Source organism: Paenibacillus sp. FSL W8-0439, assembly GCF_038008995.1.
Lineage (GTDB): Bacteria > Bacillota > Bacilli > Paenibacillales > Paenibacillaceae > Paenibacillus > Paenibacillus polymyxa.
Genome location: NZ_JBBPAK010000001.1, coordinates 407501 through 465171 on the forward strand (window position 1 = coordinate 407501; position 57671 = coordinate 465171).

The following is a 57671-nucleotide window of genomic DNA, read 5'->3' on the forward strand; positions in this document are numbered from 1 at the left end:
TCTTGTGTAAACAAGTGAAATAAAGGTAGCTGCCTTGAATTTCATTCACACGTGAGTGTTGAACCGAAATTCAAAGCAAATCGTATTTACGATGTAAATACTAGGTTAAGCTACAAAGAGCACACGGAGGATGCCTAGGCGCCAGGAGCCGACGAAGGACGTGGCGAACAACGATAAAGCCTCGGGGAGCTGTAAGCAAGCTTTGATCCGGGGATGTCCGAATGGGGAAACCCGGCTGTCTTCATCGACAGTCACTACTCACTGAATTCATAGGTGAGTGAGAGGCAGACCAGGGGAACTGAAACATCTAAGTACCCTGAGGAAGAGAAAACAATAGTGATTCCGTCAGTAGCGGCGAGCGAACGCGGATTAGCCCAAACCAAGGAGCTTGCTCCTTGGGGTTGTGGGACGTCTCACATGGAGTTACAAAGGAACCGGTTAGATGAAGAGGTCTGGAAAGGCCCGCCAGAGAAGGTAAAAGCCCTGTAGTTCAAAACTTGTTCCCTCCGAGACGGATCCCGAGTAGTGCGGGGCACGTGAAACCCCGTATGAATCCGGCAGGACCATCTGCCAAGGCTAAATACTCCCTGGCGACCGATAGTGAAGCAGTACCGTGAGGGAAAGGTGAAAAGCACCCCGGAAGGGGAGTGAAATAGATCCTGAAACCGTGTGCTTACAAGAAGTCAGAGCCCGATCTATGGGTGATGGCGTGCCTTTTGTAGAATGAACCGGCGAGTTACGTTCCCGTGCAAGGTTAAGGTGAAGAGCTGAAGCCGCAGCGAAAGCGAGTCTGAATAGGGCAAATGAGTACGTGGACGTAGACCCGAAACCGGGTGATCTACCCCTGTCCAGGGTGAAGGTGCGGTAACACGCACTGGAGGCCCGAACCCACGCATGTTGAAAAATGCGGGGATGAGGTGGGGGTAGCGGAGAAATTCCAATCGAACCCGGAGATAGCTGGTTCTCCCCGAAATAGCTTTAGGGCTAGCCTCGGAAAGAAGAATCGTGGAGGTAGAGCACTGATTGGGTGCGGGGCCCGCAAGGGTTACCAAGCTCAGTCAAACTCCGAATGCCATAGATTTAGTTCCGGGAGTCAGACAGTGAGTGCTAAGATCCATTGTCGAAAGGGAAACAGCCCAGACCATCAGCTAAGGTCCCCAAGTGTGTGTTAAGTGGGAAAGGATGTGGAGTTGCACAGACAACCAGGATGTTGGCTTAGAAGCAGCCACCATTGAAAGAGTGCGTAATAGCTCACTGGTCGAGTGACTCTGCGCCGAAAATGTAACGGGGCTAAACACACCACCGAAGCTATGGCTTGATGCTTTGCATCAGGGGTAGGGGAGCGTTGAATGCGGGTTGAAGGTGTACCGGAAGGAGCGCTGGACTGCATTCAAGTGAGAATGCCGGTATGAGTAACGAAAAGATCTGTGAGAATCAGATCCGCCGAAAGCCTAAGGGTTCCTGAGGAAGGTTCGTCCGCTCAGGGTAAGTCGGGACCTAAGGCGAGGCCGATAGGCGTAGTCGAAGGACAACAGGTCGAAATTCCTGTACCACCGTAATCCGTTATGAGCGATGGGGTGACGCAGTAGGGTAGTGACGCGGACTGATGGATGTCCGTCTAAGCAGTGAGGCTGATGTGTAGGCAAATCCGCACATCGTGAAGGCTGGGCTGTGATGGGGAGCGAAAATTATAGTAGCGAAGGTCATGATCTCAGACTGCCAAGAAAAGCCTCTAGCCAGGAGAAGGTGCCCGTACCGCAAACCGACACAGGTAGGCGAGAAGAGAATTCTAAGGCGCGCGGAAGAACTCTCGTTAAGGAACTCGGCAAAATGACCCCGTAACTTCGGGAGAAGGGGTGCCTCGGTAGGGTGAATAGCCCGAGGGGGCCGCAGTGAAAAGGCCCAAGCGACTGTTTAGCAAAAACACAGGTCTGTGCGAAGCCGCAAGGCGAAGTATACGGGCTGACGCCTGCCCGGTGCTGGAAGGTTAAGGGGAGTGGTAAGCCTTCGGGCGAAGCTATGAACCGAAGCCCCAGTAAACGGCGGCCGTAACTATAACGGTCCTAAGGTAGCGAAATTCCTTGTCAGGTAAATTCTGACCCGCACGAATGGCGTAACGACTTGGGCGCTGTCTCAACGAGAGATCCGGTGAAATTTTAATACCTGTGAAGATGCAGGTTACCCGCGACAAGACGGAAAGACCCCATGGAGCTTTACTGCAGCTTGATATTGAATTTGGGTACGATCTGTACAGGATAGGTGGGAGCCGTAGAACTTTGAGCGCCAGCTTGAAGGGAGGCATCCTTGGGATACCACCCTGATCGTATCTAGGTTCTAACTTGGTACCGTGATCCGGTGCGAGGACAGTGTCAGGTGGGCAGTTTGACTGGGGCGGTCGCCTCCTAAAGAGTAACGGAGGCGCCCCAAGGTTCCCTCAGAATGGTTGGAAATCATTCGAAGAGTGCAAAGGCAGAAGGGAGCTTGACTGCGAGACCTACAAGTCGAGCAGGGACGAAAGTCGGGCTTAGTGATCCGGTGGTACCGCATGGAAGGGCCATCGCTCAACGGATAAAAGCTACCCTGGGGATAACAGGCTTATCTCCCCCAAGAGTCCACATCGACGGGGAGGTTTGGCACCTCGATGTCGGCTCATCGCATCCTGGGGCTGAAGTAGGTCCCAAGGGTTGGGCTGTTCGCCCATTAAAGCGGTACGCGAGCTGGGTTCAGAACGTCGTGAGACAGTTCGGTCCCTATCTGTCGTGGGCGTAGGAAATTTGAGAGGAGCTGTCCTTAGTACGAGAGGACCGGGATGGACGTACCGCTGGTGTACCAGTTGTTCCGCCAGGAGCACCGCTGGGTAGCTATGTACGGAAGGGATAAGCGCTGAAAGCATCTAAGCGTGAAGCCCCCCTCAAGATGAGATTTCCCAGTATGTAAGACCCCTTGAAGACGACGAGGTAGATAGGTTGGGGGTGGAAGTGCAGTAATGCATGGAGCTGACCAATACTAATCGGTCGAGGGCTTATCCTAAAGATAAAACGCAATGAAGTTTCGGATCCAGTTTTCAGGGTGTAACCTTGAAAGTATGTAGAAGTACATACAACAAGCGTATGGTGATTCATTCACAGAATCTGTGATGAACCGAATAATCTTACGAAGGAATTTACGGTGTAAATTCATGTTTGGTGGCGATAGCGGAGGGGTTCCACACGTACCCATCCCGAACACGACCGTTAAGCCCTCCAGCGCCGATGGTACTTGGACCGCAGGGTCCTGGGAGAGTAGGACGCCGCCAAGCAAAATCCTTTAAAGGATGATAAAATTTAATGAATTAGGGCCTTTAGCTCAGCTGGTTAGAGCGCACCCCTGATAAGGGTGAGGTCGGTGGTTCGAGTCCACTAAGGCCCACCATTTCTAGATTGACTAAAAGTTTGGGGCTATAGCTCAGCTGGGAGAGCGCCTGCCTTGCACGCAGGAGGTCAGGGGTTCGATCCCCCTTGGCTCCACCAATATTCCCTGATAGCTCAGTTGGTAGAGCACTCGACTGTTAATCGAGTTGTCACAGGTTCGAGTCCTGTTCGGGGAGCCATATTTCAATACTTCTGAATTTTATATATAAGGTGGCGGCGTAGCTCAGCTGGCTAGAGCGTACGGTTCATACCCGTGAGGTCGGGGGTTCGATCCCCTCTGCCGCTACTCGGAGAGATACCCAAGTGGCTATAAGGGGACCCTCTGCTAAGGGGTTAGACTGCGTAAGTGGTGCGAGGGTTCGAATCCCTCTCTCTCCGCCACAAAATTATTAAATCAGAATTCATTTTGCAAGGCCCGTTGGTCAAGGGGTTAAGACACCTCCCTTTCACGGAGGTAACAGGGGTTCGAATCCCCTACGGGTCATAATTATGGAGGCTTAGCTCAGCTGGGAGAGCATCTGCCTTACAAGCAGAGGGTCGGGGGTTCGATCCCCTCAGCCTCCACCATTAATAGTATTAAGAAATACCTTTGATGTCGCGGGGTGGAGCAGTTCGGTAGCTCGTCGGGCTCATAACCCGAAGGTCGTAGGTTCAAATCCTGCCCCCGCAATTAATTTCCTATTGGAAATGCCTCTGGAACTGTGGTGTAGAGGCCTAACATGCCTGCCTGTCACGCAGGAGATCGCGGGTTCGAATCCCGTCAGTTCCGCCATTTTAACTACATATAGTGTAAACTATATGATATAATTGTAAAATAAAACATGGCTCGGTAGCTCAGTCGGTAGAGCAGAGGACTGAAAATCCTCGTGTCGGCGGTTCGATTCCGTCCCGAGCCACCTTTCAAGTGGGAATTGGCAATTTGCCGGTGTAGCTCAATTGGTAGAGCAACTGACTTGTAATCAGTAGGTTGGGGGTTCAAGTCCTCTCGCCGGCACCATTTTGGAGGATTAGCGAAGTGGCCAAACGCATCAGACTGTAAATCTGCTCCCTTACGGGTTCGGTGGTTCGAATCCATCATCCTCCACCAGTCTTTTTATAATCATATGGCGGTCGTGGCGAAGTGGTTAACGCACCGGACTGTGACTCCGGCATTCGTGGGTTCAAGCCCCATCGGCCGCCCTTTGATTCTTAATTTAATGGGGATTAGCCAAGCGGTAAGGCAACGGACTTTGACTCCGTCATGCATAGGTTCAAATCCTATATCCCCAGCCATTAAGAGCCATTAGCTCAGTTGGTAGAGCACCTGACTTTTAATCAGGGTGTCGAAGGTTCGAGTCCTTCATGGCTCACCATTTATAAGTTATTTTGCGGTCGTGGCGGAATTGGCAGACGCGCACGGTTCAGGTCCGTGTGGGCTAACCCCCCGTGGAGGTTCGAGTCCTCTCGACCGCACCATATTTTGCGGACGTGGCTCAGCGGTAGAGCATCGCCTTGCCAAGGCGAGGGTCGCGGGTTCGATTCCCGTCGTCCGCTCCATTATCCATACGGCGCCATAGCCAAGTGGTAAGGCAAAGCTCTGCAAAAGCTTCATCCCCAGTTCAAATCTGGGTGGCGCCTTGACTGCTCATTATGGAACTAAATATGCGCCCTTAGCTCAGCTGGATAGAGCGTTTGACTACGAATCAAAAGGCCGGGAGTTCGAATCTCTCAGGGCGCGCCATTTATTAAAAAATGTATAATGTCGGGATGTAGCTCAGCTTGGTAGAGCACCTGGTTTGGGACCAGGGGGTCGCATGTTCAAATCGTGTCATCCCGATACTGATTTGCGGGTGTAGTTCAATGGTAGAACTCCAGCCTTCCAAGCTGGTAGCGTGGGTTCGATTCCCATCACCCGCTTTTTGCTATAGCGGATTCTTGTTGCCTCAGTGGTGACACCTTATAAATAAAGAGAGCCTGTCTGGGGACAGAGCTCTCTCTTTTTTTGTATGTTTATCTTCCATAGATTCTATAAAAGTGTTGACTATCGATAATCCTTGCTATCGGTGTATTCCTTCTGCTCCTGCAGTGAGTATACACCGATAACTGATCTAGTACACAGGTTTTACACTGGTATGGTCAGCTGTATGGAGGTTCCCTGATTTGGAGCAGAGGTCATGCTCAAGAAGCCGCCTACTCCTCTAGCTCGTTCTTCCATGCTGAACAATCCAACTCCCTCTCCTTTGGATTCTCCACAGAAGCCCATACCCTCATCCCGAATAGTTACTTTTATTATTTCGTCTTGATCCTCTACATCAACGTATGCTTCTGCTACATCTGCGTATTTAGCCACATTCGTCAGTGCTTCCTGTACAATTCTATAGATTGCTATTTCTTTTCGGATATCAAGGCGTTTACGTAAAGTACATTGAAAATGCACTTCGATTCCGTAATGCGAACAGAAATTTTCAATATAAGTTCTTAGGGCCGGTACGACACCCAAATCATCCAGAACTGAGGGACGAAGTTCCCACGCTAGGCCACGAACATCTTTAATGATATCGGTTACCTGTGCACGCAAATTTTCCAAAGTAGCGTTGGGTTGTTCAGCTAGTTGGCTATCTAGTTGAATAATAAGTGAAAACAGGCTTTGACCAATCCCATCATGAAGCTCTCTTGAAAAACGTTTACGCTCTTCCTCCTGTATTTGCATGACTTGCGTCATCATGGTCTGAAGCTCTGCCTCTACTTTTTTTAATTTAGTTACTTCATTACGGATCGCTAAGTACTGATAGGGTTTACCTTCCTCGTCCATAAATGGAACAATCGTAGTATTCACCCAGTAGTAGCTGTTATCTTTAGCACGATTTCGTATTTCTCCCTGCCATACCTCACCAGAACGGATCGTAGTCCACAGGTTCTTCATGAAGGCTCGAGTATGATAGCCCGAATTAATGAGACGATGATCCTGCCCGATCAATTCTTCACGACTATATTGTGAAATCTCACAGAACTTATCGTTTACGTACTGAATAATTCCTCGATGATCGGTCAGAGCAACGATGGAAGATGTATCTAGAGCAAATTTTAGATTGGATAGCTGGTGGAGAGAACTACGCAGTACATGGAGAAAAGGAGAATCTGGTATATGAATTTCCAAATCATTCAGTAGTTTATCGGTTGACTCCCCAAAGGCGGGCTGCAGTAAAGGGTTAGAAGGTTCATTCATAATGGAGCAACCCCTTTTTCAGTGCAAATTTGACCAACTCAGGCCGTGTTTTCAAGTTAAGCTTCTCCATAAGGTTGCTTTTGTGGGACTCTACGGTTTTGACGCTAATCACCAGGTGTTCGGCAATTTCCTTGTTGGCATATCCTTTGGCTACCCATGATAGGATCTCTTTTTCCCGCTCAGACAGGGATTCATACGGCCCGGCTATGCCCTCTTGTTTGATTTTGTCCAGATATTCACTCATCAGGCGTTTGGTTGCATTGGGGTATAGATAGGCACTGCCTTCGGCCACAGACTGGATGGCAGCGAGTAATTCCTCATGAGGTGCACTTTTTAAAATATATCCAGATGCTCCGGCTTGAATGGCTCGGAACAGATATTCCTCATCATCATGCATCGTTAAAATAAGCACTTCTGTATCCGGCAACTGTTTTTTTAATTCGGTGGTTGCCGTGAGGCCATCTTTGCCAGGTGGCATACTAAAATCCATGAGCACGACATCAGGTTGTAGCTCCACCGCTTTGCGGATTGCTTCATCCCCGTCTGCTGCATCTCCTACTACCTTAATACCGTTTTTGCCGTCCAATAGGGCCATGAGGCCAGAACGTACGACAACATGATCATCCACTACTAGTATACGAATCAATTAGTCATCCCCTCGAACGGTAAAAAAACCGTGCGTTTTGTCATAATCATAGCAAATTTTAGGGATTTCAATCAACAGAGATAGTTAGATGAGCTGTTCATGTTCACTTATATTTATAATTTTAGTTTTCTTCAAATATCAATCTATGGAGTGAGAGGGGGGCACATAGCTGGCCAAGGCGATGAGCGACTTGAGTGGCCTTGGCTACATCAGATTCGGTGAATGTTCTCACTTCACGGTTACCGACAAGTAGCACACCGTTTGGCAAGTCTCCTGTACTGGAAAAGGGAATGGCTACTGCAGAATGTAACTGTTCGGCCAGCATAAGCGCACATTCTTGACGTAAACGTATACTGCCTGATATTAAAGCACTAACGGTCACAGTACGTCCAAGACGAACAGCCATCCCGGCGATCCCATGCCCAACTTTAAAAGAAATAAGGCGATAGCGATTGTTTCGGCTGCCGGAGGCATAATACCAATGCAACTTACCCCCTGACTTAGACATAAATGCAAGGGCGGTGAGATCTCCATAAACATGATCTCGCAACTGGTTCAGTTCATTTCGCATTTCATCCGTTATTTGTAGCATAGAAGACACATCCTTTATCTTAACCAACTGTAGCTCTAATTTATTGTAATTCTGACAGGTACAAAAGTAATTCAGGGAACCCCCTGATCTATAGGCGCAGGAAACACTGACTTTTCATTAGACTGGGTAATCAATAAGAGGTGGGCCGATAAATGGGGCGTTAGATAATCCTGGAAGTGATATTTATCACTGCAAATCAGGGAGTAGGGAGGTGCAAAATCAGGTGTTCTCCCGATAACAACCCAGGAATTAAAACATTATGATAAAGATATCAGGTAAACACGAGGAGGACGCTAATATGCAAGCCACTTGTATGGAACGGTTTAGGGACGAAACGCAGCGCACGGGGATTCAGCTTTTTCTGACGGAAGAGCATTTTGAACTGTTAAAAGATATCATGTCCTGGAAGAAGGTAAAGGCAGGCGTTATGCTTTTCCGAGAGGGTGATGATGCGGAGCAGCTTTATTATATACATTCGGGTCATGTTAAACTCCGTAAGTCGACAGAAGACGGTAAAGAATTGATTCTGACTATTCAGCACCAAGGCGATTTAATCGGGGAGTTTAGTGGGATAGATGGGGAAGAGTATAGTTGCACTGCAGAAACAGCCGATGTGTGTGAATTAGGTGTCGTGCTTGTTAAGGATCTGGAGTCGCTCCTGTCTAAGCATGGGGAAATGGCGCTTCAGTTTATACAGTGGATGGCAATGAAGCAACGAATTATGCAATCACGGTTTCGGGACTTACTGTTGTATGGTAAAACGGGGGCACTAGCGTCTACGTTAATCCGTGCAAGTAATACATGTGGCGTAGCTGTGAAGGATGGCATTTTACTGAATATGAAGTTAAGTCACTCCGAACTGGGTGAGATGATTGGAGCAACGCGCGAGAGTGTGAACCGGATGCTGAGCTCGCTGAAAGAGCAGGGTACCTTGGATACGAGAGACGGAAAAATCGTCATTCACGATCTCAAGGTGTTGCGTGCTATGTGCTGTTGCCCTTCGTATGGTCAATGTGCCCATGAGATTTGCAGACTATAAATTATGAGCTTGTTAGGCGGGGCTAAAAGACTCCGTCTAATTGTAAAGTCTTCTGAGAACAAGCGAATAAAAGGAACGAATATCATAGATATCTAAAAAAGAATCGACGGATTTAGCGGCAAGCCAACGATAATAGTGGTTTTTAAAATAGCAATCATGTTGATAAATAGTTGATTAGCAGTCGAAAAGAGTTTTAGGCAATGGTCAATTTACATTTATTACAAGTTGTATTCTGTGGTTGAAAATGATATATTATTTTAGCTGACAACAAAACAGCCGTTTCAAAAGAGAATAAACAGGGTGAAATAATCTTTGAAAAGAAGAAGAAAATAACCCTTGCGTTTTTGAAATGAATATGATATGATCTTATAGCTGCTGAAAAACGCAGCGAAAAAGAATTTGATCTTTGAAAACTGAACAACGAGTGAGTAAACTGATTTTGTTCGCAAAATCAAACAAAGAGATATTTTATCTCGTCAGTTTCAAAATGAGCTAATCGCTCTTTCTATAACCAACTTCAGTTGGTCTTTAATGGAGAGTTTGATCCTGGCTCAGGACGAACGCTGGCGGCGTGCCTAATACATGCAAGTCGAGCGGGGTTAATTAGAAGCTTGCTTCTAATTAACCTAGCGGCGGACGGGTGAGTAACACGTAGGCAACCTGCCCACAAGACAGGGATAACTACCGGAAACGGTAGCTAATACCCGATACATCCTTTTCCTGCATGGGAGAAGGAGGAAAGGCGGAGCAATCTGTCACTTGTGGATGGGCCTGCGGCGCATTAGCTAGTTGGTGGGGTAAAGGCCTACCAAGGCGACGATGCGTAGCCGACCTGAGAGGGTGATCGGCCACACTGGGACTGAGACACGGCCCAGACTCCTACGGGAGGCAGCAGTAGGGAATCTTCCGCAATGGGCGAAAGCCTGACGGAGCAACGCCGCGTGAGTGATGAAGGTTTTCGGATCGTAAAGCTCTGTTGCCAGGGAAGAACGCTTGAGAGAGTAACTGCTCTTGAGGTGACGGTACCTGAGAAGAAAGCCCCGGCTAACTACGTGCCAGCAGCCGCGGTAATACGTAGGGGGCAAGCGTTGTCCGGAATTATTGGGCGTAAAGCGCGCGCAGGCGGCTCTTTAAGTCTGGTGTTTAATCCCGAGGCTCAACTTCGGGTCGCACTGGAAACTGGGGAGCTTGAGTGCAGAAGAGGAGAGTGGAATTCCACGTGTAGCGGTGAAATGCGTAGAGATGTGGAGGAACACCAGTGGCGAAGGCGACTCTCTGGGCTGTAACTGACGCTGAGGCGCGAAAGCGTGGGGAGCAAACAGGATTAGATACCCTGGTAGTCCACGCCGTAAACGATGAATGCTAGGTGTTAGGGGTTTCGATACCCTTGGTGCCGAAGTTAACACATTAAGCATTCCGCCTGGGGAGTACGGTCGCAAGACTGAAACTCAAAGGAATTGACGGGGACCCGCACAAGCAGTGGAGTATGTGGTTTAATTCGAAGCAACGCGAAGAACCTTACCAGGTCTTGACATCCCTTTGACCGGTCTAGAGATAGGCCTTTCCTTCGGGACAGAGGAGACAGGTGGTGCATGGTTGTCGTCAGCTCGTGTCGTGAGATGTTGGGTTAAGTCCCGCAACGAGCGCAACCCTTATGCTTAGTTGCCAGCAGGTCAAGCTGGGCACTCTAAGCAGACTGCCGGTGACAAACCGGAGGAAGGTGGGGATGACGTCAAATCATCATGCCCCTTATGACCTGGGCTACACACGTACTACAATGGCCGGTACAACGGGAAGCGAAGCCGCGAGGTGGAGCCAATCCTAGAAAAGCCGGTCTCAGTTCGGATTGTAGGCTGCAACTCGCCTACATGAAGTCGGAATTGCTAGTAATCGCGGATCAGCATGCCGCGGTGAATACGTTCCCGGGTCTTGTACACACCGCCCGTCACACCACGAGAGTTTACAACACCCGAAGTCGGTGAGGTAACCGCAAGGAGCCAGCCGCCGAAGGTGGGGTAGATGATTGGGGTGAAGTCGTAACAAGGTAGCCGTATCGGAAGGTGCGGCTGGATCACCTCCTTTCTATGGAGAATCGTTTCCTGCGATGGAAACATTCAAATCAGCAGGTGTATATACCTGCAACCGGATATTCAATTCGATTCATCACATTCGTGTGAATGAAATGAATATCCTGGACTTGCTCACTCGTTGCTCAGTTTTGAGAGTTCAAACTCTCAAGCTTCGACGAATGTTTCATTCACACATCGTGTGGAACCGAAATATTCATCGGGCTTCGCTTCGACGAAGCGAATTGCACCTTGAAAACTGGATACCGAAACGAAATTGCGTTTTAGAATATTCCTTTAAGCTGATCTTGTGTAAACAAGTGAAATAAAGGTAGCAAATAAGGAAAGTTATTTTGCCTTTGGCAAAAATCACATTCTTATTGAACATCGACATTTTCTTTCTGTAAAAGAAAAGTCTAGGTTAAGCTACAAAGAGCACACGGAGGATGCCTAGGCGCCAGGAGCCGACGAAGGACGTGGCGAACAACGATAAGGCCTCGGGGAGCTGTAAGCAAGCTTTGATCCGGGGATGTCCGAATGGGGAAACCCGGCTGTCTTCATCGACAGTCACTACTCACTGAATTCATAGGTGAGTGAGAGGCAGACCAGGGGAACTGAAACATCTAAGTACCCTGAGGAAGAGAAAACAATAGTGATTCCGTCAGTAGCGGCGAGCGAACGCGGATTAGCCCAAACCAAGGAGCTTGCTCCTTGGGGTTGTGGGACGTCTCACATGGAGTTACAAAGGAACCGGTTAGATGAAGAGGTCTGGAAAGGCCCGCCAGAGAAGGTAAAAGCCCTGTAGTTCAAAACCCGTTCCCTCCGAGACGGATCCCGAGTAGTGCGGGGCACGTGAAACCCCGTATGAATCCGGCAGGACCATCTGCCAAGGCTAAATACTCCCTGGCGACCGATAGTGAAGCAGTACCGTGAGGGAAAGGTGAAAAGCACCCCGGAAGGGGAGTGAAATAGATCCTGAAACCGTGTGCTTACAAGAAGTCAGAGCCCGATCTATGGGTGATGGCGTGCCTTTTGTAGAATGAACCGGCGAGTTACGTTCCCGTGCAAGGTTAAGGTGAAGAGCTGAAGCCGCAGCGAAAGCGAGTCTGAATAGGGCGAATGAGTACGTGGACGTAGACCCGAAACCGGGTGATCTACCCCTGTCCAGGGTGAAGGTGCGGTAACACGCACTGGAGGCCCGAACCCACGCATGTTGAAAAATGCGGGGATGAGGTGGGGGTAGCGGAGAAATTCCAATCGAACCCGGAGATAGCTGGTTCTCCCCGAAATAGCTTTAGGGCTAGCCTCGGAAAGAAGAATCGTGGAGGTAGAGCACTGATTGGGTGCGGGGCCCGCAAGGGTTACCAAGCTCAGTCAAACTCCGAATGCCATAGATTTAGTTCCGGGAGTCAGACAGTGAGTGCTAAGATCCATTGTCGAAAGGGAAACAGCCCAGACCATCAGCTAAGGTCCCCAAGTGTGTGTTAAGTGGGAAAGGATGTGGAGTTGCACAGACAACCAGGATGTTGGCTTAGAAGCAGCCACCATTGAAAGAGTGCGTAATAGCTCACTGGTCGAGTGACTCTGCGCCGAAAATGTAACGGGGCTAAACACACCACCGAAGCTATGGCTTGATGCTTTGCATCAGGGGTAGGGGAGCGTTGAATGCGGGTTGAAGGTGTACCGGAAGGAGCGCTGGACTGCATTCAAGTGAGAATGCCGGTATGAGTAACGAAAAGATCTGTGAGAATCAGATCCGCCGAAAGCCTAAGGGTTCCTGAGGAAGGTTCGTCCGCTCAGGGTAAGTCGGGACCTAAGGCGAGGCCGATAGGCGTAGTCGAAGGACAACAGGTCGAAATTCCTGTACCACCGTAATCCGTTATGAGCGATGGGGTGACGCAGTAGGGTAGTGACGCGGACTGATGGATGTCCGTCTAAGCAGTGAGGCTGATGTGTAGGCAAATCCGCACATCGTGAAGGCTGGGCTGTGATGGGGAGCGAAAATTATAGTAGCGAAGGTCATGATCTCAGACTGCCAAGAAAAGCCTCTAGCCAGGAGAAGGTGCCCGTACCGCAAACCGACACAGGTAGGCGAGAAGAGAATTCTAAGGCGCGCGGAAGAACTCTCGTTAAGGAACTCGGCAAAATGACCCCGTAACTTCGGGAGAAGGGGTGCCTCGGTAGGGTGAATAGCCCGAGGGGGCCGCAGTGAAAAGGCCCAAGCGACTGTTTAGCAAAAACACAGGTCTGTGCGAAGCCGCAAGGCGAAGTATACGGGCTGACGCCTGCCCGGTGCTGGAAGGTTAAGGGGAGTGGTAAGCCTTCGGGCGAAGCTATGAACCGAAGCCCCAGTAAACGGCGGCCGTAACTATAACGGTCCTAAGGTAGCGAAATTCCTTGTCAGGTAAATTCTGACCCGCACGAATGGCGTAACGACTTGGGCGCTGTCTCAACGAGAGATCCGGTGAAATTTTAATACCTGTGAAGATGCAGGTTACCCGCGACAAGACGGAAAGACCCCATGGAGCTTTACTGCAGCTTGATATTGAATTTGGGTACGATCTGTACAGGATAGGTGGGAGCCGTTGAACCTTGAGCGCCAGCTTGAGGGGAGGCATCCTTGGGATACCACCCTGATCGTATCTAGGTTCTAACTTGGTACCGTGATCCGGTACGAGGACAGTGTCAGGTGGGCAGTTTGACTGGGGCGGTCGCCTCCTAAAGAGTAACGGAGGCGCCCCAAGGTTCCCTCAGAATGGTTGGAAATCATTCGAAGAGTGCAAAGGCAGAAGGGAGCTTGACTGCGAGACCTACAAGTCGAGCAGGGACGAAAGTCGGGCTTAGTGATCCGGTGGTACCGCATGGAAGGGCCATCGCTCAACGGATAAAAGCTACCCTGGGGATAACAGGCTTATCTCCCCCAAGAGTCCACATCGACGGGGAGGTTTGGCACCTCGATGTCGGCTCATCGCATCCTGGGGCTGAAGTAGGTCCCAAGGGTTGGGCTGTTCGCCCATTAAAGCGGTACGCGAGCTGGGTTCAGAACGTCGTGAGACAGTTCGGTCCCTATCTGTCGTGGGCGTAGGAAATTTGAGAGGAGCTGTCCTTAGTACGAGAGGACCGGGATGGACGTACCGCTGGTGTACCAGTTGTTCCGCCAGGAGCACCGCTGGGTAGCTATGTACGGAAGGGATAAGCGCTGAAAGCATCTAAGCGTGAAGCCCCCCTCAAGATGAGATTTCCCAGTATGTAAGACCCCTTGAAGACGACGAGGTAGATAGGTTGGGGGTGGAAGTGCAGTAATGCATGGAGCTGACCAATACTAATCGGTCGAGGGCTTATCCTAAGATAAGACGCAATGAAGTTTCGGATCCAGTTTTCAGGGTGTAACCTTGAAGGTATGTAGAAGTACATACGACAAGCGTATAGCTATTCATTCACACGATCTGTGCTGAAGCGAATAACCTTACGGAAGAATTTGCGAGGCAAATTCATGTTTGGTGGCGATAGCGGAGGGGTTCCACACGTACCCATCCCGAACACGACCGTTAAGCCCTCCAGCGCCGATGGTACTTGGACCGCAGGGTCCTGGGAGAGTAGGACGTTGCCAAGCACAGAAAAAAGAGCACAGCCTTAATGGTTGTGCTCTTTTTGTATAACCGATTTATTTATCGTCCACATGAAAGGCTCATGCCATGCCTTTGGTTAAAAGCACTAATATATTCTGGTTGTTCCTTGTATAGGGCTGCTTGACGTGCTGTTTCAACTGAGATCCAGCATTGTGCGATGTTAATCTATTTCAACCTCTTCTGTCTGGAGGACACTTAAGGCTTGAAGTTTACGGGTAATTTCCTTTTGCCACTTTGTATCTCCGACTTGTACGGCAAGATTGAGAAGATCCAAATAATCATCGATATGCAGGGAGGTTTTACTAAAAGCTTCTTTCACTGCGGTCCTGCCTCCTTTAAAGTCTATGTGTATTTATCATTTAATAATGATAATCATTATCAAATAAAGATCTTATTCATATTATGCCTGTCTTCTAGATAAATTGCAAGTTATGATATGAATGAATTTTGAAGCACGCAAATGAGGGCTTAAAAAAACAAACCCTTCTCCTTAAGTTCACGCATTGTTCACGTCTTTTCTATGTAACATAATGAAAAGAACAAGCGGGCATTGAGTGTCCACCGACTAGGAGGATAAATTGCGCAATGCTTCAACCAGAGGAGGAAAAGGAACATGAGCAGAGTAAAAATGAAAGCGTTTGCCGTTGTGGCGGCGGGCGCCTTGGCATTGACGCTGGCAGCTTGTAATAACGGACAGAGCGCAAGTCCGGGAAATTCAGGGGAAAAGGGTGGAGGCAATGTAACGAAGGATGTGACGATTACCTTTCAAAACATCAATCCTGATCCGAGCACCCCTTCATACAAAATGATAAAGCAGATTGTAAGTCAATACGAGCAGAATCATCCTCATGTCAAAATTGAATTGGATTCGCTAAATACAGATCAGCAAAAGCTCAAGCTGAAAACACAAGCAGCAGCGAAGGAAGTACCGGATATTACGATTGTAAATCCGGCTGCACAGATGAAGCCATTCGTAGATGCCGGGCTACTGGCACCATTAAATGATGTAGCTGATAAAGAGGGGTTAAAAGATACGTTTCAGGATGGCCTTCTTAACTACTATAGCTTCGATGATAAGCTTTACGCTTTTCCAGATGGTAACAATATAGAAGTGGTCTTTTACAATAAAGAATTGTTCGAGCAGGCGGGAATTCAAAAGTTGCCGACCACCTTTGATGAGCTGATAACAACGGTGAAGACACTGAAGGCAAAGGGAATTACTCCAATTGCTATTGGGGAAAAGGATTCATGGACCGGTTCCCTCCTTTTTATGAATATTCTGTTGCGTACAAATGAAGGACCAAATTTCCTCAATGATGTGCTGGATGGCAAAAAGACGTTTAATGACCCGGCTTTTGTGGAAGCTGTGGATGCATTTCAGGAATTGGTGCAGGCCGGGGCTTTCCCTGATGGAGCTACATCTATTGACTATAATGCAGGCGGTAATATTTTTAAAACAGGGAAAGCTGCAATGTATATTATGGGCACCTGGGAAACAGGTTCTATTGATGCCTCCCCGGTAGCGGGTAAGGTCGGAGCGTTTCAATTCCCTACGGTGAATGGCAAAGGGAATGTGAATGAGTATGTCATTGCGCCGGGTAGCGCGTTTGCGGTATCTGCGAATAGTGAACATTTACAGGAGACGAAGGACTTTCTGCACTATTTTATTACAGAGATGCCCAAGATTCAGTTTGATCTGAAGAATGCAATTGGCAGCGGTCAGAAAATGAAAGGTGATCTGAAGGAAGCGGGTTATTCCGAGTTAGCCATTAGTCTCAATGAGCTGTTCAAAAATGTAAAAGGAGGGGACCTTGCTTTTGATAATACGATGAATCCGGCTATTGCACAGGCGCATCTAAGTAGCATTCAAAACCTGTTTGTACAACAAGAAGACTCTGCGCAAGTTGCGAAGGAACATCAGAACACTTTTGAAGCAAATAAATAATTGAGAATTTTGCAAACATCCAATAGGTGGCTTCCAATGAAGAATGTATAGATCGAAATGGCCTAGTTCGTCTAGATATTGCACTTTGGAGCGACTGGAATCGAATTTTGCGAAATCCTGGAGTAGCAGACTTGAGGGGAGGGAGCGAAAGTTCCCTTCCCTGATTCGGAATCACATATGGCTGAGCATTCCCAGAAAGATGCTTCGAATCAACACAAAGGAGATTAGAGCATGAATGTACTGAAGGTGCCGGCACGCACGATTGCCGTTTTCGTGCTGCCCTGCCTGTTGCTGTATACCTGTATGGTATTTGTTCCGATTCTGGTATCTGTGTATTGCGGGTTGCTGGATTGGAACGGAATTGCAGAGGCGAAGTTTGTGGGGCTGGCTAATTTCAAACGAATTTTTACAGCCGATCCAGTGTTCTGGCCGTCCGTGAAGCGGACGATGATGTTCGCTGTATTTTCCATGCTGGAAATTCCATTCTGTCTGCTGCTGGCCATTTTACTCAATCGTTATGTGCGTAAGGCAAATACATTGGTAACGATGTATTTTCTGCCGGTCATTCTATCGGTAGTCATTATCGGGCAGTTGTGGAAAACGATCTATAATCCGGCCTCGATGGGTGGGATGCTGAACGGTATATTGATGGCGGTCGGACTGGAAAGCTGGACACGCTCTTGGCTGACAGAACCGCAGATAGCAATGTATGCTCTATATTTTGTATCGTTGTGGCAATATTTTGGCTACCATTTGCTTATCCAGTTTACTGGGGTACAAAACATACCCAATGAGCTGTATGAAGCAGCTAAAATTGATGGGGCAGAAGGATTCAAAGCAGACCGTTACATTACGTTGCCGCTCATTGTGCCTATTTTCAAAATATCTATTGTATTAGCCTTTATCGGGTCCTTGCAATCGTTTGATTTGATCTGGGTGATGACGGGTGGAGGACCAGCCCATGCGACGGATACAGTATCCACGTATATGTACAATATGTCCTTTTTATCTATGAAATACGGGTATGGCAGTGCATTGGCTTCGTTTCTTGTAGTAATCTGCTTGTCATTTACAATTGTGATAAATTTTGTTTTCAAACGAATAGAAAATAAGGTAAGCTAAAGGGGATGGGACTGTTGAACGCTTTGAAAAAAATGGGGGTTTTCTCCCTGTTGGCCGTCTTAGTGGTCACCCAGCTGTATCCACTCTTTTGGCTGCTGACCTATTCGTTGAAGACGAATGAAGAGATATTAAGTTCAAGCTTCTTTGCACTCCCTCAAGTGCCCCAGTGGCACAACTACCAGGAAGCCTATGAATCAGGGAGCTACTTGCGTTATTTAGGAAACAGTGTGCTGGTGACCGGGGTTACAATGATTTTTGTCATTGTATTAAGCTCGATGACTGCTTATGCAATTACACGTTTTCGCTGGCGTTTCGGGGCTGTTGTGCTGACATTGTTTTTGGTCGGGATGATGATCCCCATGCAAGCTACACTGCTACCGCTGATGGTGATGTTTAAAAACGTCCATATTCTGAATACGTATTTCTCGCTGATTTTACCCTACATTGCTTTTCAGACACCGATTGCGGTCTTCATCCTATCCGGCTTTATGCGGTCCATTCCCCACGAAATTGAAGAATCCGCCTACATTGACGGAGCGAGCATCTATCGTATCTTCCGCAGTGTAATCTTACCCATCTCGATTCCGCCTATCATGACAGTGTGTATTTTAACCTTCATTAATATTTGGAATGAATACATTATGGCTGCCACCTTTATCTCGTCCGAAAAGCTAAAAACGCTCCCTTTCGGCGTATATACGTTCGTCAGCCAGTATTCTGTGAATTATGGCAACATTGGTGCTTTTTTAGTCATGGGGGCCTTACCAGTCATTATTATTTATTTTGTCCTGTCCGAAAAAATCACCAAGGGCATGGTTGCAGGAGCGGTTAAAGGATAGGCGGCCGATGCGAAAGGAGCGCACAGAGGTATGATGCGCCGTTTTCAATCCATTCAATACCGCTTGTTTGTTCTGTTCCTATTGAGCATGTCCAGCATTGTGCTGGCGGTGAGTCTATTATTTTACAACCGTACTACGGTGCAGTTCCATGATAAGATCAGTGAGCTTGCGCGTAAAAATGTATCTCAGACGGCAGGTCTGTTCGAATTGCTGCTCGACAGCTATAACAGTCTCTCCAAGTCGATCAGCAACAATATGGATTTGGTTCGTCTGCTGACGACAGATCATAGTGATTTACCTGCTGTCAATTACATCAACGAACGTACGATTACGAATATCCTTGGAGCCATCTACTATTCGCGCGAGGATCTAATCGGCATTCATGTCATCACAGACACAGGCAAGGTATACAATTATGGGAATTATATGAATGTCATTGATACTCATTACGAGCATACGGAATGGTACAGGGAAATTCGAAGGTCGGCAGGCAAAATTGCATGGCTGGGTGTTTATCCTCACTCTGTCATCGACCAAGTGGAAACTAGGCCTGTGTTTGCATTTGGACGGCAGCTCTATGATCTGGATGAACACAAGCCGATTGGTATTGTTCTATTTGAGGCTGAACCGCGTTCAATATTGTCCGCTCTCCACAATTTACGGCTGAGCACTAATAGTCAGGTCTATCTGTTGGGCCATGAAAATCGAATTGTATCGGCTACTTCTTCTGATCCACCACCAGATTTGCGAAATCTAGAGCCACAGGTCCCGGAGGAGGATGTAATTGTAGATCGGAATAATGAGAAAGTTGTAATCGCTTCCAAACTTCCGTTTGCCGATTGGTCGGTGATTAGTGTGACACCCAGCGAGGATCTGAATGTGGAACTGGCTCAAACTCAAAGGTACTTATTTATCGTGGCACCTATACTCATTATGGTATCGGCGCTAATTGCGTCTATCGTCTCCAGGGGCATCTCCCTTCCGCTCAAACGAGTTATTCGGGAAATGAAACGGGTAGAGACAGGCAATTTCCGCCACACGGTAAACATCGAATCCTATGAAGAAATCAACCAGTTGGCTACCTCTTTCAACCATATGGTAAGGCAGATTGCAGAACTGATTGAGTTGGTGCGTATATCATCGGTCAGCGAGAAAAATGCGGAGCTACACGCTCTGCAGACGCAGGTTAATCCACATTTTCTGTACAATACGCTGGATATGATCTATTGGATGCTGGATGAAAAGGGGCAGGATCAGCTCGGTGAGGTGGTTCTCTCCTTATCCCATATGTTCCGTTACAGCAGTCACTGGGAAGAGGGAGCCGATGTGAGCCTTCGGGAAGAAGTAGAGCAGGTCGGTTACTACCTCACCATTATCCAGGCTCGGCTGGAGGGCAGGGTATCTGTTGACGTCCACATTGAAGAACGATGGCTGGATATCCGTTTACCTAAAATGACCTTACAGCCGTTAATTGAAAATGCGGTGAAACATGGGCTGGAGCCTCTTCATGCAGATACAGGTGGCACACTGCTCGTCAGAGCGGAGGAGTATGGCGGTGTATTGAGCCTGCACATCATCGACAACGGTGTAGGGATGGAATATGAACGATGGGGGGTGGTCCAGGTCGCTTTGGCAGAACCCGGCAAACAGGCGGGCAGCGGGCAGGCGGGAGGCATCGGCCTGCAAAACCTAAATTTACGGCTACGGCACATGTTCGGAGAAGAGTACGGCCTACGGATCTCCAGCGCACCAGGGGCCGGAACGACAGTCACTGTAAGTGTGCCTCTGCCACAGAAGGAGGAGAAACATGAATATTCTGATAGCTGACGATGAGAATATGATTCGACAGGGGATTCGGCGTACTATTGGCCAAGCACTACCAACCTGCGGCATTCATCTCGCTGCTTCCACCGAGGAAGCAGCAGGCATTCTGGCGGAGCATCCTGTAGATATTGTATTGACCGATATCCTCATGCCCGGTATGGATGGTCTGGAATTCATGCGCATTTCCAAGCGAAAGCATCCTCATCTGCAGTGGGTTGTCATTTCGGCCCATTCCGACTTCCAATATGCGCAAAGGGCAGTAAAGCTGGGTGCCAAAGACTACCTGTTAAAACCAATCGGTAAAAAGAAGCTACTGGAATGCATTGAAATGTTAGCAGCCGAAGCGCTTGTGGCCTCGCAACAGGCGAACGAGGGCAGGCTTCTTAAATCCAATATGGTTTATTTGCGTGAAGCTGTTTTCCAGCGTTATGCGCTCGGACTGGATACGGGTAAGCTGGATATACAGCCTTTCGTCGAAAATTATCCAGAATTCCATCTTTTTATGGTTCGCATGGAACCTGACCACAAGCAGACGCATTTGGAGCATTTTATGATTGAAAATGTACTGTCCGAGCTCATTGAGGCTGGAGGCAGCGGCTTTGTCGTTAGTCTAGACCGCCATAGTCTGCTGGGGATTGCAAGGCTAAGGGATGAAGCAGAGGCTGCACGGCTAGAGACGTTGCTTGAATCCCATTTGAAGCGTTATGTCAGGGTGCCTCTGCAAATTACACGTTCAGGTGTTCACCACAATTTCTCATCCATACCTGAAGAGGTAGCGCGACTAAGACGAACACCAGAGGAGATTGCAGCCGCAGCAGCGGATACAGGAGAATGCCTCCGCAAGGGTATGCATACGGTTGATGTAGCATTGCAATATATCCGGGCTCATTTTACAGAGGAGCTGTCACTGGAAAAAGTGGCCTCAATCGTATTTTTAAATCCGGTGTATTTCAGCCAGTTATTCAAGCAAAAGACGGGACAAGGCTATAAGGATTACGTTATTTCATTGCGTATGGAAGAGGCAAAGCGGCTGCTAAATGATCCTCATCTGCGGCTGGCTGATATTTCCGAGCGGATTGGATATCAAGATATGAGGCATTTTACACAGGTATTTCGGCGCAAATGTGGAATGACTCCGACCGAGTATCGGCATCAAGGAGTTAAATAAGTTGGTATCAACGACCGAATGAAGGAAGTTCATACAGCATCAGACTGTTTCAGGAGTAGAGCGGTAGAGCATCTACTCGGGAACAGTCTTTTTCGTGTCTCCAGCTTGTAGCAGTTCAACAAATTTGCGAGCTGCATTGGATAAATAACGATCCTTGCGCCATACGACGGCAGGCTGTGTGAAAGGGAATGGCTCCTTAATGGAGAGTGTGCGAAATCTGTCCCCGTATTCTTGTCCCAAGCCAGCGTCTGGAATAATGGTAATTCCCATGCCTGTGGAAACGAGCGAGAGAATGGTCGATATTTCTGGACAGTCCAATACGACGCGCGGAATAAGATGGTGTTCCTGAAATTTGCGGATGACGGTTTCGTATAGTCCGTATCCTTCTGTTCGGCGTCCCAACAAGAGGTCATAGCTGGCAGCTTCCTGTAATGTAATTTCCCCACTGGGATGGCGATCTGCCCATTCACACGGAAGAACCGCAACAAAAGAAACGCCCTCCAGTTCAATCGTATGGTACGATTTGTCGTCTACCGGAAGCAGCAGCAGGGCCAGATCGACTTTATTTTGATGCAGCAGCTCTTCCAGATGATGTGTGTCTCCGTGTCCTATTTTAACGTATACCTCTGGATAAACCTGATGAAAGTGACTGAGTTGTTCAGTAATCAGAGACATACAGGCGGATGACGTGCCTATGGCAAGTGTGCCGGTTACTCTGTTTTCAAACTCCCCAATTTCTCTACAGGTGTCCTCCATTTCAGCCAATAATCGTTTGGCGCGTGTATACAGTATATATCCGGCCTCGGTAACTTCCCACTTCTTTCCTTTACGGTAAATCAGCTTTACACCAAGCTCGTCCTCCATATTTTTGAGTTGTTGACTCAGTGGAGGCTGGGCCATGTTGAGCGTTCTGGCGGCCTTGGTGATTTGCCCTTCCTCCACGATGACGCAAAAGTATTGCAGATGCTTCAAGTCCACTGGGGATTCCTCCTCATTTCTAAACAACGCTTCGATTTAAATACTTTTAAAGTATGCATTACATATATTATATATATTTTTCGTGTGCAGGGAACGGGCGTATAATTTTTGACAGTAATGCATGGGTGAACATAAAACGATGGGATGGAAGGAGGGGACATATGAAGAAAATCATTGTAGGAATATCGGGAGCGACAGGGTCAATCTTTGGTATCCGTATATTGCAAAAATTACGGGAGGCTGGAGTCCAAAGCCATCTGGTGCTATCCCCGTGGGCTATTGCCAACATTCCCTATGAGACAGGCTACACGGTGAAGGATGTGGAGGCAATGGCGGATGCAGTCTACTCGTATAAGGATCAGGCCGCACGTATTTCTAGCGGCTCCTTCCGGGTAGATGGTATGGTCGTCGCTCCTTGCAGTATGAAGACTCTTGCCTCTATTCGTATCGGTATGGCGGACAACCTGCTTACCCGATCAGCGGATGTGATACTGAAGGAGCGAAAGAAGCTGCTGCTCATGACCAGAGAAACACCATTAAGCAGTATCCATCTGGAAAATATGCTGGAGCTGTCACGTATGGGCGTGATGATCCTGCCGCCGATGCCTGCCTTTTATAATCATCCTGTAAGTATCGAGGAATTAGTGGATCATATTGTTTTTCGCGCATTGGATCAGTTCGGTATTGTCACAACCGCAGCCAAACGCTGGGATGGGATGAAGCAGAATGACTCCAGGCTGCACCAGAATTGAGAAATCGAAAGACGAAGGAGAATGAATGATGGCTTATAAAGACTTTCGCGATTTTCTACACACCTTGGAAAAGGAGGGACAATTACTCACGATCAGCGATGAGGTAAAGCCGGAGCCGGACCTCGCAGCAGCTAACAGAGCATTAAACAATCTTGGAGATAAGACGCCTGCTCTCTTTTTCAACAACATCTATGGATATACGGATGCTCGTATTGCAATGAATGTGATGGGCTCCTGGCCCAATCATGCCCTCATGATGGGAATGCCCAAAAATACGCCGCTCAAGGAGCAGTTTTTTGAATTTGCCAGACGCTATGAACAATTTCCGGTGCCCGTGAAGCGGGAAGAAGCCGCTCCTTTTCATGAAGTCGAAATTACGGAGAATATTAATTTGTTTGATATTTTGCCGTTGTTTCGTTTGAATCAGGGGGACGGAGGGTTTTATTTGGATAAAGCAATTCTAATTTCACGCGATCTGGATGACCCGGACACCTACGGTAAGCAAAATGTCGGCTTATACCGGATGCAGGTGAAAGGCAAGAACCGTTTGGGCATCCAGCCTGTACCACAGCATGATATTGCGATCCATATCCGTCAGGCTGAGGAGCGTGGCGAAAATCTGAAGGTGGCTATTGCCCTCGGATGTGAGCCTGTGATTACCACGGCTGCTTCTACGCCGCTGCTGTACGATCAATCCGAATATGAGATGGCGGGCGCCATTCAGGGCGAGCCTTATCGTGTGGTCAAAGCGAAGGATGCAGATCTGGATCTGCCTTGGGGAGCCGAGGTCATTTTGGAAGGCGAAGTGTTAGCAGGTGAACGTGAGTATGAAGGTCCATTCGGTGAATTCACAGGTCACTATTCCGGCGGTCGCGCGATGCCAGTCATTCAGATTAATCGTGTATATCACCGCAAACAGCCTATCTTTGAGCATCTGTACATCGGGATGCCTTGGACGGAAACGGATTATATGATCGGTGTGAATACAAGTGTACCGTTGTTTCAGCAGCTTAAGGATGCTTTTCCTAATGAAATCGTAGCTGTTAATGCCATGTATACGCATGGGCTGGTCGCTATTATTTCCACGAAAACCCGGTATGGCGGCTTTGCGAAGGCTGTGGGAATGCGTGCGTTAACGACTCCGCATGGATTGGGGTATTGCAAGCTGGTGATTGTGGTGGACGAGGAGGTCGATCCGTTCAATCTGCCGCAAGTCATGTGGGCTTTATCCACCAAGCTTCATCCAAAGCATGATGCTGTCATTGTTCCTGGCTTGTCTATTTTACCGCTTGACCCCGGCTCTGATCCGGCAGGTATGACGCACAAAATGATACTGGATGCGACGACACCTGTAGCACCGGATATTAGAGGCCATTACTCGCAGCCGCTCGATTCCCCGCTGGGTGTAGCGGAATGGGAGAAAAAGTTGAGCCAAATGCTTCGCTAAATATTTTTAAAAACAAAGAAAATTTAAAGGAGTGCTGACAGATGCATATTTGTCCCCGTTGTGAGTCCAATCGTTCAGAAGTCGTTTCCCATTCGCCGGTTAAAGGTGCCTGGGAGGTTTTGTTATGCCCTGTATGCCTGTTCACATGGCGAACCTCAGAACCGGATAGCATTACTGATCCAGCAAAGTATAAATCGGCGTTCAAGATAAACCCCCAAGATATTCCGGATGCTGCTCATGTTCCTCCTATTCCAGAGCGGATATAGGGTCGTTCGTAAGTAGCCGTAATTTATGGTATTTTGAAGTTATAGGCCAAATGTAAAGGGGATTATACTTCATGCAGACGCCAAGGATCGGTAAGGAACTGTTCACGCTGCTGAACGGCAAGGAGTTGGAGCACAAGCAACAGGAAGCAATGATGCTGTTGACGGTTACGGAAGATCAGTGGCCGCACATAGCGATGATTAGTGTGGGTGAGATTGTAGCGCTGGACGAGAAAAATCTGCGTCTGGCACTGTGGCCCGGTACGACCACGACGGGCAACATGATCCGTACGGGGAAGGCGACACTTGCGGTGTTCACCGGGGGAAAGGCACATTATGTGCGATTGTCGCTGGAACATCTGCCCGCTTTGCGTGAAGCCAAGCATGTGCGTGAGCGATTTGCGGCACGGGTTTTCGCAGCTAGAGAGGATTCGGCCCAATATGCGGATATCTTGACAGGTGTCACAATTCGCCTCAAGGAGCCGGAATCGGTGATCAATCGCTGGAAAGAGACGGTGGCAGAGTTGTTGGTATAAAGCTATCTGATTATGACAAATCATCTTTGTAATTACCAAGTTTACCGTTAAAATAGATGCAAGGGAATAAGCGCTTACAAGGAGTCAGGTTGAGCTTGTTGGAACAGGAATTAGAGCGTGAGGGGAAGCTTGTTTCTTTTGAAGGAAAATAGGAGGGATGAAAATGTCTCGTTTTGACAAGGTAGATCAGCTATTGCAACAATTCTTAGCGAATGGACCTGCAGGGTGTGGTTGTGCCATTGCACAAAATGGCCAAGTGTTGTATGAAGGATATCATGGATATGCTGATGTGGAAACTCGGAAACCGATTACTGAAGATACCGTGTATCGCTTGTTTTCCATGACAAAGGTTGTTGTATGTGCGGCTGCCCTTATGCTGTATGAACGCGGACAATTTTTATTGAATGAGCCTTTGTGTGAATATTTACCTGAGTATCGCGATTCGTATGTATTCAAAACTGCTCCTAACGGATACACCTACGTTGACAAGGCGGATAATCCTATTTTAATTAAGCATATATTCAATATGAGTGCGGGGCTTCCTTATGCTTCCGAGTTTTCAGAAACAGGAAAAGCTATGCACAAGGTCATTACAGCTTTAAAGGAAAAGCAAGGGAAATATGACCTGCGTACAGAAATTAAAGCGCTTTCTAAAGTTCCGCTTGCATTTGAACCGGGAACACGATGGTTATACGGATATGGACATGATCTTGTTGCAGGTCTAATTGAAGTCATTTCAGGTAAATCATTAGGACAATTTTTGAAGGATGAAATCTTTGATCCACTTGGAATGAACAATACAGGTTACCGTTATCGTGGAGATATTGAATCGCGGATGGCCTCCATGTATCAACGGACAGACGCCGGAAAACTTGAAAAAATTGAAGGTTTCTTGGATGAACATCATCAGCCAGATGCTATATATGAAGGTGGAGGCGCAGGCTTATATTCGACAGTCAAAGAATACCTGACATTTTCACAAATGTTGTCAAATGGCGGCATGGTAGACGGTGTGAGGCTATTGGGGAGAAAAACCATTGATTTAATGCGCACAAATCATCTGAGTACAGCCCAACTATCGGATTTCACCAATTCATACCATACAGGTTATGGCTATGGACTGGGCGTGCGTACGTTAATGGATAAAGCGGCTGGTCATGCAAACAGCTCGATTGGGGAATTTGGCTGGACGGGAATGGCAGGCACATGGGTTTCTATAGATCCGAGCGAACAGTTCTCCGTCGTTTATATGCATCAGCTTGATCCCAATATGGAAGAGTATCACCATTTGAGAATACGTGCAGCAGCTTATAGCTGTTTGTAAAAGTAAGGGTATATTTAACGATTTGATCTTCGGTAATACCGATTCTAGTTAATAAGGACCAAATTTTCTTTAAAGTCTAAACTATTCTTTTCCATATGACGACATAAAACGTAGGTGTAGGGATTTTGCGAAATCCTCAATTTTTAGCATTGAAATGGGAGGGAATTAGATTTTGAAGAATAGATGGTCCGGATTTCTGGCGTTGGTCATCCTGATTTCAAGTTTTACATCATATGCAGGGTTTGCATCTGCAGCAGATGCGGTGCTTTCCAAGATTGTCCTTTCCTCTAACGAGGTAACTTTGCAGCAGGGAGATACGGCTGCGCTGACGGCTACGGCTGTTTTTAGCGATGGGACGACCTCGAATGTAACCGTAAGCACGGATTGGAAAAGTGATAATACAGCTATCGCTACAGTGTATAACGGTACGGTTTCAGCCAAAGCTGAAGGGGAAGCGACCGTGGTAGCGACCTATAAAGAGAAGGTACAATCGGTTCAGGTACATGTTACGAAAAAGGTTAAGGCGCTGACATCCAATGTACAAAGCCTGAACTTACGTTCGAGCGGCACAGGACAGATTGATTTGACAGCGACTTATAGTGATAATACGACAGCTCAGGTTTCAGGTGATGCGACCTGGACCTCGGATAACCAAAAGGTAGCGACTGTAGTTAACGGATTGGTTACTGCTCAGGGAGCAGGTACAGCTAATATTAAGGCTGTTTATGGTCAACAGACTGTAACGATTGCTGTACAGGTAGAGCAGGTTAAACGTCTCGATGTCAGTTCATCAGAGGTTTCTCTTTTGTTGAAGGATACAGAGAAGGTTAAATTGACAGCAACGTTCCCGGATGGATCGGTACAGGACGTGACAGAGTCTGCTGAGTGGAGCTCCAGCAATGCAGCTGTGGCAGATGTACTGAAAGGCACTATTACCGGCTATAGCGCGGGTAAGGCGACGATCACAGGTAAATATGGCACGATGTCCGCTACGATTGCGGTGGATGTAGATCAGACGAATAAGCTGAAAGCCAGCGAAACCAATATTTTTCTCCGTTTGGATGAATCTAAAAAAATACAGGTATCTGCTGTCTACCCGGATGGAACAGTAACGGATATCACAGATAAAGCTACTTGGGCATCAAACGATGAAAAAGTTGCAACGGTGAATAAAGGAACGATTATGGCCATTGGAGCGGGTTCAGCTACAGTGACTGCTAAGTATGGAGATAAGACAGTTTCGATCAAGACAGATGTCGAAACCTCTAGATTTCTGGATTTGAGCGAGGACAAGCTGAGCTTGAACGCCAAGGAATCCAAAAAGCTCAAGCTGACTGCAACGTACGTAACAGGTACGGAAGAAGATATCACAAGTAAGGCAGAGTGGAAATCCAGCAATGAAGATATCGCTTTTGTCAGCGCGGGGGAAGTCACAGGTTATAAAACAGGTGAGGCTACGATCACAGCTTCTTATGGCGGCAAAACAGCTACAGCTACAGTATCCGTAAATGTGCCTGGTGATCTGTCTCTGTCCTCCAAAACGGCAACGATTGATATTAATGAGGACTATACTGCAACTCTGACGGCTACTTATGCGGATGGACGCAAGGAAGACGTGACACAGGATGCGGAGTGGGCTTCAAGCGCGGAAGATATTGCTTCTGTGTCCAAAGGAACGATTACGGGTAAAGCAGCCGGTAAAGCGGTTATTACAGCGACCTATAACGGCAAAAAACTGACAATAAACGTACAAGTGGGCCTTGTGGACCGTCTGGAAACAGACTCGCGTGTAATTGCGCTTGGTGCTCAAGAAACAAAGCAGCTGAAAGTAACAGGCGTTAAGAGTGGTGGCACAAAAACAGACGTAACCAAGGACGCCACTTGGACTACTAGTAATGTAAAAGTAGTTGAAGTTAGCGAAGGTTTGATTAAAGCGAATGCAAGCGGTAAGGCAACGGTCACTGCTTCATATGGCAAGCAAACCATTACGTTTACGGTAGAAGTGGACGTAGCGCAAAAGATTGAAGCGGATGCCATTGCGTTATCACTAAAATCCGGGGATCAAAAAACGATTGCGATTGTAGTTAAATCCAGTGATGGAAAAGAAAAGGATGTTACAACCCAAGCTGAATGGAAAACGTCCAACTATAAGGTAGCCACCGTCAAAAAGGGTCAGGTTACCGCGGTCAGCTACGGTAAGGCTAACATTCAGGCGAAGTTTGGCGGTAAGGTGATCAGCGTACCTGTTGATGTTGATACGCTTAAATACCTGCAAACGGACGAAGTCGCCTTGACTTTGAAGGCAGGACAGCTGGCCAAGGTTACGGCTACAGCCACGTATAAGGATGAGTCGGAGAAGGATGTTTCCAAACCTGCTGTCTGGTCCTCGTCCAGAATTATTGTTGCGACCGTCAAAGACGGCAACATTAAGGCACAGGGCAAGGGCAAAGCTGTAATTACAGTGAAATATGCAGGTAAAATGACGAAGGTACAGGTAACCGTTCAGTAATCTGTTAAAATGAAAATAAAAGAGCAAGCATACGTCTAGAGACGATATGCTTGCTCTTTTATTTTTTGAAGCTTAGAAGCTACGATTTATTCTTCTTGGTTGATGTGTTGCGTGTCAGTGATTCGGTCAAACGCTTGCCAGTGGGTGTCTGGGCCAAGCCGCCTTTGGCGGTCTCGCGGTGCTTTGATGGCATTGCGCTGCCGACTTCAAGCATTACGTCAATGACTTCGTCAGACGGAATGGCGCTGCGCACACCCGCCAAAGCCATATCCGCTGCGGCAAGTGCGGTCACGGCTCCCAGCCCGTTGCGCACGATGCACGGAATCTCGACGAGTCCGGCGACGGGGTCGCAAATCAGACCGAGCGTGTTCTTGAGCGCTAGGCCTACGGCGTGAACGGCCTGCTCAGGTGTGCCGCCGCGTAGCTCCACCATCGCGCCAGCGGCCATCCCGATGGCTGAGCCAATCTCAGCCTGACAGCCTCCCTCCGCGCCGGAAATGAAGGAATTGTTGGCGATGACGTAGCCAATGGCTCCGGCTGCGAACAAGCCGTGCACCATATGCTCATCATCCCAGCCGAACCGCTCCTGTGCACTAATGAACACACCGGGGATGACTCCACAAGAGCCAGCAGTGGGCGTAGCCACAATACGCCCCATGGACGCATTAACCTCCGACACGGATAGCGCATAAGCCATGGCGAGTGCGGAGGCGTCGCCGGAGCAGGTTTCCCCTGCCCGCAGATACTCGGCCAGACGCTTGCCGTCACCGCCCGTTAATCCACTGCGGGATACGGTGTCTTGCGTCTGACCACGATGAACGGCCTCCTTCATGACTTCATAATAATCAGACATTTGGCGGAAGATTTCTTCTTCCGTTGTATTCGTCTCTTGTACCTGCTCTTGAATCATCAGGCGGCCAATCGTGGTGGATTCCTCCGCGCATATGGCGCTGATTTCATGCAGATGGCTAAATCGCATCAGATTCAGCTCCTTTTTTCAAATTAATCATTTTAATTTCGTACATATGTGGTAAGGATCGTAGTTTTGCGATCAGTTCAGCCGTAGGAGGACTGTCCGTTTCGATGGCGGTAAGTGCTTCACCATCTCGGCCTTTGCGATCCACATGCATATAGGCAATGTTAATGTCGGCAGCGCCGAGTGCTGAAGTCACCGCACCTAATGTGCCGGGCTTATCCGAGTGAAGAAGCACCAACGTAGCCAGCTCCCCGGTCAGGTTGACTCGGAATTCGTTGAGCTGCTGGACATGGATGCTGCCGCCGCCGATGGAGGAGCCCAGCAGTGTGCGCTGATCCTCACCCTTCCACAGTTCAAAACGGACGGTATTTGGATGGGGCGCGGGTAGTCCGCTGACGGCAAACTCCACGGCCATTCCAGCCTGCTCCGCCCATTGCTCGGCATCTGGAATTCGGTGGTCGTCTGTATCGTAATTGAGCAGGCCTGCGATGAGTGCTAGGTCTGTACCGTGTCCTTTGTAGGTGTCGGCGAAGGAGCCGTACAGTGTCATGCGGGCACGGTCCGGCTGCATCCCGAGCCAGTGACGGGCAACGCGTGCAAGCCGCACCGCGCCTGCAGTGTGTGAACTGGAAGGTCCGGTCATGGCCGGACCGATAATGGAAAATACATCTTTGAAACGCATGGTGTGGCCCCCTGTATGTTCTAGTACCATAGTATATGGTATTTCCGCGTTTGTGCGCAGCTATGACGGTTCCTAATGCTAACGTACAATGTGAGCGCAAAAAAGGACAGGATAAGGAAGTTTCCCTTATCTCTGTCCTCGTTACCTGAGAGTTTCGTGCGGTGTCCTTACCGCCTTACCCCTTGGGTGGCTTGCGCTCTCTCCAGAGTTGCGTCAGATGACGATACATGGACCTGAGAGATTATCCGCCAGCCGGGTGCTGACGTCTTGCTCCTTCGGTGCCGCCAGCGTGTAAGCCCCTGGACAGACTCTCCCGTCATCTTCATTCGCGTATACCGTTCTACATATCTTTCTTAGCGTAATGTATGCCGTGCTCGGTGTCAATCGCAGGTTTCAATTTTTACATAAACAGGCGAGTTTCCGATAAAAAAGATTAAAATTTACATAATTATGGATGAAATCAGGAAGGAATTAGAAGATTGACAGCTAATCTGATAGAGGACAAGTACATTTATGGAATTATAGGAGGGATATTGACGTATGGTAAAAGGCTTGCGGTTCACAGGTTCACGCTTGAAAGGGGTGCTGCATCTAGCAGCGATCGTATCGCTGTTGATTGGGATCCTCGTTCCATTCGGTCAGGTCAAGGCAGAGGGAGCATTGACAGTAGACGAAGCACTTCAGCGCCAAGGCAGTGGAGGTACAGTGACGGTGGAAGGCTACATCGTCGGACATGCTACCGGATCGAAAACAGCTAATTTTTCTGCTCCGTTTGCGAATGATTTTAACGTACTGATTGCCGACCAGGCCAATGAACGTAGCACGTCTAATCTATTGGATGTGCAGCTGACATCTGCGTACAGAGGGCAATTTGGGTTAACAGGTCATCCTGAACTGGTCGGCAGCAAAATTCGCGTGACAGGTACGCTTGGTGCCTACAATAATTTTGGTGGAGTAAAAAGTCCAAGCGCTGTGGAACTGGTGAGTGGAAGCGAGCCGGGGGAACCAGGTGAACCTGGCGAACCTGAACCTGGCAACCCGGGTCAACCCGGTACTACACTGCCGGATGGAAAAGGCAAAAAGGTGCTGTTCGATAATACGCACGCACAGACGGCTGGTGCAGCAGATTGGGTCATTGAAGGCGCCTTCTCCGACTTTGCCAATGGATTACGTAATGTAGGCTTTACTGTGGATCAATTGAACCGCCCTATTCCTTTTACTTATGGAGAACAGGCCATAACCTATGATAAGCTGCGCCAATATGATGTGTTCATCATCGGTGAAGCGAATGTGGCCTTTAAGGCATCCGAGCAGGCTGCCCTGCTGCAATATGTGAATAACGGGGGAAGTGTCTTCTTCATCTCCGACCATTATAATGCCGACCGTAACAAAAACCGTTGGGATTCCTCCGAGGTTATGAATGGCTACCGTCGTGGAGCCTATACTAATCCGGCCAAAGGCATGACTGCAGAAGAAGCTGCATCGCCGGCGATGCAAGGATTAACAAGCTCCGATTGGCTGGCGACCAACTTTGGTGTTCGTTTCCGTTACAATGCGCTTGGCGATGTAAATGCTACGGACATCGTAGCCGCAGATCAATCCTTCGGCATTACCAAGGGTGTACGCTCGATTGCCATGCATGCGGGATCTACGCTGGCTATTATTGATCCTACCAAAGCCAAAGGAATTGCCTACATCCCGACAGGTACAAAAAAATGGGGCAATGCAGTAGACCAAGGAGTCTATAACGGCGGAGGCCGTGCGGAAGGTCCTTATGCTGCGATCTCCAAGGTGGGTCAAGGCAAGGCAGCATTTATCGGTGATTCTTCCCCTGTAGAAGATGCTACTCCGAAATATGCGCGTGAGGAAAACGGACAGTCGAAAAAGACATATGATGGTTTTAAGGAAGTAGACGATGCCACCTTCCTAGTGCAAACGGTTCAATGGCTTGCGTGGAAGCAGGACTACACGAAATTATCCGATGTGGCAGGCTTAACGCTGGATCAACCGACGAAGCTGCTGCCGTTTGAAGAGCCTGCGGCTTCCACAGAACCGCAACCGGAGCCTTGGTCTGCTCCAGCAGCAGGCTACAAATGGTACGATCCAAGAACGTTCAAGCCGGGCTCCTATGGAGCGGCTTCGTAATAAACGCAAAAAATAATTCAGTGTGAGTGGTTGGATGCTAGTTAGCCGTTTGGTCCTCTGTAGGGGATCAAACGGCTTTTTTGTGATGAAAATTAACCTGTGGTTGGTTATTTTATTACATTTTGTGCCAGGAAGGTCGCGCTACGGCTGGATCATTGATTTTTTAAATGATGTTGATAGCATAATCTTAATTGATATATCCATATACTGGTGATAGGATGTATTCAAATTATTCCGACAAAAACGGTATGTAATGTTTGTGGAAGGTTTTAACATCAAACATGGTGAGAATAAGCAGGACAAGACCATGGAGAATGGAGGAAGCGCGCGCATTGAATATCGAACCTGTGTTGGAGATTAAAGGATTATCCGTATCTTTTCGTATCAACGATCAATACCACCCGGCAGTCGATCATCTGGATCTGACGGTCAACCCCAATGAAGTGCTGGCTGTAGTCGGAGAATCCGGTTGTGGCAAAAGCGCGCTGGCGCTTTCCATCCCACAATTGCATGACATGGAGCGGACACGTGTCGAAGGAAAGGTTCTTTTTAAAGGCACGGATCTGATCCGTCTCTCCTCAGGGCAAATGAATAAAATCCGCGGAGCGGGCATTGGCATGATCTTTCAGGACCCGCTGACAGCACTGAACCCGTTAATGAGCATTGGCAAGCAGATCGAGGAAAATCTCGATTATCATACGTCCCTATCTACGAAGCAAAAAAGGGAACGTGTACTGGAGCTACTGGAAAGCGTGGATATACCCAACCCCGTACGTGTGTATGAACAGTATCCACATGAACTTTCAGGAGGAATGCGCCAGCGTGTGATGATCGCGATTGCCATAGCTTGCCGACCCTCACTTATTATTGCAGATGAGCCGACGACTGCGCTCGATGTAACCATTCAATCGCAAATTCTTGACTTGCTCAAACAGCTTCAACAGGAGACTGGAAGCGGAATTATTCTGATTACGCACGATCTTGGCGTTGTGGCGGAAGTAGCTGACCGTGTGGTGGTCATGTATGCCGGAGAAATCGTGGAAAGCGCTGATGTTTTTGAATTATTCCGGCATCCACAGCATCCGTATACGCGTTCCTTGCTAGCCTCCATGCCGGGATCGCATACCAAGGGCGAATCGCTGCATGTCATTGGTGGCATTGTTCCCTCATTGCAAGATATTCCTCGCAATAGCTGTCGCTTTGCTTCGCGTATTCCCTGGATTCAGCAGAGAATGCATGAAGACCATCCCCAATTAAGTGAAATTTCCCCCGGTCACTGGGTCCGTTGTACATGTTATCAGCATTTTCATTTTGAAGACGAAACAAAGGGAGAGACTGCTCATGGCACTACTGGAGCTAAATGATTTGAAGGTTCATTATCCGGTGCGCGGTGGTTTTTTCCAGCGTGTTGTTGATCAGGTAAAAGCAGTGGATGGCGTGTCGATCAGCATAGAGGCAGGCCAAACATATGGGCTAGTGGGAGAATCCGGCTGCGGAAAAACGACGACAGGCAGGACGATTATCGGCCTGAATAAGCTGACGAGCGGACAGATTATTTTTAATGGAAAGGACCTTGCGGCTTTGAGTCGGAATAACCGCCATCCGCTGCGTAGAGACATTCAGATGATTTTTCAGGACCCCTATTCTTCGCTTAACCCGCGCAAGCGCGTATTGGATGTCATTGCTGAACCGCTGCGGAACTTTGAAAGGCTGAGTGATGAGGAAGAGCGGCGAAAAGTGCAGATGCTGCTGGAAAAGGTCGGCTTGAACGCTGATGCGGCCTACAAATATCCGCATGAATTTTCCGGAGGCCAGCGGCAACGGATCGGGATTGCGCGTGCGCTGACATTAAATCCAAAACTGATTATTGCTGATGAACCGGTATCGGCGCTAGATGTTTCTGTGCAGGCACAGGTGCTTAATTTTATGAAGGATGTGCAGCGAGAGTTCAAATTGACGTATTTGTTCATTAGTCATGACCTGGGTATTATCCGCCATATGTGTGACCAAATCGGCATCATGTACCGAGGTCGCTTAGTGGAACAGGGAAGCGAGCAGGACATTTATGAGCGTCCACAGCATTTGTATACCCAGCGGCTTATTGCCACCATTCCCAGTATTGATCCTGCGAAGCGGCTAGAAAATGCTCGAAAAAGGCAGAAGCTTTTATCCTCTTACAAGTCAGAGCTGCCCAAACATTTAGATGCGAGTGGAAAGCCGTTTGCACTAAAATCAGTAAGTCCATCCCATCAAGTCGCGCTACCTTAAGGGAGGTACAGAATATGTGGAAATTTACAATGCGCCGGCTGCTGGTTATGATCCCTCAACTTTTTGCACTGAGTGTGCTTATATTTTTCCTAGCTAAGGCTATGCCAGGGGATGCCCTGACAGGGCTCATCACTTCAACACCCAATCTGAATCCGGCTGCACTGGAAGAACAGCGGCAAAAACTGGGACTCAATGACCCGGTGTGGGTGCAATATGGGAACTGGCTTGTCCAGCTTGCTCATGGGGATCTGGGCAAATCTTATGTACATAAAATTAGCGTTACCGATTTGATTGGCAGTCGTTTGGGGAACACGTTCTTTCTGGGTGTAGTGATTCTGGTTCTGACGTATCTGATCGCCATTCCGCTGGGAGTACTAAGTGGTCGGTATCAGCATAGTCTGCTGGATAAAACCGTGGTGGGGTATACCTATCTCAGCTTTGCAACACCTCTGTTTATACTCGCGTTGCTGCTGCTGTACGTGTTTGGATTCAGACTTGGCTGGTTTCCAACCAGCGGCAGTGTGGATGTAGGAATGGAGCCGGGGACATGGTCGTATTACGTGAATAAGTCGTATCATCTCATACTACCGGCGGTTACAGGCGCATTGCTCAGTACGACGGCTACCATTCAGTATTTGCGCAATGAGGTCATTGACACACGTCTGAAGGATTTTGTGAAAACAGCACGTTCCAAGGGGGTACCCGAAGGAAAGATCTATTCCCGTCATATTTTCAAGAACTCTTTATTACCCATTGCTGCTTTTTTGGGCTACGACCTGACGGGTGTGATTGCCGGCAACATTTTCCTGGAATCTATTTTTGGTTATCCGGGATTGGGCCAGTTGTTTCTTCAGTCTATCACCCAACGGGACTTTTCAGTCGTGAACGCGCTGGTCATGATCTCCGGCTTCTTGGCACTATTAGGAACCCTTTTATCTGATGTCATCCTGAGCAAGGTCGATCCACGCATTCGAATTGAATAGCGAACAAGTCTAGAGAAAAGGAGGGGTTATGGTGTCTATGCAGGTGGAGGAGGTCTTCTCGCCGGAAATCATTCGTAAATCACCATCCAGTTGGTCTGTACTGCGTCGTGAGCTGGTACGTGACAAAATGGCCTTGATTTCCATTGGATTTGTGGCTCTGTTCTTGATTTTTATATATGCCTCTGTCCTGTTTGTCAATCAGGATGTAGTCACGACGGTCGATTTGGGCGCGATCCGCGAAGCTCCCGGCTCAGTGCACTGGCTGGGTACGGACCGAGCGGGCAGGGATATATTCGGCCAGCTGGTCATTGGGGCCCGCAATTCCTTTACCATTGGCTTTACGATTACTTTGTTATCCGCCGCCATTGGCTTGACGCTGGGCTTACTGGCTGGGTTTTATGGAGGAATGGTCGATAACATCATCATGCGAATCATTGATTTTATTCTGGTGCTTCCATTCTTGATGCTGGTTATCGTATTTGTCAGCATTGTGCCCAAAAGTGGCATAGGGTCCTTTATTTTCATTATGACCGCCTTTTTGTGGATTGGAAAAGCGCGCCTGATCCGGGCCAAGGTACTATCGGAGCGGGAGCTGGACTACGTGCAGGCTTCCAAAACCCTTGGCACACCCAATTGGAAGATCATCTGGTTGGGTGTGCTGCCCAATCTCAGCTCTGTTGTGATTGTTAATCTAACGCTCAGTCTTGCAGGAAATATCGGGATTGAGACCGGGCTTTCCTATCTCGGCTTTGGCTTGCCAGAATCAACTCCAAGCTTGGGTACACTAGTGAGTTATGCCAATGACCCGGATGTATTGCAGAACAGCTGGTGGATGTGGTTGCCTGCCTCACTGCTTATATTAGTGCTGATGCTGGCGATTAATTTTATCGGTCAGGCGCTCAAACGTGCCACGGATGCCAGACAACGATTGGGTTAAACCGAAGTTCAAGGATAAGGACAACGACAAGGAGGGGTTTACAATGATTAAAAGCTGGAAAAAAGGAATTTTGCCTGTTCTATCTGCCATTTTGGTGCTTTCTTTGGTCGCATGCAGCGGCTCGCCTTCCACTTCGAGTGGAGCAAAATCGTCTGACGGTACAGGTGGGTCAGGGTCCGACAACAAGCAGGTGAATACGACTGCGCTGGCAAAGGCGGTCAAGAACGATAAACCCCCGATTAAGGGCGGCATCATCAATTATGCACTCGTGTCCGACACCCCTTTTGAAGGTATTCTAAATCCTGTATTTTATGATGGAAATCCGGATTTTGAAGTCTTCCAGTTTTTCTACCCTTCCATGTTTTCGATTGATTCCAATCTGAATATTGACGATAAAGGAGCGGCGACGATTTCCTTTTCCGCAGACAATAAGGCGGTGACTGTCAAAATTGATCCCAAACTGAACTGGACAGATGGTAATCCCGTAACGGCAGAGGATTATGCCTTTTCCTATGAAGTGATCGGTAACAAAGACTACGAAGGTCCGCGTTATGATAGTTTTATGACCAACATTGTAGGGATGGAAGATTATCACGCCGGCAAGGCCAAAACCATTTCTGGCATCAAGGTGCTGAATGAGAAAGAGGTTACCATTCATTTTAAGGAACCTAATCCTTCGGTAAAGTCGGGACTCTGGTCCACACCACTGGAGAAAAAGGTATTCCAGAAAATTCCTGTGAAGGACATGGCCGGATCTGATCCTGTCCGTAAACATCCGATTGGCTATGGGCCATTCAAAATTAAATCTATGGTCACAGGTGAATCTGTAGAATTCGTCAAAAATGAAGATTATTTCCGCGGTGCGCCCAAGTTGGATGGCCTTCATCTGAAGGTGGTGAATCCGAATGTCATTACCGAGGCGTTGAAAAGTGGAGAAATCGACTGGGCCAGCTATCCGACCACCCGTTACAATGAGGCCAGTAATCCGAAAAATGTACAGTTTCTCGGTCAGGAGGAATTGTCTTATAGCTATGTAGGCTTTAAGCTGGGCAAATTCGATCAGGCCAAGAGTCTGAATATCATGGACCCGAACGCCAAGCTGGCGAACAAGTCATTGCGTCAGGCCCTTGGCTACGCGCTGAATAATGAGCAGGTTGGCAAGCAGCTCTATCATGGGCTTCGGACTCCTGCGACATCCCTGATCCCGCCCGCCTTCAAGGGATACCATGATGTGAATGCGAAGGGCATTGCGTATGATCCAGACAAGGCGAAAAAGCTGCTGGACGAGGCAGGATATGTGGATACCAATGGAGATGGATACCGTGAGGACCCTAAAGGTAAGGAACTGGTGCTCCATTATGCAGCAATGAGCGGGGATGCGACAGCTGAATCGCTGGCGAAGTTTTATTTGCAAAATTGGAAGGATGTCGGGCTTCATGTCGAGCTGGTGGACGGTCGTCTGCTTGAGTTCAATTCTTTCTATGACCGTGTGCAGAAGGATGACCCTGGCATTGATATTTTTGGCGGCGCATGGAGTACGGGTACAGATGTAGACCCTAGTGGGCTGTATGGACGCGGAGCCAGCTTTAACTACTCGCGCTTTACCAGTGAAGAGAATGATAAGCTGTTGCAGGAAGGGGTGTCTGTGAAAGCCTTTGACGACAATTATCGTAAAGATATATACAACCAGTGGCAGGCGTATATGAGCGAGGAGGCGCCCATTGTACCGACGTTATTCCGTTATTCGCTGGAGGCAGTGAATAATCGGGTAGCCAATTACGATATTACCCGTGGTAAGGAGTACGATGCAGACGCGTTTGCGAATATTACGTTGACTTCGGAAAAAGCAGAAGTAGGTCAATAATCTAAAAAAAGCGCAATAACCTGCGAAGAAGCGCGAACCGGAATGATCCGATCTCGCGCTTCTTTTGACCTGTTCATGCAAACATTCTTGGATTTTCGAAGGGAGAGAAGGAAGACGGAAATACGTCAGCTTCAATACTTCATAGCCGTATGCGAGGAACTGCATTTTACGAAGGCTTCGGAAAAGATCGGTATCTCTCAACCCACACTTAGCTTACAAATTAAGGCGCTGGAGGAGGAACTGGGCATGACGCTCTTTGACCGCGCAGGCAAGAAAATTAAAATGACAGATGCCGGTAAACTGCTGCTACAACACAGTGCCCATGCGCTCAAGGGATTACAGCAAGCAAAGGCATCCATTGAGGAGCTGCGTACCGAGCAACGCGGAAGTTTACGGATTGGTATCGCATTACCTGAGCTGGAGGAACCTTTGCAAAAGATGCTTGCCCATTTTCATCGGTCATTTCCTAAAATCAGCTTGCACATCTGCCCATTCTTTGATGTAACAGAACAGCTGCTGGATAACCGTGTGGATGTTGGCATCACCCTACACTCGGGTACAGATGAAAGGCTTGTCCGGCTTCCTCTTCGCACAGAGAACTACTGTCTTATTGTCCCGGTAAACCATGCATTTTCCAACCGTTCTTCCATTATGCTGGACGAATTGAGGCATGTCCCCTGGGCGATGCAGCCAGAATGCCATCCCGGCAGGAAGCTGATTGAGAAATGCTTTCGTGATCGCGGGTATCCCTTTGCAACCGTCTTGGAAACCAATTCTATAGCTTCAATCCTGCGCTGGGTGCAGGAGGGACTTGCCGTAACCTTACAGACGAAGTCCCTTGCAGCCGAACTGGATCGTTCGCATTTTTGCACGGTGCCTATTTTGCGTGGTGCGCCTCAAGGTCAGCTAGAGTTGATTTATCGAGCTGACCGTTACCAGGGAGAAGCAGCGAAACGATTGATAGATAAGATACAAGCTGTGCTGACAGAGCGCTCCAACTAATGGCAACCGTGATGAGTATCACAAGCCTTAATGTGTACGAACCTCCAACCTGCGTGCAATCAGTGACATACTGTAATTAACGGCAAAGTACAGGAAAGCAGCGAACAGCAGAGCTGGAATGACAAAGGATTGATTTTGCCCACCGACGATCTGAATGTTATGCGTCAGCTCCGGCAAACTGATAATGACAGCCAGTGACGTATCCTTAAATAGGGAAATGAACTGGCTGACAATCGGGGGCACCATGCGACGAAGCGCTTGGGGCAGAATGATATGCCATAAGGTTTGAGAATAGCTTAGACCGGAGGAACGTGCGGCTTCCACCTGTCCTTTATGGACCGAATTCAGACCACTGCGCACAATCTCGGCGATCATGGCTCCCTCGAAGATTGACAGTCCTGTAATGGCTGCCCACTTGAGGGAAATTGAAAATCCGATGGATGGCAAAACCATGCCGATGAAGAAAATAATGAGCAATAAGGGCAGATTGCGAATCAGATCAATGATAAAGGCTGCAACCTGTGAGAGCACAGGTAAGCGGGTATAGCGCAGAATGCCGAATACGATACCAAGAGCGAAGCTGAATATGATAGAGTAAATGGCAACTTCCAGCGTGAGCAGGAAGCCCTCCAGTATAAAACGCACATTAGGCCATACAAACAATCCGCTGAAATCCATACGGGCTTCCCTCCTTAGGATGTTTTGGACAGGCGTCGCTCCATATAGAGTACAAGAAAGCTGAGCGGAACCGTCAATATAAGATACAGCAGTGCCGTGATCGCATAGACTGTGATGGGCAGGAAGGTATCCGAGTTAATGAGATCCGAGTAATACATGAGATCCAGTCCGGCCACAATGGCCAGCACGGAAGAGTTTTTGACCAGATTGATGAATTGGTTGCCGATTGCAGGCAGTACAATTTTGATGGCTTGCGGTAAAATAATGCTGATCATCGTCTGGTTGTAATTCAACCCGGAGGATCTTGCCGCTTCAAATTGTCCTTTGGGTACAGATTGAATGCCGGCACGTATAGCTTCTGCAATGAAAGAGGCTGTGTACACAGTCAATCCAAGCGTTCCAGATACAAAGCCATCCAAGGGGATGCCCAAAGTGGGAAGACCGAGATAAAAAAACAGTACGACAATCAGCAATGGAATATTGCGGATGACCTCTACATAGACAGTACCGATCCAGTTTAGCCATTTAAAAGGCGCAATTCGGAAGATGGCAATGATAGCGCCCAGAATAAAGCTTCCGATCAAGGCAATAACACTAGCTTGAACGGTATGAAGCAAGCCCTCTCTAAAACGGTCGCCATGATCGAGAAGTACGTTGATATCAAAAGTAAGCATCTACGGGTATACCTCCTTATCCAGAGCTAAGAAAGGAAGGAGCACGCAATCGCGGCTCCTTCACAAGATCATTATTCGGGTTTAACCCCAAGCCATTGCTCATGCAGCTTATCGTATTCACCATTGCTTTTCAGTTCCTTGATCGTATCATTAATGGCTTGCAGCAGTTCGGTTTGTCCCTTCTTCACTGCGATACCGTAAGGTTCCTCTGTGAAGTTCCCGCCTACTAGGGTATAATTCGGATCTTGCTGCTGCATGCCAAGCAGAATAGAGTTATCGGTCGTCAGCGCTTGCCCTTTACCTGCCTTGAGGGCGTTGAAGGCATCCTGATAGTTTTCAAACTCTAAAATCGTTGCTTTGGGCGCTTTTTCGCGGATATTTTTTGCGGAGGTAGAGCCTTTAACAGCGAGTACCTTGGTATCGGGAGTCAGGGACTCCAGACCTGTGATCGGGCTTCCCTTTTTCACAAGCAGGGATTGCCCTGCATTAAAGTAGACATCGCTGAAATCGACCTGTTTTTTGCGTTCATCCGAAATGGTCATCGTGGCGATAATAGCGTCGATGTCCCCATTTTGCAGTAAGGTGATTCGTGTTTTGGACGTGACTTCCTTGAGCTCAAGCTTGGTTTCATCACCAAAAATATGCTTGGCTACAGCCTTGGCGATGTCGATATCAAAGCCCTCGACCTTCCCGCTAGCCGGGTCTTTTAGTCCGAACAACTTGGTATCGTACTTCACCCCAATGACCAGCTTGCCACGCTGTTTGATGGCTTCCAGCCCGTTGGAAGCTGCTGCCTCATTTCCTGACGTTGTTGCTTCTTGCTTGCCTCCACAGCCTGCCAAGACGAGCAGACAGGATAATGCAACCAGCACCAAAGTACTCCACTGAAATCTTTTTCTCATCAAGATGATCCCCTTTCGATTTTTATTCCATTAATAGTCTGTTTAATGATGAATCAGACGGCTCAGGAACAGGCGAGCCCGTTCTTCACCCGGATTCTGAAAAAACTCAGCAGGTTGGCTATCTTCCAGGATCTGTCCTTTGTCCATAAAAATCACGCGGTCTGCCACTTCACGGGCAAAGCCCATTTCATGAGTGACGATGACCATCGTGATGCCCTGATGGGCAAGCGAGCGCATGACATCCAGCACCTCTCCGATGGTTTCGGGGTCCAGGGCTGAAGTAGGCTCGTCAAACAGCATAATTTTCGGATTCATCGCGAGTCCACGGGCGATCGCCACCCGCTGCTGCTGTCCACCGGACAATTGGGCGGGGTAGCTCTGTGCCTTTTCCTCGATTCCGACACGCTTCAGATAGGTGAGGGCTGTTTGAATAGCTTCTTCTTTCGGGATGCCCAGTACCTTCATCGGTGCCAGTACAATGTTCTCAATCACCTTTTTGTGGGGATACAGATTGAAATGTTGGAATACCATCCCGATATTGCGACGGAAGGCATTAATATCAATCTTTTTGTCATGCACAGGGACATCGTTAACGATTAGCTCCCCATCGGATATCGTTTCCAGACGATTGATGCAGCGAAGCAGGGTGCTTTTACCTGAGCCGGAGGGACCGATGATGACAACGACCTCGCCCTCCTTAATCTGAAGATTGATGTCTTTAAGTACATGAAAGTGACCATAATGCTTGTTGACATTGCGAAAATGGATCAGAGAGCTCACCCCTTTTTTGACTTGAATACATCGCTTAGTAGACGACTGACATGATTAAGCTCTATTAGAATTTCAAAATTTCTCTCATGATACTATAAGCTTACAATAAAAAACAAGATTTTATGTCAATAAACTTTACGTGAAATATGTTTTGAATGTATTTTTACTAGTTTAATGTTATTTATATGATGAAAATGAGTATGTATCCACAATTTAATGTCATTAAATTTGACATAGTTTATTGATCTTCGACATGCAGAGGGAGAAACGTGACAAAAGCAGCGCTATGTTTTACAGTAGGGGAGAAGGAATTTAGGGTAAAGGAAGGATAGACAATGACGAAAGCTATTTCACCGCTAGTCACGGCATTGGGCATGGAGCCCCATCCAGAAGGCGGCTGGTACAAAGAGATGTGGAAGGCCAATTTTCAAATTCCGAAGCCTGTACTGCCGGATGTGTATTCCGGTCCGCGCTTTGCAGCTTCGTCTACGTATTTCTTGCTGCATCCGGGTGAGTTCTCCGAGTGGCATGTGGTCCATTCTGATGAGCTGTGGCTATACCATAGCGGAAGTCCTATAGAGCTAAAATTGGGTGGAAGCGGAGAAGAACCTGGCGAAGAAACGGTAATTATCGTTGGTGCAGATGTGGAGGCAGGACAACATCCACAAGCACTCGTACCAGGAACAGTATGGCAAACGGCACGTCCGCTGGGGGATGAGCCTGTGCTGGTAACCTGTGTTGTTGCACCAGGATTCCACTTTGATGATTTTAAGCTGATTGCCAAGAATTCAACTGAAGCATGATGTGAACTATGGCGGGTGTATTTCTGTAAACGAGCAGGAATAGCCCGCCTGATTTATTTTATCCATAGGAATGGGCGATTTAGCTAGGTTTAGGTGCTTAGCTTGGCTTGAACAATGAGACGATGGGTGGGATTCACGAGAGGGTCGCATGTAATTAGCGTGAGCAGCTTATGGTTTTTGAAGCTTTTCAGAACAGACACGTCCATTGGATCGACTACCTTTATGCTGTAAACTTTATACATATACTGGCTACCTTGAGCGTTAACAACAATTTTATCTCCAATCTTCAGTTCATGAAGACGATTAAATAAACGTCCGGGAGTACGGGCTCGATGAGCAGCAATAGCAGCATTCCCCACTTGTCCCAGCTTTCCCGTTTCCGGCATATGTACTGCCGCATATTTCATGTTTTTCCTCGTTGCGCCTTCCAACACAGGGAGCTTTAAAGCAATACGACTTATGCTAATAGTGGCTATAGGAGTTTGTTCATTAACGCTGGCATTGGGAGCGGGGGATGGAAAGGTATGTTGCCGTGCCTCACTAACCGGAGCTTCCGCAACCCGAGTGGGCAGGTGAGCATAGCTGTCTGCAAGACTAGAAGGCAATACCGAATTGCTTTTTTCTAGAGATAACTCCGCTGCTTGTAACAGCTTGTGTTGTTCTCGATCCTCATTCCATTCGGTCGCTTTAGGAAACAAAATAAAGAGTAAGCCCAACCCAATAAACAGATAGGAAAGTTTACGCAGATTCAGCAATCTCATCTCCCCTAAGCAATGTACGGATGATACATACTTTGAAAAAAATGCCCCATTTCCGTCTCATTCCACTCGGGAATGAGACGGAAGATCAGGGCAGGTAGATTGCATTTATTTTTTGTTTGTTCGTCTAAATTTCAAAAATACGCCGCATATAATCATGGCAATGCCTGCCAAATAAAACGGAACGGGGCTACTTTCACCTGTTTGGGGCAACTGATGCACTGCAGGTGGCTCCTCCGGCTCTTTCTCCGGATCATGGAGACGGATTTTAGGTTTGGGCTCGTCGTTCGGCTCCACTGGAGGAGACGGATCTTGATGAGGCATGACGGCTGGTGGTTCAGGCAGTGCTTTGGGTTCCTCCCGGGCTGCTGGTGGCGGTGTGGGTGCGGGTTCCTTCTGTGGAGGGACAATGCCTTCCGGAGGCCTTGGCAGTGACGGAGGAACGGTTATAGATGGTGTCACGGGCACCTCGGGATCTTTATCATGTTTTTTTCCGGAGCCTCCCGCTGGGGGAGACGGCTCTGGGTGGGTAGGTGTGCCCGGGTCTACAGGTGTTTCGGGTTCGTTTTTCTTTTCTTTACGATTGGTGATCACAACCTTCTTTATGCCAGAGCTTTGTTGGAGTGCTGCGTCTATTCTGATCTCAAGTTTACCCTCTGTTATTTCATACCCCTCCGGTGCTGCCAATTCTTCCAAAATGTAATCGTCATGAAGCAAGGAGGAAAAGATGATTTTGCCTTCCGCATTGGTCGTTTGTATAAGCGGTGCTCTTTTTTGTCCCTTATCATAGAGCGCAAACCGGGCGCCAGGCAGCACCCTGTTGGGAGCATCGTGATCTACCTTGGTCAGCTCAAGGGTTTCGGTTACGCCCCCACCAGAACCGGAGCCGGAAGACGTTCGTACGATGATTTCCTGACTGGTTTCCCGCAATTCTGTCGTCAAACGATCTCCTGCAAAAGCAACCTTGTTGCTCACCTTAGCTTTATCCTCAGCATGAATGAACGATTGATATTCAAGAATAAAAGCAGTGGAAATATCCTTGGCAAAAGTAAGCTCAAAAGTTTGCTGGCCCTGAGTGTCTGTCTTGATGTGAAGCCAGTAATCTTGGTTTTTGATTAATTCGGTACCCTTGGTGGTATTTCCATTGGCAGCCATGATTGTAGAGTATAAATGGAAGGAATCTTCAATTAAGATTTGGTTGCTGCTAGGCTGATCGACTATTTTAGCGTTGGACACATGTGATTGTCCTTCATTGATACGAATGCTCCAGTCGATCTTATTTCCATTTTGTGCGCCGGCCTTAGACACATATTCCCCGCCATGAGGTACCGTAACTTGGGCTGTCCAATCGGAGACGGTTTTTTGTCCATCCAGTAGAAGAGCGCGATTATGAATTTCCTTTTCAATCAATTCTCCTTCCAATGAAGTTTGAAAGGTAATCCAGTACGGAGTCTGTATCGGCTTCTTGAACTGGATACGCAATTCATTACTATTTTGTTTAGTGGGAGGAATAATTGTATATTGATCTGCCGGGATTTCAGCCCCTTTTTGTACGCCATCCCACCATCCCAGCAAGGTCATATCGTATACTTTTACGGAGCCAGGCAGTAACCTCTGACCTTGCAATAAGACATCTCTCACTTCCGCATGATTCAGGATCTTGCGATTATAGTTGGCTTTAATATCCCAGGTAATGAGTTTGGAGCTCGCATCATAGCTTCCTTGCTTGGCCCCGTTCCGTTGTGTCATAAAGTCCGGCCAGATCGGGCATTCCACCTCATGCGATGATGTTTCACCATTTTCATATTGATAATCTATAAAGGATTTGTTGCGAAATTCGGGCTTCGTCGTATCTGTTTTCCAATCATTGTTGTAGAGAGTTGAATATTTGATCGTATAAGCTTTCTGAATCGTTTTATGAAAAATAAGTGTAAACCCTTGTTTATAGTCCGCTGATCGTGGAACTAGCTCATAATCCATGGGTGCGAGTAGTTCCGTTGTACCGTCAACACTTTGAATTTTCAGGGTGTCGGGCAACAAGGTGAGGCCCCCATTAGGGAACACATCCTTAATGACAATATTTTTCATGGTGTATGAGTCTGTATTAATGGTGATCACCCAAGGTATGACTTTCGTGTTGTAATTGGGCGTGTCATACATTTTAGTCATAACTCCGCTTGTGATTTCCGTCGATATGATCTTCTGGGTTCCATCTGTGGTGATGATGTTTGTAATTTTTTCATCTTCATAGACGCGGCCTCTAGCCTGGGTCTGATATCGGATGGTATAGGCTGAATCTACGTCGAAGTTGAATTGAAGTTTGAAGCCGTTACGGTCGGGATAGTCAACCGGGATGACGGTGTACGCCCACGATGGAAGCTCCTCCAGTGTATTTCCCTTAAATACTTTCAAAGAACCGGGCAGCAATTTTTGAGTTTTGTTGAAATGATCAATTAAAAGGGCTTTGGCTTCGGGGATTTTTGTCTCGCCAAAGTTATATCTTATGGCCCACGAGAGTGTTTGTGTGGCATGATCATACTTTTCAACTTTTTTGGACAAAAATTCACCACGCTCCACCTGAACTGTAGCGGTGGCAGCAACGTTATCTATCGCATCTCCTGAAAGCGTCGCTGTGTTGGAAAAGCGAGTTTCGTTGCCAGTAATGCGGGTGGAGTATTGGATCTGATAGGCAGTGCTAATGCTAGCATCTTGAAAACGAATTGCAAATCCGGTCCCGGCTTGATCCGATTCAATGGCGTATTTACTCGCATTCACTAGGTCTTTGACAACGGTCGTGCCATCGATATTGACTTGCAGATGATAGAGTCGGATAGAGCCTCTCACGAGTTCCAGTCCTGAAGGAGTTGGATCGGTAATGAGGGCGTGTTTAACGGTGTTTAGCTGTTTGTTCACATCAATGGCCCAGTCGATCTGGTGGGTGCCATTTATTTTTCCTTGCTTGCTTAAGGTTGGCCCTGACTGGGGTTTCACATTTACGATGACCGTTTGAACCCCGCCTTTAATTGGAATCGCAATGATGACTTCTGTGCTGCCTTTCACCGTTTCTTTTGTGAATTCGGTTTTAATTTGCAGTTTGCCGCTGACATGGGAATGGTTCTCTACATATTGGTTAAAGGTCATGATGACCTTACCCTGACGATCTACTGTAAAGAACCCCACGGTCCCGTCTGTAGTCACTAGCGGAGATGAGATATCAGTGTAGATGACAAACTGTTCTGGTAAGTGAAAGGTGAAGGTATCCCCTGCTTTATAAGTATCGTCAGGAAGCTCCCATTCATAGCCAAGTTGGATGGCTGATCCAATGTCGAACGTACTACCTGGATTATATACCGCATCAATGACACGTCCGGCTTCGTCCGTTAGACTCAACTTCGTTAGTATACTCTGGGGAGCTGCTTCCTTTTGAGACTTTGAATGAGCTGCTCCTTGCACGGAAGGGACAGTGTTTGGCGGAACCTCCTTAGGGGGTTCAGGGTTTGGGACCGCATATACAGCATCCGTAACGGTTGTAGGATCGGATACAGCACTGTGCGGCAGTTCAGGGGCAGGAGGATCTGCGTAAGCCAGTGTGGTGCTGAAAAAGCTTTGGACAATGAGCAATAAGGCAATAATCATGACATTTATTTTGGTTCCCATGCTCCAAGTGATTCTCCTATTCATCGTAATATGGCAAGCTCCGGCGGTTATGTTGTGTTATATTGTTTTCCTTCCCTCCTCCTAGTTCGAAATTAGTATATTCAGCATGCTAGGTTGACATGACTACCCCAACAGAAAAAAACCTTGATCATAGTGATCAAGGTTTTTTCTTCGAGAGAGGTATAGCAATTTTGTGATGGAGCTATGTAAAAAGGCATAATAAAAAGCTCGTTCACCTGGTAACTGGCTGCCATCCGAGTAGGAAGGCCCTATAGTTTTGCGTCACTGTCTTTCGACAGCTTTGCCATTAGCTTGAATAGCTTGTTCGTCTATCGTCTATCAAACGGAGTACATGAGACCTCCTATTTACAGTTTGGAGCGGTTTCCCCATTTTTTACGGAAGGAATGAGGTGTTTCCCCTACATGTTCCTTGAATAGGTTGATAAAATGGCTTGTATTGGGAATCCCAACGTACCTTGCGATATCCACAATGGATATGTCACTGGTTTTAAGCCATCCCTGAGCGGCTGTGATCCGGACATTAATGAGATAATCAATTGGAGAAAATCCAATCTGTTTTTTGAAATTTTTAGCAAGATTAAATTTGTTTAGGTTGAACATGTCTGCCAGTGAGTCTAGCGTAATTCGTTCACAATAGGACTGGTCCAAGTACTGCTGCACCCGACGTACTTCGCTGAGCGTTCCAGCATTTACATGCCGCTGATCATAAGGATGCTGCAAAATGTACGTCAGTATCTCACCAATGAGTCTGGACGTTAGCAGCTCGCCGGAAAGGCTCCGATCAGACTGTCCGCAGATTAGAGCATGCAGCTTGTCCAATATAATAGACGGATTGTGCACGGATATTACCGGTTTATTATGCTTGGCAAATTGTTCGTAAAAATGCTCGATCAGGTTGCCGTACAGGTATAAGCTGATAAACTTCCAGGCTTCATCACCGGAGGTGCTGTATTGTACATATTCCTCGCAATTAACAAAAAACAAATCATGAGGCTTTAAAATATATTTCTTGTCCTGGTACAGTAACTCTCCCTTACCAGACAGCGTAAAAACAAGCAAAAAGGAGGTGAGTTCTTTCCTTTCTATTGTAAAATCAGAGGTTTTTTGGAAATATCCTAATTCCTGAATATATAAAAGGGATTGCTTGGCAAAAGCGGAGGGGGTGCGCACAATTACGACAGGTTCGCCGTTCCAGAGGCCCTCGATGTTTTTTTGGTCTGTTGTCATATTCAATTCCTTTACAAAAAAGCAATTTTATCTAGCTTATCTTGGTTTGTTTTACCAATATATAATGGCTGATTAAACATGATTTACTATTTAATAAAAGTTTATTTTATCACATTAAATATGTCTAATATCAAAATTTGCACTTTATAACATTAAATATGTCTATATATCAAATTAAGTGTGTTAGTTTTATTGAAGCCTCGCTTCTTATGGATATTCAACTTGGTCATCCGTATAAAAGGTCGAATATTGTTGAAAGAATTCTGAGGTCATCATGGATTCAAATCCTTTCTGGGGTCAAATATAGGATAGTGTTGAAAAAAATATCTTACATGCCCATTCAACTTTTCCATTCACTTCTCCTTTCGGTTTAAGAAATTTAGGACTTGGTTCTGATAAAATGGTTCGTAAGGCTTATTATTGAAAATGAGATTTTGGACCCAGTGTTGTGATTTGGTTCACGAACATGAATGTAAAAAAGAGAGATATATGCATAAAAAATTACGCAAAAAATGTCCTTATGTGTTGAATTATAAGTGCTCTCAACTTTGGAAATTACACAGGCAATGATATGATGGGTAATACATGTATAGTAGCTTAACTTATCGATAGTCAGTTTGGAGGATTACAGAATGGAAAAACCCAAAAATACGAAAACCGCAGCGGCTTGGTCGCTCGTTATTCTAGGGGCAGGCTTTGCAGCCACCGTGCCCTTCCAGCAATATGGCTGGGCTCGATTGTTAGCCGGAGCCTTTGAGGCAGGACTTGTAGGGGGACTGGCAGACTGGTTCGCTGTCACAGCATTGTTCCGTCATCCGCTAGGCATCCCGATACCACATACGGCGCTTCTCCCCAAAAATAGGGACAAGCTCACGAATGCATTGGTGAATACGGTGGAAAATAACTTGCTGAACAAAGACAGCATTGCTTCTAAAATCGCGGACATTCGTTTGGCGGAGCTGATGCTGGGCGGTGTGGAAAAAGGATTGCGTACACCAGAAGCAGCAGCATCGATAGATGTGCTCGCCAAGCGGCTCGTCCAGTCGCTCCCGCTCGCGGAATTGGCTCCGATTATCGTGGCTGAGATCAAGCGACAGGTGACGGACATCGATGCCGGACCACTACTGGAGGCGCTTGCCCGCCAATCCAGTGAGAAGGGCTATGATATTCGCGCACTGGATTACACGCTGGAGCAGGCGGAATCCTGGCTTTTGCGACCGGAAACAGGCTATACACTTGGCACCTTAGGGATGCAGGCTGTCAGTGGTTTGCAGGTGAGCGGGCTGATGCAATTTGCCTTGAACGCCTTCCTCGGCTATCTGAACGAAGAGCGCATGGGTGAAATGATTCGTCATTTCCTGCTGGATCAGGTAGCAGAGCTGCAAAGGGAAGAGCATCCGCGCCGTCTGGCAGTGATCGACGGTCTGAGAACACAGGTGACCCGATTGGCAACGAAGGATACGGTTCAGGAAGGGCTGAACGGCTGGAAGGATAGCCTGATTGAAGCTTGGGAAGGCGAAGCGTCCGTGCTCGGTAAAATGGAAGAGCTTCGTACCCGCTTATTGAACTATATGGAAGACGAAGACTATGTGCCGACCTACATTTTACCGTTACTGGATCGGATGCTGGCTGATTTAAGAGGGAATACCGAATTGCTGGACAAAATTAATGCACGAATCGTGGAAGGAATTACTAGTCTCGTGGAAGCCAATCATAGCCGGATTGGTAACCTGGTGCGCGAAAATGTAGACAAAATGGACAACAAATCCCTGATTGCACTGATGGAGGACAAACTGGGACAGGATTTGCAGTGGATACGTATTAACGGCGCAGTAACAGGCTTCCTGATCGGTATTGTACTGACAGGTATCCGTATGCTAATCCAATAATACAGAAAAAGCTACAGATAAGGTTGTGGAAGCATGAGGCTTTGGCATGAACAATTGATTGGCAAGCTCCCCCGTCCCCAACTGTTGGGACAACATCGTGAGTGTTGTGCCCTGCGGGGGAACGGGTGGGGAAAGCCACACGCCACAGTGAATTATGTGTTCGACTATCACCCCATGCTGCTGGTACGCTATCATAAGCTCATTATGGACGAAATGAAAAGCAGAGGATACAATGTTGATCCACTATGGGAACAGCCATTGTATCGTGGTAAGCAGTGTGAACCTTGGGAAGCGGAGCTAGGCGAGGAACTGGCAGGCGCGGACGCATATGTGGAGCATGATGACGAATATATGAAGGAGTGCCTGGATAACCTGGCTTCCAAAGGAATTTTAATAGAGATTGAAGTGATCTAAAAAAGCGGGCTGCGGTGTGTTCATCATTCAGATGGAGCGCCGCAAGCCCGCTTTTTAGATGCTTTAATGTCCTAGGTTTGGAAGGGTATGAGTCGCAGGCTACAGAACCCAGCGTGTGACCTTCTCCAGTGGTTGTCTGGATTTTTCCCGCTTGGGTTCATGAGCACGATAACCGAAGGCAGCGATGACTGAAATATCCAGCAGCCCGTCCTCCAGCAGGCCTTCTTCCTCCAAAATGGCATGCACCTGATCATAGTTAAAGCCTTCAATCGGGCAGGAATCAATGCCGATCTGAGCTGCCGCTGTCATCATATTACCTAAGGCAATATAAGTTTGCTTGGAGGCCCAGTCGAATAACGTGCGTTCGTTTTCCAGCAGGCGTTGGTTTTCACCTTGGAAAATCTTATAGCGGCCTGGTAGGGAGGCAAAGTCTTCGTCAGACATACCCTTCACCTCTTTATACATGTACTCCACGTAAGGTGAATCATAACGGACATCCTTACGTGCCAAAATCAAAATGACATGGCTGGCCGCTGGGATCTGCTTTTGACCACCACTGGAAACCGCAGCCAGTTTTTCTCTCAATGCCTGATTTTGTACGACTACAAACTGCCAAGGTTCAAATCCTACGGAGCTTGGGGAAAGTCGTCCAGTTTCGAGAATGAATTGAAAATCCTCCTCCGGTATGATGCGATTAGGGTCGAATTCTTTCGTGGCATGTCTGAATAGAAAGGCATCCAGAATTTCCTGTTTTTTAGCTGATGTATTGGACATGAAATGTACTCCTTTAGATTTGAGTTTAGTTGGTGCTCCATTGGTTTTCTGCTACTATAATGAGAGTTGATATCGAATATATAGTCATCATATAGAAAGTTTTTTGCGGGAACAAGTACGCACATATTTGTACCTTGTAGGTCTGGGGCTATTAGTCTACAACCTGTAGAAAGAAGGGGAATACATGGCACAGGAGATGGAACATACAGTTAGCGTTAATTTTGGGTGTCCTGTCGCGACAACTGTTGGGATTATAGGCGGCAAATGGAAGGGGGTCATCTTGTATCATTTGACCACAGGACCACGGCGCTATAATGAAATTCGACGGACCCTCCCTAATATTACACAGCGGATGCTAACCTTGCAGTTGCGCGAATTGGAGCGTGATGGCATTGTGCACCGTGAAATTTATAACGAGAACCCACCGCGTGTGGAGTACTCGCTTACCCCGTTGGGAGATACGTTAAGACCGTTGCTGGATTTTATGAGAGACTGGGGTGTCTTCTACGGAGAACAGGGTTGCGAGCCTGTGGCGACAACTTCCAAGTCAGGCAAGCATTTTGCTAAAATAGACATGAAAAAAGCCCACCGATGATTTCATAGCAGACGCATGAGAATCATTAGCGGGCGGAATAAGAACGGGATATCTTTATAAAATATAATCTTATTTAAACTCGATGGCTTCGTTCATCTGTGCCCAGGCTGTTTCTCCGATGATGCCCAGACGCCAGATAGCGATTCCTTTGAGGTCATAACGTTTGGCTAAACCGATCTTGGCGTTAACGGTGCTGTCTTTTTCGCTACCCATTGAGATTCCCAAAATGAGCTTATCCCGCGAGGTTTCCTTCAACGCCAGTTTTATGGCTTCGTCCACTTTATCCAATGGCTCAGGCGTAGATTTTTGTCCGTAATCATAGGCCATAATGATCAGATCGTCCGCCAGATTACCCAGCGTCTTGTAATCATAACCAGTGTAAGAGCTATTCAGCGGATGCAGAACGACGGTGAGCTTGAGTCCCGCTTGATGCGCTTTGGCCGATAACTTTTTAATAAAAGCGTTGTAATCAGAACGAGCTTTGGCCTTATCACCGCTCCAGCCTAACCCTTCGAGATCTAACGTAATGCCCTTGAACTGCTTATCGGTGGCAGTGCTGACGATTTGGGAAATGGTCTGTTCTTGAAGCTGCGTATTTTCCAAAACCTTGGTTAGCTCATGATTACCGTCTACAGAATAAACCATCAGATAAGGGGAAGTTCCCTGGCTATCTGCTTCCTGTAGAATAGACTCGGGCGTTACAGATCCAGCGGCTTGAGGCCATTTATATTCTTTGCCGGTCGTCGTGAACTGTCCGTTTGTATCAATTCGGCTCCAGCCGAAGGCAACGGCATTAAAATTCGGTATTTTGGATTTTTGGTCAAAGGAAGACAGCGCATAGAAGCCTACAGTATACATAGCTTCACGTGGCGATGTAATAGAGACCGTCCGTGTTCCCTGATTCCAGTTCACTGTGGCTCCAAACTCTTGCCCGAAAAAGCCCAGCGGAATCATCGTGCTGCCGCGCACGGTTTGCGGTGCGGCTGTGAGTTGAACCGTTTGCCCGTCTACTGTGGCATTGCGGCTCCCCATTTTGAGAACTACCTGCTTGGTTGCACTGCCTTGCGTTTTGGTAGCGGTGATGCTTTGGCTGGCTTGATCCCATTTCACTGTAATGCCCAGAGCCTCAGAAATAGCGCGAAAGGGAACCATCGTCGTGCCGTCCATCATGGCAGGCTGTACAGGGAACGGCAATGGATATCCGTCCAGCATGATGCTGATCTTACCCGCATCCGCTTGTGCCATAGGGCTATAGATGCCCGCTGCGGTACTCAGAAGGATAACGCTAGATAACAGAGCCTTATTTACGATTTTCATCCTATGATCTCCTATGCTCAATAGATTGCAATGCTATCATGTTAGAATCGTGAGGTATCTACCATTTTACCAAAAAAATGATAGATAGGTGAATGTGAAATGATAGGATGAGATAAATCTGAGGATATATTTAGGCTGAATAGTATACGAAAACATTGTTATTTCTCATATAAAAAAGCTGACACCTTTTAAAACGGTGTCAGCTTTTTCTTTTTAAAACAGTCTTATATTTTATTGTAACCCAGATTACTTGCGGCGTTTGAGTGCAATGCCGACAGCTACGGCACCAAGAACGACTGCAATGATCGAGAGGACAAGTGCTGTGGTTTGTGTAGCAGAGCTGGCTGGAGCAGAAGCAGCAGGGGCAGCCTCAGCAGCATTGTCCGAGGTAGGTGCGGTGCTGCTGCTATCTTTAGCCGTATCTGTGCTTGCATGACCCTCTGCGGTGCCTGCCGAATCATGTCCGCTGTCTGCGGCAGGAGCAGGAGTTTCCGGTGTGGCATCCGCCGTGATTGTAGTAATGGAATGAGGATTGTTACTTCCTTCATCGCCTGTCCATTCCACAATACTTCCGTCACTGTAATATTGGAAGGCGTCCCAGGCTGCTGCAGTATTCTGATCTGCATTTTGTGCTACAAAGCTGAACCGTTGGTACTGACCCGCTTGGATTCCGTCTTTTTCGGACGTCCAGGTGACGGTAGTTATTTTGCCAGAGCTGTCTTTTTCGGTGGCTACCTTCCATTCCGGTACAGGCTCGTATTGTTTGAAAACGACCTCTTTGGGAATTTTCAAGGCCACTTTAGTGGTTGGAATGTTTTTTTCCACAGGCACTTTCAACGTGTACGTTTCCCACGCATTAGGTTGTGAAACGGAAGGCTTAACCGTCACATGCGCACTGGCCATACCTGCAAAAAGCAAGGCACCAGCCGCAATTAAACCCATGGAAGTTGCTAACCTGGACAACCTGGATTTTGCTGTTTGAATCGTTGTATTCATATTTATTTCGCTCCTTTTAAGAATAAAATAATTATTTTTTACCGTCTACTTGCAGAGTGAATTCAGCATCAACCGCATCGAGTGATGCTGTCAGAGCATGTACTTTTACCGCCCATGTTCCTTCGGAGGTTATCAATTCCTGACTGCGGAAAGGCTGTTGCTGCTTCACGGGCAAGACAAATTCCTGTTGATCTTGGTCAGGATTAGCTGGGATAAGCGTTAATGTGACCTGCTGGATTCCTGAAACGGCAGCCCCCTTGCTATCCTGAACGGATACCTTAAATTCATTGCTGCCCACAGCATTAGGGCTGACTGCCAGTGTAACGCTGTATTCGCCAGTAGTGCGAGTCTCCTCAAACGGTACAGCAGGTGCCTGGCCAGGTGACAGGTGAGTGAGCACCGCTGCCAGTAGCATCACGAGCAGACCGACGGACAGCTCGGCACGCAATCCTCCGGCGGCTCGCTTGCTCGCCGCCGCTTGCCGAGCGCTGCGAAACTGGCTGGCTGCGAAGACCAGCATCACTAGCAGTAGCGCTGCTTTACCAAGCAGAACGAGTCCATAGGATGTGTTCAGCAGCATGGAGGGAGCTGGAATGTACAGCACCGCTCCATAGATACCAGTGGCGAGTAGCGCCGCCACCATAGCCATGCCCCAGCCAGCGAAGCGGCGCAGGACCGTTTGTCGCAGAGTTGCCTGCACGGATACAGGGAGCTCCAATCCGGCAACAGGCAGGCACACCACCATGACGGCAAGTGATCCGATCCAAAAAGCTGACGCTGCAAGATGGACGAAATCTGCCACAATGGCTGGAGCCGGGTGGGTGGCTGCTGCCGGATGCCCGACAAAGGCCTTGGACAGCATGAGGCTCAGCGTGAGTAAAACGGAGCTGTAGCCCCAAACACGGCGCTGGCGATCAGAAATGCTGGGATCGATCGCATAAATTAGCGTTACGCTTAGAAGCAGCACGAGAATCATCTGGATAAACCAGATTTGCCCTGCTCCCGTAAATTGAAGAGCTTCTCCCAGAATAGGGAGTGAGAAGCCCTCCCCGATGGAAACTCCGGCATCCCAAGACGCCTGAAGCGGTAGGCTAATTAAAATGACAGCAGACGTTATGCCGTAGCCGCTCCAGAGCAGCTTAGTCCAACGGGGTAATGTGTCAGAGGGTCGATGACTAAGCGTCTGCTGTTCACTGCGATTCTTGGATCGGTTTATGCTCGGTAAGAGGAACAGTCGGAAACAAATCGCTCCAAACAGCAGCGATAACCCTATGTAAAGGAGCCAACGGACAGCAATTAAGTCGATTCGTGATGTCCCAGAGCTTTCAGAAGGGGTAGCTTGATCGGTATACGCATTGGAACCGCTACCTACTTGAAATGGAATCACTCCATTGACTGGGTGTCCATCTGCGGACAAAGCTCTCCAAGTGATGGTGTAAATTCCATTCTTCACCCCTGGAATCAATTGGATCTCCATGGTGGATTGGTGCTCTGGATTGAGCTGTGCTTTTCCTGTGTCGACCCGCTTGCCTGTTTCATCAGTCACTTTGATGGACATGAAGGCAGACTGCAAATCTTCGTTGAAAGTGATAGTCACCTGAGAAGGGGACTTGTCCAAAACCTGATTTTCGGTCGGGCTGGATTCAACGACAAATGCATGAGCCCACGATGAGTGAGGAAACAGGAACAGAAGAGGGAGACACAGCAATAAAAGACAAGCCACACGGGCTGGTCTGGACAGGTACAACATGCCTGTGAAGTCACCTTCTCTCGATTACTTGAAGCGAGGATATCCTCATTTGTAGCATTTTATACGGACAAACCAATTCCTATCTTAATCATAGTGCATATAGCGTGAATAGATGGAGCGAATTATGACATTTATATGAAATTTGAAATAATGAGTATGATGCAAAATGCCGCTCTTATGAAAAGTCCCTACTGTGAAAGAAATCGCCTGGATTTCTTTCACAGTAGGGATAAAGTGGAATAGTGTATGAGACATTAGATGCCTGCTTCTATAGACTGCGTGAAAGCAGGTTGC

42 protein-coding genes, 21 tRNA genes, 5 rRNA genes and 2 riboswitches (1 of these 70 cut by a window edge) are annotated in these 57671 nt (G+C 47.8%); of the genes, 49 read left to right on the plus strand and 19 right to left on the minus strand.

What is annotated here, in order from left to right:
* The first annotated feature begins 103 nt into the window (after window positions 1–103).
* From MKX36_RS01715 to MKX36_RS01825, 23 genes are all read left to right on the plus strand, one after another.
* A 23S ribosomal RNA gene (locus MKX36_RS01715) occupies window positions 104–3030 on the plus strand.
* A gap of 151 nt (window positions 3031–3181) precedes the next feature.
* Window positions 3182–3298, plus strand: a 5S ribosomal RNA gene (rrf, locus tag MKX36_RS01720).
* Window positions 3299–3334: 36 nt separating this feature from the next.
* Window positions 3335–3411, plus strand: a tRNA-Ile gene (locus tag MKX36_RS01725).
* A 22-nt stretch (window positions 3412–3433) separates the two neighbouring features.
* A tRNA-Ala gene (locus tag MKX36_RS01730) sits at window positions 3434–3509 on the plus strand.
* Window positions 3510–3513: 4 nt separating this feature from the next.
* Window positions 3514–3589 (plus strand) — tRNA-Asn (locus MKX36_RS01735).
* A gap of 33 nt (window positions 3590–3622) precedes the next feature.
* Window positions 3623–3696: transfer RNA gene (locus MKX36_RS01740), tRNA-Met, on the plus strand.
* Between the two features lie 3 nt (window positions 3697–3699).
* A tRNA-Ser gene (locus MKX36_RS01745) sits at window positions 3700–3791 on the plus strand.
* Between the two features lie 31 nt (window positions 3792–3822).
* Window positions 3823–3894, plus strand: a tRNA-Glu gene (locus tag MKX36_RS01750).
* Between the two features lie 7 nt (window positions 3895–3901).
* A tRNA-Val gene (locus MKX36_RS01755) sits at window positions 3902–3977 on the plus strand.
* Window positions 3978–4006: 29 nt separating this feature from the next.
* Window positions 4007–4080: transfer RNA gene (locus MKX36_RS01760), tRNA-Met, on the plus strand.
* Between the two features lie 25 nt (window positions 4081–4105).
* Window positions 4106–4182: transfer RNA gene (locus tag MKX36_RS01765), tRNA-Asp, on the plus strand.
* A 51-nt stretch (window positions 4183–4233) separates the two neighbouring features.
* Window positions 4234–4306: transfer RNA gene (locus MKX36_RS01770), tRNA-Phe, on the plus strand.
* A gap of 25 nt (window positions 4307–4331) precedes the next feature.
* Window positions 4332–4407 (plus strand) — tRNA-Thr (locus MKX36_RS01775).
* Between the two features lie 4 nt (window positions 4408–4411).
* Window positions 4412–4497: transfer RNA gene (locus MKX36_RS01780), tRNA-Tyr, on the plus strand.
* 19 nt (window positions 4498–4516) lie between these two features.
* Window positions 4517–4589 (plus strand) — tRNA-His (locus MKX36_RS01785).
* A gap of 18 nt (window positions 4590–4607) precedes the next feature.
* A tRNA-Gln gene (locus tag MKX36_RS01790) sits at window positions 4608–4682 on the plus strand.
* Window positions 4683–4686: 4 nt separating this feature from the next.
* A tRNA-Lys gene (locus tag MKX36_RS01795) sits at window positions 4687–4762 on the plus strand.
* A 15-nt stretch (window positions 4763–4777) separates the two neighbouring features.
* Window positions 4778–4865: transfer RNA gene (locus MKX36_RS01800), tRNA-Leu, on the plus strand.
* Between the two features lie 6 nt (window positions 4866–4871).
* Window positions 4872–4946: transfer RNA gene (locus tag MKX36_RS01805), tRNA-Gly, on the plus strand.
* A gap of 10 nt (window positions 4947–4956) precedes the next feature.
* A tRNA-Cys gene (locus MKX36_RS01810) sits at window positions 4957–5027 on the plus strand.
* Window positions 5028–5053: 26 nt separating this feature from the next.
* Window positions 5054–5130, plus strand: a tRNA-Arg gene (locus MKX36_RS01815).
* A gap of 22 nt (window positions 5131–5152) precedes the next feature.
* A tRNA-Pro gene (locus MKX36_RS01820) sits at window positions 5153–5226 on the plus strand.
* A 9-nt stretch (window positions 5227–5235) separates the two neighbouring features.
* Window positions 5236–5306: transfer RNA gene (locus tag MKX36_RS01825), tRNA-Gly, on the plus strand.
* A gap of 205 nt (window positions 5307–5511) precedes the next feature.
* Here MKX36_RS01825 and MKX36_RS01830 read toward each other — a convergent pair.
* From MKX36_RS01830 to MKX36_RS01840, 3 genes are all read right to left on the minus strand, one after another.
* Window positions 5512–6615 carry a PAS domain-containing sensor histidine kinase gene (locus tag MKX36_RS01830; RefSeq protein ID WP_340864113.1) on the minus strand — a complete coding sequence of 368 codons (1104 nt, stop codon included), beginning with the start codon at window positions 6613–6615 and terminating at the stop codon, window positions 5512–5514.
* On the minus strand, window positions 6608–7261 hold the full coding sequence (locus tag MKX36_RS01835) for a response regulator (RefSeq protein WP_013369023.1): 654 nt from the start codon (window positions 7259–7261) through the stop codon (window positions 6608–6610). The genes MKX36_RS01830 and MKX36_RS01835 overlap by 8 nt, the downstream gene beginning before the upstream one ends.
* 121 nt (window positions 7262–7382) lie before the next feature.
* Entirely contained in the window at window positions 7383–7853 is a 471-nt protein-coding gene (locus MKX36_RS01840) for a GAF domain-containing protein (RefSeq protein ID WP_340864114.1), read from the minus strand.
* Between the two features lie 298 nt (window positions 7854–8151).
* On the opposite strand from MKX36_RS01840, the gene MKX36_RS01845 reads away from it, so the two are divergent.
* The 4 genes from MKX36_RS01845 to rrf (MKX36_RS01860) all read left to right on the plus strand — a co-directional run bounded on the left by MKX36_RS01845 (window position 8152) and on the right by rrf (MKX36_RS01860) (window position 14571).
* Window positions 8152–8892 (plus strand): Crp/Fnr family transcriptional regulator, encoded by a 741-nt coding sequence (locus MKX36_RS01845; protein ID WP_017428697.1) that lies wholly within the window; start codon window positions 8152–8154, stop codon window positions 8890–8892.
* 528 nt (window positions 8893–9420) lie between these two features.
* A 16S ribosomal RNA gene (locus MKX36_RS01850) occupies window positions 9421–10974 on the plus strand.
* A gap of 403 nt (window positions 10975–11377) precedes the next feature.
* Window positions 11378–14304: ribosomal RNA gene (locus tag MKX36_RS01855) — 23S ribosomal RNA — on the plus strand.
* A gap of 150 nt (window positions 14305–14454) precedes the next feature.
* Window positions 14455–14571, plus strand: a 5S ribosomal RNA gene (gene rrf / locus MKX36_RS01860).
* Together the 16S, 23S and 5S rRNA genes form the textbook arrangement of a ribosomal RNA operon.
* Window positions 14572–14747: 176 nt before the next feature.
* On the opposite strand, the gene MKX36_RS01865 is transcribed toward rrf (MKX36_RS01860), so the two are convergent.
* On the minus strand, window positions 14748–14906 hold the full coding sequence (locus MKX36_RS01865; RefSeq protein ID WP_016818883.1) for a hypothetical protein: 159 nt from the start codon (window positions 14904–14906) through the stop codon (window positions 14748–14750).
* 294 nt (window positions 14907–15200) lie between these two features.
* On the opposite strand from MKX36_RS01865, the gene MKX36_RS01870 reads away from it, so the two are divergent.
* The 5 genes from MKX36_RS01870 to MKX36_RS01890 all read left to right on the plus strand — a co-directional run bounded on the left by MKX36_RS01870 (window position 15201) and on the right by MKX36_RS01890 (window position 21485).
* Window positions 15201–16532: an extracellular solute-binding protein gene (locus MKX36_RS01870; RefSeq protein WP_016818882.1), complete on the plus strand. Its 1332-nt coding sequence runs from the start codon at window positions 15201–15203 to the stop codon at window positions 16530–16532.
* Window positions 16533–16763: 231 nt separating this feature from the next.
* A complete protein-coding gene (locus MKX36_RS01875; protein ID WP_019685896.1) occupies window positions 16764–17654 on the plus strand; it encodes a carbohydrate ABC transporter permease in 891 nt (296 codons plus the stop codon).
* A 5-nt stretch (window positions 17655–17659) separates the two neighbouring features.
* Entirely contained in the window at window positions 17660–18493 is an 834-nt protein-coding gene (locus MKX36_RS01880; RefSeq protein ID WP_371317264.1) for a carbohydrate ABC transporter permease, read from the plus strand.
* Between the two features lie 30 nt (window positions 18494–18523).
* Window positions 18524–20320 carry a sensor histidine kinase gene (locus tag MKX36_RS01885; RefSeq protein WP_340864115.1) on the plus strand — a complete coding sequence of 599 codons (1797 nt, stop codon included), beginning with the start codon at window positions 18524–18526 and terminating at the stop codon, window positions 20318–20320.
* Window positions 20301–21485: a response regulator gene (locus MKX36_RS01890; protein WP_025363804.1), complete on the plus strand. Its 1185-nt coding sequence runs from the start codon at window positions 20301–20303 to the stop codon at window positions 21483–21485. Before MKX36_RS01885 ends, MKX36_RS01890 begins: the two co-directional genes overlap by 20 nt.
* Window positions 21486–21557: 72 nt before the next feature.
* Here MKX36_RS01890 and MKX36_RS01895 read toward each other — a convergent pair whose 3' ends face one another.
* Window positions 21558–22463, minus strand: coding sequence for a LysR family transcriptional regulator (locus MKX36_RS01895; RefSeq protein ID WP_340864116.1), 906 nt, complete (start codon window positions 22461–22463; stop codon window positions 21558–21560).
* 161 nt (window positions 22464–22624) lie between these two features.
* Between MKX36_RS01895 and MKX36_RS01900 the strand changes: the two genes are divergently transcribed.
* From MKX36_RS01900 to MKX36_RS01925, 6 genes are all read left to right on the plus strand, one after another.
* Window positions 22625–23215 carry a UbiX family flavin prenyltransferase gene (locus MKX36_RS01900; protein WP_340864117.1) on the plus strand — a complete coding sequence of 197 codons (591 nt, stop codon included), beginning with the start codon at window positions 22625–22627 and terminating at the stop codon, window positions 23213–23215.
* 28 nt (window positions 23216–23243) lie between these two features.
* A complete protein-coding gene (locus MKX36_RS01905; protein ID WP_025363806.1) occupies window positions 23244–24662 on the plus strand; it encodes a non-oxidative hydroxyarylic acid decarboxylases subunit C in 1419 nt (472 codons plus the stop codon).
* A 41-nt stretch (window positions 24663–24703) separates the two neighbouring features.
* A complete protein-coding gene (locus tag MKX36_RS01910) occupies window positions 24704–24928 on the plus strand; it encodes a non-oxidative hydroxyarylic acid decarboxylases subunit D (protein WP_340864118.1) in 225 nt (74 codons plus the stop codon).
* A gap of 71 nt (window positions 24929–24999) precedes the next feature.
* Window positions 25000–25461: a hypothetical protein gene (locus MKX36_RS01915; RefSeq protein WP_016818873.1), complete on the plus strand. Its 462-nt coding sequence runs from the start codon at window positions 25000–25002 to the stop codon at window positions 25459–25461.
* 163 nt (window positions 25462–25624) lie between these two features.
* Window positions 25625–26785 carry a serine hydrolase domain-containing protein gene (locus tag MKX36_RS01920; RefSeq protein ID WP_017427171.1) on the plus strand — a complete coding sequence of 387 codons (1161 nt, stop codon included), beginning with the start codon at window positions 25625–25627 and terminating at the stop codon, window positions 26783–26785.
* Between the two features lie 172 nt (window positions 26786–26957).
* Window positions 26958–29294, plus strand: a complete 2337-nt coding sequence (locus tag MKX36_RS01925; RefSeq protein ID WP_340864119.1) for an Ig-like domain-containing protein — start codon at window positions 26958–26960, stop codon at window positions 29292–29294.
* A gap of 79 nt (window positions 29295–29373) precedes the next feature.
* Here MKX36_RS01925 and sdaAA read toward each other — a convergent pair whose 3' ends face one another.
* Window positions 29374–30273 carry an L-serine ammonia-lyase, iron-sulfur-dependent, subunit alpha gene (gene sdaAA, locus MKX36_RS01930; protein ID WP_016818870.1) on the minus strand — a complete coding sequence of 300 codons (900 nt, stop codon included), beginning with the start codon at window positions 30271–30273 and terminating at the stop codon, window positions 29374–29376.
* Entirely contained in the window at window positions 30263–30952 is a 690-nt protein-coding gene (sdaAB, locus tag MKX36_RS01935) for an L-serine ammonia-lyase, iron-sulfur-dependent subunit beta (protein ID WP_016818869.1), read from the minus strand. Before sdaAB ends, sdaAA begins: the two co-directional genes overlap by 11 nt.
* Before the next feature lie 211 nt (window positions 30953–31163).
* A riboswitch (glycine riboswitch) is annotated at window positions 31164–31278 on the minus strand.
* A gap of 214 nt (window positions 31279–31492) precedes the next feature.
* Here sdaAB and MKX36_RS01940 point away from each other — a divergent pair.
* From MKX36_RS01940 to MKX36_RS01970, 7 genes are all read left to right on the plus strand, one after another.
* Window positions 31493–33097, plus strand: coding sequence for a DUF6359 domain-containing protein (locus MKX36_RS01940; RefSeq protein ID WP_193190584.1), 1605 nt, complete (start codon window positions 31493–31495; stop codon window positions 33095–33097).
* Between the two features lie 332 nt (window positions 33098–33429).
* Entirely contained in the window at window positions 33430–34461 is a 1032-nt protein-coding gene (locus MKX36_RS01945) for an ABC transporter ATP-binding protein (protein WP_193190587.1), read from the plus strand.
* Window positions 34439–35365 (plus strand): ABC transporter ATP-binding protein, encoded by a 927-nt coding sequence (locus MKX36_RS01950; protein ID WP_044787805.1) that lies wholly within the window; start codon window positions 34439–34441, stop codon window positions 35363–35365. The genes MKX36_RS01945 and MKX36_RS01950 overlap by 23 nt, the downstream gene beginning before the upstream one ends.
* 14 nt (window positions 35366–35379) lie before the next feature.
* Window positions 35380–36348 (plus strand): oligopeptide ABC transporter permease, encoded by a 969-nt coding sequence (gene opp4B / locus MKX36_RS01955; RefSeq protein WP_340864120.1) that lies wholly within the window; start codon window positions 35380–35382, stop codon window positions 36346–36348.
* 37 nt (window positions 36349–36385) lie between these two features.
* Window positions 36386–37285, plus strand: a complete 900-nt coding sequence (locus MKX36_RS01960; protein ID WP_017427176.1) for an ABC transporter permease — start codon at window positions 36386–36388, stop codon at window positions 37283–37285.
* A 43-nt stretch (window positions 37286–37328) separates the two neighbouring features.
* Complete coding sequence (gene opp4A / locus MKX36_RS01965; RefSeq protein ID WP_340864121.1) at window positions 37329–39149, plus strand: oligopeptide ABC transporter substrate-binding protein; 1821 nt, start codon at window positions 37329–37331, stop codon at window positions 39147–39149.
* Between the two features lie 42 nt (window positions 39150–39191).
* Window positions 39192–40151 carry a LysR family transcriptional regulator gene (locus MKX36_RS01970; protein ID WP_340864122.1) on the plus strand — a complete coding sequence of 320 codons (960 nt, stop codon included), beginning with the start codon at window positions 39192–39194 and terminating at the stop codon, window positions 40149–40151.
* 27 nt (window positions 40152–40178) lie between these two features.
* On the opposite strand, the gene MKX36_RS01975 is transcribed toward MKX36_RS01970, so the two are convergent.
* The 4 genes from MKX36_RS01975 to MKX36_RS01990 all read right to left on the minus strand — a co-directional run bounded on the left by MKX36_RS01975 (window position 40179) and on the right by MKX36_RS01990 (window position 43185).
* Complete coding sequence (locus tag MKX36_RS01975; RefSeq protein WP_019685912.1) at window positions 40179–40829, minus strand: amino acid ABC transporter permease; 651 nt, start codon at window positions 40827–40829, stop codon at window positions 40179–40181.
* A gap of 14 nt (window positions 40830–40843) precedes the next feature.
* A complete protein-coding gene (locus MKX36_RS01980; RefSeq protein ID WP_016818860.1) occupies window positions 40844–41503 on the minus strand; it encodes an amino acid ABC transporter permease in 660 nt (219 codons plus the stop codon).
* 71 nt (window positions 41504–41574) lie between these two features.
* On the minus strand, window positions 41575–42405 hold the full coding sequence (locus MKX36_RS01985) for a transporter substrate-binding domain-containing protein (RefSeq protein WP_016818859.1): 831 nt from the start codon (window positions 42403–42405) through the stop codon (window positions 41575–41577).
* Between the two features lie 42 nt (window positions 42406–42447).
* Window positions 42448–43185: an amino acid ABC transporter ATP-binding protein gene (locus MKX36_RS01990; RefSeq protein ID WP_017427181.1), complete on the minus strand. Its 738-nt coding sequence runs from the start codon at window positions 43183–43185 to the stop codon at window positions 42448–42450.
* Between the two features lie 326 nt (window positions 43186–43511).
* Between MKX36_RS01990 and MKX36_RS01995 the strand changes: the two genes are divergently transcribed.
* A complete protein-coding gene (locus MKX36_RS01995) occupies window positions 43512–43979 on the plus strand; it encodes a cupin domain-containing protein (RefSeq protein ID WP_016818857.1) in 468 nt (155 codons plus the stop codon).
* Window positions 43980–44068: 89 nt separating this feature from the next.
* On the opposite strand, the gene MKX36_RS02000 is transcribed toward MKX36_RS01995, so the two are convergent.
* The 3 genes from MKX36_RS02000 to MKX36_RS02010 all read right to left on the minus strand — a co-directional run bounded on the left by MKX36_RS02000 (window position 44069) and on the right by MKX36_RS02010 (window position 49642).
* Window positions 44069–44734 carry a class D sortase gene (locus MKX36_RS02000; RefSeq protein WP_090891396.1) on the minus strand — a complete coding sequence of 222 codons (666 nt, stop codon included), beginning with the start codon at window positions 44732–44734 and terminating at the stop codon, window positions 44069–44071.
* Between the two features lie 111 nt (window positions 44735–44845).
* Window positions 44846–48394 carry a collagen binding domain-containing protein gene (locus MKX36_RS02005; RefSeq protein WP_340864123.1) on the minus strand — a complete coding sequence of 1183 codons (3549 nt, stop codon included), beginning with the start codon at window positions 48392–48394 and terminating at the stop codon, window positions 44846–44848.
* A 235-nt stretch (window positions 48395–48629) separates the two neighbouring features.
* Window positions 48630–48710, minus strand: a riboswitch (cyclic di-GMP riboswitch).
* A gap of 50 nt (window positions 48711–48760) precedes the next feature.
* On the minus strand, window positions 48761–49642 hold the full coding sequence (locus MKX36_RS02010; protein ID WP_090891393.1) for an AraC family transcriptional regulator: 882 nt from the start codon (window positions 49640–49642) through the stop codon (window positions 48761–48763).
* 632 nt (window positions 49643–50274) lie between these two features.
* Here MKX36_RS02010 and MKX36_RS02015 point away from each other — a divergent pair.
* A complete protein-coding gene (locus MKX36_RS02015; protein WP_016818853.1) occupies window positions 50275–51531 on the plus strand; it encodes a DUF445 domain-containing protein in 1257 nt (418 codons plus the stop codon).
* Between the two features lie 33 nt (window positions 51532–51564).
* Window positions 51565–51945 (plus strand): TIGR02328 family protein, encoded by a 381-nt coding sequence (locus MKX36_RS02020; RefSeq protein WP_016818852.1) that lies wholly within the window; start codon window positions 51565–51567, stop codon window positions 51943–51945.
* 99 nt (window positions 51946–52044) lie between these two features.
* Here MKX36_RS02020 and MKX36_RS02025 read toward each other — a convergent pair whose 3' ends face one another.
* Window positions 52045–52719: an NAD(P)H-dependent oxidoreductase gene (locus tag MKX36_RS02025; RefSeq protein ID WP_102997665.1), complete on the minus strand. Its 675-nt coding sequence runs from the start codon at window positions 52717–52719 to the stop codon at window positions 52045–52047.
* 184 nt (window positions 52720–52903) lie between these two features.
* Here MKX36_RS02025 and MKX36_RS02030 point away from each other — a divergent pair, with 184 nt between their 5' ends.
* Entirely contained in the window at window positions 52904–53314 is a 411-nt protein-coding gene (locus MKX36_RS02030) for a winged helix-turn-helix transcriptional regulator (protein ID WP_016818850.1), read from the plus strand.
* A gap of 69 nt (window positions 53315–53383) precedes the next feature.
* Here MKX36_RS02030 and MKX36_RS02035 read toward each other — a convergent pair whose 3' ends face one another.
* The 4 genes from MKX36_RS02035 to MKX36_RS02050 all read right to left on the minus strand — a co-directional run.
* Window positions 53384–54631 (minus strand): stalk domain-containing protein, encoded by a 1248-nt coding sequence (locus MKX36_RS02035; RefSeq protein ID WP_340864124.1) that lies wholly within the window; start codon window positions 54629–54631, stop codon window positions 53384–53386.
* Between the two features lie 246 nt (window positions 54632–54877).
* Window positions 54878–55627: a YcnI family copper-binding membrane protein gene (locus MKX36_RS02040; RefSeq protein WP_016818848.1), complete on the minus strand. Its 750-nt coding sequence runs from the start codon at window positions 55625–55627 to the stop codon at window positions 54878–54880.
* A 31-nt stretch (window positions 55628–55658) separates the two neighbouring features.
* A complete protein-coding gene (locus MKX36_RS02045; protein WP_340864125.1) occupies window positions 55659–57377 on the minus strand; it encodes a copper resistance CopC/CopD family protein in 1719 nt (572 codons plus the stop codon).
* A gap of 254 nt (window positions 57378–57631) precedes the next feature.
* On the minus strand, window positions 57632–57671 hold the end of the coding sequence (locus tag MKX36_RS02050; RefSeq protein WP_039268785.1) for a bifunctional diguanylate cyclase/phosphohydrolase. Its footprint extends 1811 nt past the window's final position; only the last 40 of its 1851 coding nucleotides appear in the window; the start codon falls outside the window, past its right edge — the gene reads right to left on this strand; its stop codon occupies window positions 57632–57634.

Excerpts from the sequence above, each read along its gene's own strand:
- MKX36_RS01830 (WP_340864113.1), bottom strand. The coding sequence starts at position 6,615 with ATGAATGAACCTTCTAACCCTTTACTGCAGCCCGCCTTTGGGGAGTCA.
- MKX36_RS01840 (WP_340864114.1), bottom strand. The coding sequence starts at position 7,853 with ATGCTACAAATAACGGATGAAATGCGAAATGAACTGAACCAGTTGCGA.
- MKX36_RS01845 (WP_017428697.1), top strand. The coding sequence starts at position 8,152 with ATGCAAGCCACTTGTATGGAACGGTTTAGGGACGAAACGCAGCGCACG.
- MKX36_RS01870 (WP_016818882.1), top strand. The coding sequence starts at position 15,201 with ATGAGCAGAGTAAAAATGAAAGCGTTTGCCGTTGTGGCGGCGGGCGCC.
- MKX36_RS01875 (WP_019685896.1), top strand. The coding sequence starts at position 16,764 with ATGAATGTACTGAAGGTGCCGGCACGCACGATTGCCGTTTTCGTGCTG.
- MKX36_RS01880 (WP_371317264.1), top strand. The coding sequence starts at position 17,660 with ATGGGACTGTTGAACGCTTTGAAAAAAATGGGGGTTTTCTCCCTGTTG.
- MKX36_RS01885 (WP_340864115.1), top strand. The coding sequence starts at position 18,524 with ATGATGCGCCGTTTTCAATCCATTCAATACCGCTTGTTTGTTCTGTTC.
- MKX36_RS01890 (WP_025363804.1), top strand. The coding sequence starts at position 20,301 with ATGAATATTCTGATAGCTGACGATGAGAATATGATTCGACAGGGGATT.
- MKX36_RS01900 (WP_340864117.1), top strand. The coding sequence starts at position 22,625 with ATGAAGAAAATCATTGTAGGAATATCGGGAGCGACAGGGTCAATCTTT.
- MKX36_RS01905 (WP_025363806.1), top strand. The coding sequence starts at position 23,244 with ATGGCTTATAAAGACTTTCGCGATTTTCTACACACCTTGGAAAAGGAG.
- MKX36_RS01910 (WP_340864118.1), top strand. The coding sequence starts at position 24,704 with ATGCATATTTGTCCCCGTTGTGAGTCCAATCGTTCAGAAGTCGTTTCC.
- MKX36_RS01915 (WP_016818873.1), top strand. The coding sequence starts at position 25,000 with ATGCAGACGCCAAGGATCGGTAAGGAACTGTTCACGCTGCTGAACGGC.
- MKX36_RS01920 (WP_017427171.1), top strand. The coding sequence starts at position 25,625 with ATGTCTCGTTTTGACAAGGTAGATCAGCTATTGCAACAATTCTTAGCG.
- sdaAA (WP_016818870.1), bottom strand. The coding sequence starts at position 30,273 with ATGCGATTTAGCCATCTGCATGAAATCAGCGCCATATGCGCGGAGGAA.
- sdaAB (WP_016818869.1), bottom strand. The coding sequence starts at position 30,952 with ATGCGTTTCAAAGATGTATTTTCCATTATCGGTCCGGCCATGACCGGA.
- MKX36_RS01940 (WP_193190584.1), top strand. The coding sequence starts at position 31,493 with ATGGTAAAAGGCTTGCGGTTCACAGGTTCACGCTTGAAAGGGGTGCTG.
- MKX36_RS01950 (WP_044787805.1), top strand. The coding sequence starts at position 34,439 with ATGGCACTACTGGAGCTAAATGATTTGAAGGTTCATTATCCGGTGCGC.
- opp4B (WP_340864120.1), top strand. The coding sequence starts at position 35,380 with ATGTGGAAATTTACAATGCGCCGGCTGCTGGTTATGATCCCTCAACTT.
- MKX36_RS01960 (WP_017427176.1), top strand. The coding sequence starts at position 36,386 with ATGCAGGTGGAGGAGGTCTTCTCGCCGGAAATCATTCGTAAATCACCA.
- opp4A (WP_340864121.1), top strand. The coding sequence starts at position 37,329 with ATGATTAAAAGCTGGAAAAAAGGAATTTTGCCTGTTCTATCTGCCATT.
- MKX36_RS01970 (WP_340864122.1), top strand. The coding sequence starts at position 39,192 with ATGATCCGATCTCGCGCTTCTTTTGACCTGTTCATGCAAACATTCTTG.
- MKX36_RS01975 (WP_019685912.1), bottom strand. The coding sequence starts at position 40,829 with ATGGATTTCAGCGGATTGTTTGTATGGCCTAATGTGCGTTTTATACTG.
- MKX36_RS01980 (WP_016818860.1), bottom strand. The coding sequence starts at position 41,503 with ATGCTTACTTTTGATATCAACGTACTTCTCGATCATGGCGACCGTTTT.
- MKX36_RS01985 (WP_016818859.1), bottom strand. The coding sequence starts at position 42,405 with ATGAGAAAAAGATTTCAGTGGAGTACTTTGGTGCTGGTTGCATTATCC.
- MKX36_RS01995 (WP_016818857.1), top strand. The coding sequence starts at position 43,512 with ATGACGAAAGCTATTTCACCGCTAGTCACGGCATTGGGCATGGAGCCC.
- MKX36_RS02005 (WP_340864123.1), bottom strand. The coding sequence starts at position 48,394 with ATGGGAACCAAAATAAATGTCATGATTATTGCCTTATTGCTCATTGTC.
- MKX36_RS02010 (WP_090891393.1), bottom strand. The coding sequence starts at position 49,642 with ATGACAACAGACCAAAAAAACATCGAGGGCCTCTGGAACGGCGAACCT.
- MKX36_RS02015 (WP_016818853.1), top strand. The coding sequence starts at position 50,275 with ATGGAAAAACCCAAAAATACGAAAACCGCAGCGGCTTGGTCGCTCGTT.
- MKX36_RS02020 (WP_016818852.1), top strand. The coding sequence starts at position 51,565 with ATGAGGCTTTGGCATGAACAATTGATTGGCAAGCTCCCCCGTCCCCAA.
- MKX36_RS02025 (WP_102997665.1), bottom strand. The coding sequence starts at position 52,719 with ATGTCCAATACATCAGCTAAAAAACAGGAAATTCTGGATGCCTTTCTA.
- MKX36_RS02030 (WP_016818850.1), top strand. The coding sequence starts at position 52,904 with ATGGCACAGGAGATGGAACATACAGTTAGCGTTAATTTTGGGTGTCCT.
- MKX36_RS02035 (WP_340864124.1), bottom strand. The coding sequence starts at position 54,631 with ATGAAAATCGTAAATAAGGCTCTGTTATCTAGCGTTATCCTTCTGAGT.
- MKX36_RS02040 (WP_016818848.1), bottom strand. The coding sequence starts at position 55,627 with ATGAATACAACGATTCAAACAGCAAAATCCAGGTTGTCCAGGTTAGCA.
- MKX36_RS02045 (WP_340864125.1), bottom strand. The coding sequence starts at position 57,377 with ATGTTGTACCTGTCCAGACCAGCCCGTGTGGCTTGTCTTTTATTGCTG.